Genomic DNA, 57,540 nt, shown 5'->3' with positions numbered 1-57,540 from the left:
AAGAGCTTCGTATTGCCCAGCAGCATCTTTCAGAAATCACCGGGGAATTCAGCTCAGACGATCTGCTTGGCCGGATCTTCAGTTCTTTCTGTATCGGGAAGTAATCCACCAAGGCTGCCTTCAGTTCGCCTTTTTCCAACAGGCGAACTGTCCCTCTTTTGCTACACTTATCAGCAAATTCCTTTCGACCAGCTGATGCCATGATCAACAGCCTCAACCCCATTCTCAATATGGGAATAACACGCTGCGACAAACTTCAGGTGCATCATCTTCGTATGGTGAATCTGCTGGCCTGCCTTTGCACAGGTGGCACCCTGTTATTTTCGGCGCTGTTCTGGTTTGCTTTTGGCAGTGCCACTGCAGCCCTGCTAAATGGGCTGTTTGCAGTTCTGTATATCATTACATTTGTACTGACCCGTGAAGGTATTCTCTGGATTGCCAAATATTGGATTTTTATTATCTTCTTTCTTCAGCAGTTATTCCTTCCCTTGTTTGTCCTTTCCGATAACTTCGAAACAGAATTGCTGCTGTTGGTGGTCCCCACTGCGGTTGTGCTGGTGTTCGATCCCAAAGCACGTTTTCCCCGCTATGGTCTCTCTCTTATTGCGATCTTCCTGCTTTTTCTGGCTAAAACGCTCCCCGCTTCCGATCCCGTTCTTGGCTTGACAGGCACCAATGCTCAGGCCGCCTACCTGTGCGTTATCCTTATCCTGGTATTGGCATCCGTCGCGCTGACAGACTTCTATCTCGTGGATCTGCACAATATCGATGAACAATCGAGGAAGTTGGTGCATGAAGATCTATTGACCGGCACCGCCAACAGCCAGAGCCTCTACAATCAGGCAGATGAGCTGTTTTTCCAATCACGTCGCCGTAACACTCCCCTGTCAATCATCGCAATCAATTTGGATGACTTTTCACAAATCAATGAGATGCATGGCCGGCAAACCGGAGATCAGGTATTAATACACATCGCGGATCTGCTGCGGGAACAGCTTCCCGCCGAGACACCCATTGGGCGGCTGCATGCAGATACCTTTGTGGTATTACTGGAAAATTCCCCGGCAAATAAAGCAATGAACGTTGCCGAACAAATCAAGCTAGCCATTGGGCGCAGCGTACTGCTGCTCGATAACACAGCGGTGAAACGTACCGCCAGTCTGGGGGTAACCACGTCAAGCGATGCCTGTATCAGTGGCGCAAAGCTTGTCGATACGGCCAACACTGCCGTTAACCATGCCAAGAAACGGGGAAAAAACAAAATTCAGGCACTTCTCCCCAAAAACTTTACCTGTTTTTACCGTAATGAAAGCTACCCGCCAAGCTGACTTGACGCGCATACATCCGCCCTTCAATACTAACGGACATTAATAAGCCGTTAGAGAACAATCTTATGAAGGAATTAACCCTGATCACCGGCAGCACCCTGGGCGGGGCTGAATATGTTGGCGATCATCTGGCAGAATTACTTGAACAGGAAGGCTATAACGTCAACGTGATCAATGAAGGTGAGTTGAGCGACGTCACCAATGCCACTCACCTGTTGCTGGTGACCTCTACCCACGGCGCGGGTGATTATCCGGATAACCTGGCCCCCATGATGGCCGCATTAAAAGCTTCAAAACCGGATTTAACTTCCCTGAAATATGCCATTATCGCTATCGGTGATTCCAGTTATGACACGTTTTGCGGTGCAGGAAAAGCCGCATCAGTGCTGTTTAAATCACTGGGAGCTCGCGAAAGTGCCCCGATGCTGGAAATTGATATCCTCGATCAACCTCTCCCGGAAGAACCGGCTGAAGTCTGGTTATCCCAACACAAATTGGCGATCTGTGAATAAATCAGAGAAAAAGCCACGCAAAAATAATTCAATTATGTGATCTCTATATTGTGGATAACTATAGATCTAAACAGTGATCAACCTATAGTTATCCCAATAACAACTTTACTTAAATCCTTACCTTGTTGATAACTACCCATTTTGATCCCAAGCAGTACAAGATTAGATCCAAGCTAACGCACAGATATTGATCGCAACTAACATTATGATCATGTTGATCATTTATAAGTTATCCACAAAGATCGTTACCCGTAATAAGAGATCAACATAAAGATCTATATAAAGATCTTATATATTTTAAGAGCTCTCCCTTTCGATCAAAGATCACACTTTTGGTTCTCTCCGTTTCTGAAAAGCGCTAGAATGATCCTCTTTTGCTCAACCAACCGATCAACCCATTCCTTATTGAGGTCACACCATGTTTTACCAGGATAACTTTGATGTCATCGTTGTCGGTGGTGGTCATGCAGGTACGGAAGCTGCATTGGCCGCTGCACGTATGGGGCAGCAAACCCTTTTGCTAACCCACAACATCGATACATTGGGGCAAATGTCATGCAACCCAGCCATTGGCGGGATAGGAAAAGGACATCTGGTGAAAGAAGTCGATGCGTTGGGCGGCCTGATGGCGCGGGCAATTGACAAAGGGGGGATTCAGTTCCGTACCCTGAATGCGTCTAAAGGGCCCGCAGTCCGTGCGACCCGTGCACAGGCTGACCGTGCACTGTACAAGGCAGCGGTCCGTGAAGCGCTGGAAAACCAGCCAAACCTGATGTTGTTCCAACAGGCGGTGAATGACCTGATCGTTGAACAGGATCAGGTAACAGGTGTGGTGACCGAAATGGGCCTTAAATTCCGTGCTCGTGCAGTGGTTTTGACCGTAGGCACTTTCCTTGGTGGCAAGATCCATATCGGCCTGGAGAACTACGCGGGTGGCCGTGCAGGCGATCCTCCTTCGATCGCCTTGGCTGATCGTCTCCGTGAATTGCCCTTCCGTGTCGATCGCCTGAAAACTGGTACCCCACCCCGTATTGACGCGCGTACCGTTGATTTCAGTGTGATGCAAACCCAGCATGGAGATGACCCATGTCCGGTATTTTCTTTCATGGGCAAGGTGTCAGATCACCCCCGCCAGGTGCCGTGTTATATCACTTATACCAATGAACAAACCCATGATGTGATCCGCAAAAATCTGGATCGCAGTCCAATGTATGCCGGCGTGATTGAAGGAATCGGCCCGCGTTACTGTCCGTCAATTGAAGACAAGGTCATGCGGTTTGCCGATAAAGACAAACATCAGATTTTTGTTGAGCCAGAAGGTCTGACGACGAATGAGTTATACCCTAATGGGATTTCCACCAGCCTGCCGTTTGATGTCCAGATGGGGATAATTCGCTCGATCAAAGGATTTGAGAATGCCCGCGTGATCCGTCCGGGTTATGCGATCGAGTATGATTTCTTCGATCCACGCGATCTGAAACAAACCTTTGAGACCAAATTTATCAAAGGCCTGTTCTTTGCTGGTCAAATCAACGGCACAACGGGTTATGAAGAAGCGGCTGCACAAGGCCTGCTTGCCGGTGCCAATGCCGCGCTATTTGCCCAGGACAAAGAAGGTTGGTGCCCTCGCCGTGACCAAGCGTATATGGGCGTGTTGATTGATGATCTGTCGACCATGGGGACCAAAGAACCGTACCGCATGTTCACTTCCCGTGCTGAATACCGTCTGCTGCTGCGTGAAGACAACGCGGATCTTCGCCTGACCGAAATGGGCCGTGAGTTGGGGCTGGTGGATGATGAGCGCTGGGCGCGCTTTAACCAGAAACTGGAGAACATGGAACAGGAAACCCAGCGTTTGCGCAGTACCTGGATCCATCCCGCTTCCGAACACGCGGACGCACTTAATGCGATCCTGAAAACCCCTCTATCCCGTGAGGCGAACGGTGAAGATCTGCTGCGCCGTCCGGAAGTGACGTATAACGATCTGGTGGCAAATCCAGTGTTTGCGCCAGCGCATGAAGATCTACAGGCCTCTGAACAGGTTGAAATCCAGATCAAATATGCCGGTTATATCAATCGTCAGAAGGAAGAGATTGAAAAATATATCCGCCATGAAAACACCCGTCTGCCGATTGATTTGGACTACACCCAGATTAAAGGGCTGTCCAATGAAGTGGTCGCCAAATTGCGAGATGCCCGTCCGGAAACCATCGGCAAGGCGTCGCGTATTTCCGGTATTACACCAGCAGCAATTTCTATTTTGCTGGTACACCTGAAAAAACAAGGCATGCTGAAAAAAGGGGCCTGATAGACCGTGAAACAACGTCTGGCACAACTGATTGAACAGGCTGGGATGCAAATCCCTGCCGACCAACAGGATAAACTGATTGGTTATGTGGAGATGCTCCACAAATGGAACAAAGCGTACAACCTGACCTCGGTGCGTGATCCGAACGATATGATCGTCAAACACATCATGGACAGCATTGTGGTGAGCGAATATCTGGATGGTCACCATTACATTGATGTCGGAACAGGCCCGGGGCTTCCCGGGATCCCGTTGGCGATCATTAATCCGGTGAAATCCTTCACCTTGCTCGACAGCCTCGGTAAGCGTATTCGATTTATCCGCCAGGTGCTGCATGAACTGAAGATCACCAATGTCACTGCGGTGCAGAGCCGGGTAGAAGACTTCCAGCCTGAGCAGGGATTTGATGGTGTGCTGAGCCGTGCGTTTGCTTCCATGAGCGACATGGTGAACTGGTGTCATCATCTGCCTGCCACAGGCGGTAAGTTCCTTGCGCTCAAGGGGCACGTCGATCAGGTCGAGATTGACGAACTTCCTGCGGGATGTTCTGTGACAGATATCAAACCTTTGACTGTTCCGGGATTGGAAGGTCAGCGTCATCTAGTAATCTTGGTTCATTAGGATTATTGGCGGGGGGCGTCTTGTGGGAAAAGTCATAGCTGTTGCAAACCAAAAGGGAGGCGTTGGTAAAACAACGACCTGTATCAACTTGGCAGCGTCGCTGGCGGCAACACAGCGCAAGGTATTGGTGATAGACCTTGACCCACAGGGCAATGCAACCATGGCCAGTGGTGTGGATAAATATGATGTTCATGCCACTGCCTATGATTTACTGGTTGAGGAAACCCCGTTTAACGATGTGGTTGTGACGGACACCACTGGCGGTTACCACCTGATTGCCGCCAATGGTGATGTGACAGCGGCTGAAATCAAACTCATGGAAGTGTTTGCCCGCGAAGTCAGGTTGCGTAATGCACTTGCTGACGTTCGTGAAAACTATGATTTCATCTTCATTGATTGTCCCCCTTCTCTGAACCTTCTTACAATCAATGCCATGACAGCGGCGGATTCCGTTTTGGTTCCGATGCAGTGTGAATATTTTGCACTGGAAGGACTGACCGCGCTGATGGATACCATCAGCAAGCTGGCCAGTGTGGTGAATGCTGACTTGCATGTGGAAGGCCTGCTCAGAACCATGTACGATCCGCGCAACCGTCTGGCGACAGAAGTGTCTGAACAGATCAAAAAGCACTTTGGAGACAAGGTCTACCGAACTGTCATCCCTCGCAACGTACGCCTTGCTGAAGCGCCAAGTCACGGCAAACCGGCAATGTACTACGACAAACACTCCAGTGGTGCCAAATCCTACCTGGCATTAGCCGGAGAAATATTGCGCCGGGAAGAACAGACCAGACAGGCTGTTGCCAACGCGTCTTAAGGAACCTGAATGAACGCTACCAAACGTGGATTGGGTAAAGGACTCGATGCGCTACTGGCTACCAGTGCCAAAGCACAGGCCCGTGTCGATCTGAACAGTGAAACCCAGGAAGCCGTAAACAACAGTGAATTACAGCAACTGCCATTGTCGGCATTGCGTCCCGGTGTGTACCAACCCCGTCAGGATATGGCGCAGGACGCATTGGAAGAGTTGGCTGAATCCATCCGCGCCCAAGGTGTCATTCAACCTTTGGTTGTGCGTCATATCGGCGACAGACAGTACGAAATTATTGCCGGTGAACGCCGCTTCCGTGCGGCCAAAATTGCAGGCTTGACCCAAATTCCTTGTTTGGTCCGTCAATTGAATGATAAAGCGGCCAGTGCTATCGCACTTATTGAGAACATCCAGCGTGAAGATCTCAATGCGATGGAAGAGGCCGAAGCGCTGGACCGTTTAGCCCATGACTTTTCACTTACCCACCAACAACTGGCCGAAGCATTGGGGAAATCCCGAGCGACTATCAGTAATTTATTGCGGTTGAATAGCCTTGAAACTGGCGTAAAAAAACTGTTGTCTGGACGGCAGCTGGAAATGGGCCATGCCCGTGCACTGTTAGCTTTAGAAGGTGAAGCCCAGATTGAGGCGGCATTGGCCTCAGTGAATAGAAAACTCACCGTCAGACAGACGGAAGCGCTGGTGAAAAAAATGTTGGCACCGGCAGTGGAAAAATCATCGAAATTCATGTCACCAGAACTGATTGCAGTTCAGGATAGATTAGCGGATAAATTGGGCACTTCGGTGAATCTGTCTCAAAGCAAGAGTGGTCGTGGCAAGCTGGTGATTAACTTTGATCAGGACGAAAAACTCATGCAAATTCTTGCAATTCTTGGAGAGGAATTGTGATATAACGCGTTGGGTTTTTGTTACATATTTTTGCTTACTGTGATCAGGTTACCCTGTTGTAAAATTTAGCCTCCCTTTTTGATGTGATGAGATTGCATTCAAAAGGGTGACCCGTATAATTTTCGCAGTTTTCCCAGCACGACCAAGGTGCTAAGAGGAAAGGAATCGAGGAACGAATACATGGTATCGACGCTCACGCGACCCGGTCGCAAGCTTGCGAAAAGGTTGCTGCTGTTACAAGTGTGCGTCGTGTTAGCAACGGCAATCTTGATGGTCGCGGCCATCAATGTCGACTGGGGAGTTTCCGCACTCATTGGCGGTGGCATTTTTGTCATTGCCAACGCAGCCTTTGCGTTGTGCGCATTCCTTTTTGGTGGAGCAAGAGCAGCTAAGCTCGTTGTAGCATCATTCTACAGTGGTGAAGTGCTCAAGATTTTGCTGACTGTCGCGTTGTTTTCCGTTGTTTACCTGTATGCCGAGGTGGAACTTATTCCCCTCAAACTGACCTATTTGCTGGTTCTTGGGATCAACATCCTTGCACCAGTTTTATTCATTAACAACAACAAATAGGATGAGTTATGGCTGCGCCAGGTGAAGCGCTTACACCCTCCGGTTATATCTCCCACCACTTAACCAACCTGTCTACGGATAAGCTGGGCCTGGTGGAGGAAGGTAGTTTCTGGGCGGTGCATATTGATAGCCTGTTTTTCTCTATTGTCATTGGTATCGGCTTTTTATGGCTGTTCCGATCAGTGGCGAAAAAAGCTACAACAGGAGTTCCGGGCAAGCTTCAGTGTATTGTAGAAATGTTGGTGGAGTTCGTTGATAACAACGTACGTGAAACCTTCCATGGAAAGAATCCACTGATTGCGCCTTTGGCTCTGACCATTTTCGTCTGGATATTCCTGATGAATACGATGGATTTAATTCCCATCGATTTTATTCCTTATCCAGCGGAGCAGCTTGGTATTCCTTACATGAAGGTGGTACCGACAGCTGATGTAAATATCACATTGGCAATGGCACTGGGTGTGTTTTTCTTGATGATTTTCTACAGCATCAAGATTAAAGGCCTGGGTGGCTTTGCTAAAGAGCTGGCTCTTCACCCGTTCAATCACCCACTCATGATCCCGTTCAACCTGCTGCTTGAAGTGGTGTCGCTGCTGGCGAAACCCATCTCACTCGGTATGCGTTTGTTCGGTAACATGTTTGCCGGTGAAGTGGTATTTATCCTGATTGCGGCTCTTTTGCCGTGGTGGGCGCAATGGTTGGGTTCATTACCGTGGGCTATTTTCCACATTCTGGTTATTACCATCCAAGCGTTCGTCTTTATGATGCTGACCATTGTGTACCTGTCTCAGGCACATGAAGACTCACATTAATAAAAGATTTTTTAAGTAAGCAACTTTGTTAGACCTTCCGGCAAATAAGCCGACAACAAGAAACTGGAGATAGTGATGGAAACTTTATTGAGCTTTTCTGCAATTGCCGTTGGCATCATTGTAGGTCTTGCTTCCCTAGGTACAGCGATCGGCTTCGCATTGCTTGGCGGTAAATTCCTTGAAGGTGCTGCTCGTCAACCAGAAATGGCTCCAATGCTGCAAGTTAAGATGTTCATCATCGCTGGTCTGCTGGATGCGGTTCCAATGATTGGTATCGTAATCGCACTGCTTTTCACCTTCGCAAACCCATTCGTTGGTCAGCTGGGTTAAGTCGCCTGATTATACCTGTAGTTAACTATTGGGAGATGGAGAAGCCGTTATGAATATGAACGCTACTCTTATCGGCCAGGCGATCGCGTTTACCATGTTTGTGTGGTTCTGCATGAAGTATGTATGGCCGCCTATCATGCAAGCGATTGAAGAGCGTCAGAAAAAAATTGCTGACGGTCTTGCGGCGGCTGAGCGTGCCGCGAAAGACCTGGATTTGGCCCAGGCTAATGCTTCTGATCAATTGAAAGAAGCAAAGCGCGCAGCAAGTGAAATCATCGAATCGGCGAACAAGCGTAAAGCACAAATTCTTGATGAAGCCCGCGAAGAAGCAAAAGCTGAACGTGAGAACATCCTTAACCAAGGAAAGGCTGAACTGGAAGCTGAACGTAACCGTGCCCGCGATGAACTGCGCAAACAGGTCGCTACTCTGGCCGTAATGGGTGCTGAGAAAATCCTTGAGCGCTCTATCGACGAGAATGCGCATAAAGATATTCTCGACAAAATCACTGCAGAACTTTAACAAGGAGGGGCAGCTATGTCTGAACTGACTACTATCGCACGCCCCTACGCTAAAGCAGTCTTCGATCTGGCCGTGGAAAAAGGCGAATTGGACCAATGGTCCGAAATGCTGGCTTTCGCTGCCGAAGTTGCCCGCAATGAAACCATGGCAGACTTTCTGGATGGTTCTAATTCAGCTGAAAAGTTGACTGAGGTTTTTCTCTCAGTGTGTGGCGAGCAGCTCAATGAATTCGGCCAGAACCTGATTAAGGTAATGGCGGAAAACGGACGCTTAAAAGCAATGCCAGCAGTATGTGCCCAGTTCATGGCGCTTCGCCATGAGTTAGAAAAGCAGGTTGACGTAGAGGTCATTTCTGCTGTCGCGCTGGAACAAGCGCAACTGGACGCTATTGCCAGTAAGCTGGAAGCCCGCCTTGAGCGAAAAGTGAAGCTGAACTGTAGTGTAGACGAGACCCTGGTTGCCGGGGTTGTGATTCGAGCTGGAGACTTGGTCATCGATAACTCAGTAAGTGGCCGTATGCGCCGACTGAGCGATGCATTGCAGTCTTGATTTGGGGAATTGGAGCATGCAACTTAATTCCACGGAAATTAGCGACCTGATCAAACAGCGTATTGAAAAATTCAACGTTGTAAGTGAAGCGCGCAACGAAGGTACCATCGTGTCAGTCAGCGACGGTATCATTCGCATCCATGGCCTTGCAGATGCAATGCAAGGTGAAATGATTGAACTACCTGGCAACCGTTTTGCTCTGGCGCTTAACCTTGAGCGTGATTCAGTCGGTGCGGTTGTTATGGGTCCTTATGCCGACCTTCAGGAAGGCATGAAAGTAACGGGCACTGGTCGTATTCTGGAAGTACCGGTAGGCCCTGAATTGCTGGGCCGTGTGGTCAACACCCTGGGTGAGCCTATTGACGGTAAAGGCCCTATCAATGCATCACTGACTTCTCCTGTAGAAGTGATTGCACCGGGTGTAATCGCACGTCAATCGGTAGACCAACCAGTACAAACCGGCTACAAAGCGGTTGACTCAATGATCCCAATTGGCCGTGGCCAGCGTGAGCTGATCATCGGTGACCGCCAGACCGGTAAAACGGCGCTGGCGATTGATGCGATCATCAACCAGAAAAACTCTGGTATTTACTCTATCTATGTCGCTATTGGCCAGAAAGCGTCAACCATCGCTAACGTGGTACGTAAACTGGAAGAGCATGATGCACTGAAAAACACCATCGTGGTTGTCGCATCTGCGTCTGAAGCCGCTGCACTGCAATATCTGGCACCTTATGCTGGCTGTGCGATGGGTGAATACTTCCGTGACCGTGGTGAAGATGCGCTGATAGTTTATGATGATCTGTCCAAGCAAGCTGTTGCTTACCGTCAGATTTCTCTGTTGCTGCGTCGTCCACCGGGCCGTGAAGCATTCCCTGGTGATGTTTTCTACCTCCACTCCCGTCTGTTGGAGCGTGCAGCACGTGTAAATGCTGACTACGTTGAGAAATTCACCAACGGTGAAGTGACAGGCAAAACCGGTTCTCTGACCGCATTGCCAATCATTGAAACCCAAGCGGGTGACGTCTCCGCATTCGTACCGACCAACGTTATTTCGATCACTGATGGTCAGATCTTCCTGCAAACGGAGCTGTTTAACGCCGGTATCCGCCCAGCGGTTGACCCAGGTATTTCGGTATCCCGTGTAGGTGGTGCTGCGCAGACCAAGATCATCAAGAAGCTGTCTGGTGGTATCCGTACTGCACTGGCTCAGTATCGTGAACTGGCGGCGTTCGCCCAGTTTTCTTCTGATCTGGATGAGGCAACCAAGAAGCAGCTGGATCACGGTCAGAAAGTCACTGAGCTGATGAAGCAAAAGCAATATGCACCAATGTCTGTGTTTGAACAGGGATTGATGATTTTTGCAGCAGAAAAAGGCTACCTGTCAGACATTGAGCTGAACAAACTGGCTGATTTCGAATCTGCTCTGCTTGCATATGCGAAAGGTTCGTTTGCCGAGCTGGTAGCACAGATCGATGAGACCGGTGACTACAACAGCGACATTGAAGCGCAACTGGTTAAGCTGGTTGAAGACTTCAAAGCAACGCAAACCTGGTAATGCGTAGAAGGCCGCTTAGCGGCCTTCTAATAACGGAGAGTAACGATGGCCGGCGCAAAAGAAATTCGTAACAAGATCGGAAGTGTTAAAAGCACACAGAAGATCACCAAAGCGATGGAAATGGTTGCCGCTTCTAAAATGCGTCGTTCACAAGACGCGATGGAAGCCTCCCGTCCATACGCAACTACTATGCGCAAAGTGATCGGTCACGTCGCACTTGGTAACCTCGAGTACCGCCATCCTTATATGGAAGAGCGCGAAGCCAAGCGCGTTGGTTACATCATCGTATCTTCAGATCGCGGTCTGTGTGGTGGTTTGAACATCAACCTGTTCAAACGTGCCATCAGTGATATGCAGGCTTGGAGCCAAAAAGGTGTGGAAATAGAAACCGCACTGATTGGTGCCAAAGCCACAGCATTCTTTAACAGCTACGGCGCAAATGTATCTGCACAGGTATCCGGTATGGGTGACAGCCCATCACTGGAAGACCTTATCGGTACCGTCGGTGTGATGCTGAAGAAATATGATGAAGGCCAACTGGATCGCCTGTATCTGGTGTTCAATAGATTTGTCAACACCATGACGCAGGAGCCAGTGATCGATCAATTGCTGCCTTTGCCTAAGTCGGAAGACGAAGAGATGCAGCGCAACCATGCTTGGGACTATATCTATGAACCTGAGCCAAAACCTCTGCTGGATACCCTGTTGGTTCGCTATGTTGAATCCCAGGTTTATCAGGGCGTGGTAGAAAACCTCGCCTGTGAACAAGCGGCGCGAATGGTTGCGATGAAGGCTGCAACAGACAATGCAGGGAATCTGATTGATGAACTGCAACTGGTGTATAACAAAGCCCGTCAGGCTGCAATTACCCAAGAGCTGTCGGAGATTGTCTCCGGTGCAGCCGCGGTGTAAGGCAAGGGCCAACGAACTATTTTTAGAGGAATAACGATGGCTACAGGTAAGATCGTTCAGATCATCGGTGCGGTAGTCGACGTAGAGTTTCCACAGGAGTCAGTACCTCAGGTATATGATGCCCTGAATGTGAAACGTGAAGGCGAGCGTCTGGTGCTGGAAGTTCAGCAGCAGCTGGGTGGTGGTATCGTCCGTACCATCGCAATGGGTTCGTCAGATGGTCTGCGTCGTGGACTGGAAGTAGAGAACACAGGTAAGCCAATTGAAGTACCAGTTGGTGTAGAAACACTTGGCCGTATCATGAACGTGCTGGGTGACGCAATCGACGAGCGTGGCGATATCGGTGAGAAAGAGCGTTACTCTATCCACCGTGAAGCGCCAAGCTATGAAGACCAATCGAATGCAACCGAACTGCTGGAAACCGGCGTGAAGGTTATTGACCTGGTTTGCCCATTCGCGAAGGGTGGTAAAATCGGTCTGTTCGGTGGTGCGGGCGTAGGTAAGACCGTTAACATGATGGAACTTATCAACAACATCGCACTGCAGCACTCTGGTCTGTCTGTTTTCGCCGGTGTGGGCGAACGTACCCGTGAAGGTAACGACTTCTATTACGAAATGCAGGAAGCTGGCGTTGTAAACGTTGAGAACCCAGCAGAATCGAAAGTAGCAATGGTTTACGGCCAGATGAACGAGCCACCGGGTAACCGTCTGCGCGTCGCACTGACAGGCCTGACCATGGCTGAAAAATTCCGTGACGAAGGCCGTGACGTACTGCTGTTTATCGACAACATCTACCGTTACACCTTGGCAGGTACCGAAGTATCGGCACTGCTTGGCCGTATGCCTTCTGCAGTAGGTTACCAGCCTACACTGGCAGAAGAGATGGGTGTGCTTCAGGAGCGTATCACCTCAACCAAGACTGGTTCTATCACCTCGGTTCAGGCGGTATATGTTCCTGCGGATGACTTGACTGACCCATCACCGGCGACCACGTTTGCCCACTTGGATGCGACAGTTGTACTTTCACGTAACATTGCAGCGCTGGGTCTGTACCCTGCCATCGACCCACTGGATTCGACGTCACGTCAGCTGGATCCTCTGGTGATCGGCCAAGAGCATTATGATGTGGCCCGTGGTGTACAGTCTGTACTGCAGCGCTACAAAGAGCTGAAAGACATCATTGCGATTCTGGGTATGGACGAACTGTCAGAAGACGACAAGCTGGTGGTGGCACGTGCACGTAAGATTGAACGTTTCCTGACTCAGCCTTACCACGTAGCAGAAGTCTTTACCGGCCAGCCAGGTGTGTATGTTTCGCTGAAAGACACCATTGCAGGCTTCAAAGGCCTGTTGAACGGTGAGTACGATGATATCCCTGAGCAGGCATTCCTGTACTGTGGTGGTATCGAAGAAGTACTGGAAAAAGCGAAGAACCTGTAATAGCTGGTAGGAGGCGACATGGCAGCGATGACCTTCCACCTGGATGTAGTAAGCGCAGAGAAACAACTGTTTTCTGGTCGTGCTGAATCTATTCAGGTAACTGGTAGCGAAGGTGAACTGGGTATTTTTCCTGGTCACACCCCGCTGCTGACCGCCGTCACGCCCGGCATGATCCGCATTACCAAGCAACACGGCCATGAAGAGGTGATATACCTTTCTGGCGGTACGCTGGAAGTGCAACCAAGCACAGTGACTGTGCTGGCTGATACCGCAATCCGCGGTGTTGACTTGGATCAGGCTAAGGCAGAAGAAGCGAAGCGCCGTGCAGAGGAGCGTATCCTCAATAAGAACGGAGACATGGACTTTGCTCAGGCGGCCAGTGATCTGGCCAAAGCGATTGCCCAGCTACGAGTCATCGAGCTGACGAAAAAGGCACGCTAAACACCAGGTGACACAACCAAGCTGAAAAGGCGGCCAGAGGGTCGCCTTTTTTCTTTTCACGTATAACAGTGTTGTTGTTTTTTATCTTCGTTGGCCGTTTGGCAAACAGAAAGGCTATTGACTCTGGGTTTGGGCCTGAAACTGTCTGGCATTTTCTATGAATTGACGGATATTTATCAAATTCTTGTGGGGGTGAATCCCGCTTTTCCTCGTGAAACGTTACAATAAGCGCCATTGTTTTGAAGCAGAACATCTAAACCAAGGATATATTCCATGAATTTCAGTGCGGTTATTCTGGCTGCGGGTAAAGGAACCCGTATGTATTCCAACCTGCCAAAAGTGCTTCACACCCTGGCGGGGAAGCCCATGGTCAAACACGTCATTGATACTTGCTCTTCACTGGGGGCAAAAAGACTTCATCTGGTCTATGGTCATGGTGGTGAAGCGATGAAGGCGGCATTAGCCGATGAACCGGTCAACTGGGTATTGCAGGCAGAACAACTGGGGACTGGTCACGCCGTAAACCAGGCCGCACCGGAGTTTGCCGATGATGAGCAGGTACTGGTTCTGTATGGTGATGTACCACTGATCTCTGAGCAAACCATTGAGAACCTGTTAGATGCCCAGCCTGATGGTGGTATTGCACTGCTGACGGTGGTGTTAGATAACCCTGCCGGTTATGGCCGTATTGTGCGCCGTAATGGCCCAGTGGTGGCAATTGTTGAAGATAAGGATGCCTCACAAGAGCAAAAGTTGATTAAAGAAATCAACACCGGTGTGATGGTGGCGACCGGCCGCGATCTGCGTCGTTGGCTCAGCCAGCTCAAGAGCGACAATGCGCAGGGTGAATACTACCTGACAGACGTGATTGCGATAGCTCATGACGAAGGCCGTGCGGTAGAAGCGGTTCATCCTGAAAGCACGATTGAAGTAGAAGGGGTTAATAACCGTATCCAGTTGGCGCGGTTGGAGCGTGCCTACCAGGCGGCGCAAGCAGAAAAATTGCTGGAAAGTGGCGTGATGCTGCGTGACCCTGCCCGTTTTGATCTGCGTGGTCAGCTTCAGTGCGGAACTGACGTTGAAATCGATGTCAATGTCGTCATTGAAGGCTCTGTGACCCTGGGCGATAACGTGGTTATCGGTGCAGGTTGTGTGCTGAAAGATTGTGAAATTGATGACAACACCGTTGTTCGCCCTTACAGCGTGATTGAAGGTGCATCGGTTGGAGAGGACTGTACCGTAGGCCCATTTGCCCGTTTGCGTCCTGGCGCAGAGCTGGTGGAAGATGCCCATGTGGGCAACTTTGTCGAGGTAAAAAATGCCCGTATTGGAAAAGGGTCGAAAGCAAACCATCTAACCTATCTGGGCGACGCGGAGATTGGTGAGCGTGTCAATATCGGTGCAGGGACTATTACCTGCAACTATGACGGTGCCAATAAACATAAAACCGTGATTGAAGATGATGTGTTTGTTGGGTCTGACAGCCAGTTGGTTGCACCCGTGATCATAAAAAAAGGGGCGACGGTGGGAGCGGGTACAACGCTAACCTCTGATGTGGGCGAAGGGCAGTTGGTGATCACCCGTACCAAGGCCCGTACAATCGACGGCTGGAAACGCCCCCAAAAGCGCAGATAAGCCGGGATGCCGAAGAAAAACACCACAAAGGTGGTGTTTTTATAAGGTTGGTTAAATCGGCAGCAAACAAAAGATAGGGGGTTGACGGCTTTTCCAATCCACCCTATTATACGCGCCTCAGTTGGGGTATCGCCAAGCGGTAAGGCAACGGGTTTTGATCCCGTCATTCCCTGGTTCGAATCCAGGTACCCCAGCCAACGCGTCCGTAGCTCAGCTGGATAGAGTACCTGGCTACGAACCAGGCGGTCGGAGGTTCGAATCCTCCCGGACGCGCCATCTCTTTCCCTTTGTGGGTTGAGGTGAACAATTTAGTATGCGGAAGTGGCGAAATTGGTAGACGCACCAGATTTAGGTTCTGGCGCCGCAAGGTGTGAGAGTTCAAGTCTCTCCTTCCGCACCATGATTTATGCCGTCATGCTCAGAGCGTGACAGCAATTGGGGTATCGCCAAGCGGTAAGGCAACGGGTTTTGATCCCGTCATTCCCTGGTTCGAATCCAGGTACCCCAGCCATGATTCAGGTTGGCTACGTAGCTCAGTTGGTTAGAGCACATCACTCATAATGATGGGGTCACAGGTTCAAATCCCGTCGTAGCCACCACTTATTACGAAAGTCAATGACTTTCAGCTGGATAAGATACGCTGCCAGTATTTGTGAGAGTGACACTCAATATCCGGCGAAAAAATGCGATGGTGGCGGAATTGGTAGACGCGCTAGCTTCAGGTGTTAGTGTCCTTACGGACGTGAGAGTTCAAGTCTCTCCCTTCGCACCAAACTTCACTTAAACCTTGGGTAAGAAAGGCTTAAGTACAACAATTTGCGGAAGTGGCGAAATTGGTAGACGCACCAGATTTAGGTTCTGGCGCCGCAAGGTGTGAGAGTTCAAGTCTCTCCTTCCGCACCATGATTTAGAGCAGGTTTAAAGCCTGCTTTTTTTCTATCTGGGCATTCAAATCCTTCTTTGGGTGCTGCTTTCGCACATCACCTCCCTAACTCTCTGTATAATATCTCGTTCTGTGCATTGGATCATACTTGTCGTGATCTCTATCATATTTATTCTTGAACTTTGGTTTAAAGTTTATATTATCTTTCGAATCGAAAGTTTGGTGGTTACATGTCGAAACGTAATACTCAACAACGTCGCCACGCGATTGTAGCCATGTTGACTGAACAGGGTGAAGTCAGCGTTGATATGCTTTCAACATTGTTTGAAACATCAGAGGTAACCATCCGAAAAGACCTTGCTGAGCTTGAGAAAAATGGGTTACTGCTACGTCGGTATGGAGGTGCAGTGCCGGTTCCTCATGAAATGGTTTCGGAAAATTCAGAAAAAGTTTCGGAACAAAAGTTATCTATTGCAAAAATGGCAGCAGCCCGGATCCGTGACCATAATCGTATTGTGATTGACAGCGGATCGACAACAGCGGCACTGATCCCGCTTTTAAACCAAAAGCGAGGATTGGTGGTGATGACTAACTCCCTGACTGTTGCGCAGGCGATCAAGGAACTGGAGAACGAACCGACACTGCTGATGACGGGCGGAACTTGGGATCCGCATTCTGAGGCGTTTCAGGGCCAGGTTGCAGAGCAGGCGCTGCGTTCGTATGACTTTGACCAGTTGTTTATTGGCGCAGACGGGATTGATGTCAGCCGTGGTACGACAACCTTTAACGAAATCGTAGGCTTAAGCCGGGTGATGGCGGAAGTTTCAAGGGAAGTGGTGGTGTTGATTGAATCGGAAAAAATTGGCCGCAAGATCCCTAACCTCGAATTGCCCTGGGAAGCTATCACCACCGTAATCACGGACAGCCAGCTGGATACAGCCACCAAACAGGCAATAGAAAATACGGGCACAGAAGTGATCTGCGCCCCTGATTAAAACCTTGGGGATTGATATGTGTGGAATTGTGGGTGCAGTAGCACAACGGGATGTTGCAGAAATTTTACTCGAAGGGCTTCGCAGGCTGGAATACCGAGGCTATGACTCAGCAGGGCTCGCGGTCACAGACAGTGAAAACCAGCTTCGCCGTCTGCGCCGTTTGGGTAAAGTGCAGATGTTGGCAGAGGCACTGGAAAGCCAACCGTTGAGTGGTGGCACCGGTATTGCCCATACCCGCTGGGCGACCCATGGTGAGCCTAGCGAAGCCAATGCTCACCCCCACATGTCCGGGGAAAATATCGCCATTGTTCACAATGGCATCATTGAAAATCATGAACGGCTCCGTGAATTGTTGGTCTCCCGTGGTTACACGTTTACTTCGCAAACCGATACCGAAGTGATTGCTCACCTCGTTGACTGGGAGTTGTCTCAGGGCGGCAGTTTGATGGAGGCCTTCCAGCGCACAGTCAAACAACTGGAAGGGGCATATGGCACGGTTGTGATGGACAGGCGCGATCCGGAACGCCTGATTGCTGCGCGTTCCGGCAGTCCATTGGTGATTGGCCTTGGGATTGGTGAAAACTTCCTCGCATCAGATCAACTGGCGCTGTTGAATGTGACGCGTCGTTTTCTTTTCCTTGAAGAAGGAGATGTAGCAGAAATCACCCGCCGTGAAGTGAATATCTTTGATGTACGAGGGGAACGTGTTGAGCGTCAGGTACATGAATCGTCGATAGAGCATGACGCTGCGGACAAAGGCCATTATCGCCACTACATGCAAAAAGAAATCTTTGAGCAGCCTTTAGCACTGATGAATACCCTTGAAGGGCGTATTGATACTGACAGCGTCCTGGTAGACAGCATTGGTCATGGTGCTAGCGATATTCTGGCGAAGACTGAGCACATCCAGATCGTGGCGTGTGGAACCTCTTACAACGCCGGTATGGTCGCGCGTTACTGGTTTGAAGATATTGCCGGTGTGAGCTGTGATGTGGAGATTGCGTCTGAGTTCCGTTACCGCAATTTTGTCACCCGTCCGAACAGTTTATTGATCACCCTGTCGCAATCCGGTGAAACAGCAGACACCCTGGCAGCCCTTCGCAAAGCCAAAGAGCGTGGCTTTATGGCAGCAATGACGATTTGCAACGTGGCCGGCTCCTCGCTGGTGCGTGAATCAGATCTGGCGTTTATGACCCGTGCCGGCGCGGAAATAGGCGTGGCATCCACGAAAGCGTTTACTACCCAGTTGGCCTCTCTGCTGATGTTGGTCACCGCAGTGGGTAAGCAAAAAGGGGTGATAAACAGCGACAAGGAAAAAGCCATTGTTGATGCCCTGAACCGACTGCCGGCTACCATGGAGCAGGCACTGGCGTTTGATAAAGAGATTGAACAGCTGGCAGAAGATTTTGCCGATAAACATCATGCGCTGTTTCTGGGTCGGGGGGAGTACTATCCCATTGCTGTGGAAGCATCACTCAAGCTCAAGGAGATTTCTTACATCCATGCTGAAGCGTATGCAGCCGGTGAACTGAAACACGGTCCACTGGCGCTGATTGATGCGGATATGCCGGTTATCGTGGTAGCGCCCAATAACGAACTGTTGGAGAAATTGAAATCCAACATTGAAGAAGTTCGTGCCCGTGGTGGTCAGCTTTATGTGTTTGCAGATAAAGATGCGGGTTTTGAAGCAAGTGAAGGGATGACGATTGTTGCAATGCCACATGTCGATGAGGTGTGTGCACCGATTTTCTATACCTTGCCGATGCAGTTACTGTCTTACCATGTCGCTCTAATTAAAGGCACCGATGTGGATCAACCCCGTAACCTCGCGAAAGCTGTCACTGTGGAATAGGCGGATGACAATCTGGGTACGTTGATGAATAAGGCTCCATAAGTTTCATACTAAGTAATAAAGTACCATACCAAGTATTAAAGTATCATGCTAAAAGGCAGCGATCTCATCGGTACGCTGCCTTTTCAAAAACATTTATGCTCTATTCGAAGTTACGTCTAATTGACTTATTATTTCATCGCCCCGTGACTTGACTTACTTTTGATCATTCTGGAAGTGGCTACAATACCTGTGTCTATTCATGGAGTTGGGATATCAGTTGCTTACCCTCTGTAATTAAAGGTAAGCACTACTACCTTTATCTGATTATGGACATTTTTAGTCGAAAAATCGTTGGTGCCGCAGTATTTGAACAGGAACTTAGGCAACAGTCGCAGAGCTGCTGCAAAGAGTGGCGTGGAGTGAAAAATGTGTAACATCGCAAGTAGTCTTTTACTCAGATAATGGGCACCCATGCGGAGTTTTACGCTATTGGAAAAAATGCAGGATCTGGGCGTCATTAGTTCTTATTCACGCCCGAGAGTGAGCAATGATAATCCATATTATGAATCTCTATTCAGAACCATTAAATATCATCCTGCTTGGCCTTCTGATGGGTTCCGGTCACTAGACGATGCTAGAGCTTGGGTAGCGGAATTTACTCATTGGTACAACGAAGAACACAAACATAGTGGTATCAAATATGTTACTCCCCAGCAAAGGCATAACGGTGAAAATGTAGATATACTTCTTAAACGCAAACATATCTATCGGCAAGCTCAATTAGTTAACCTCAGATCTGGTTAAGCCAGCATCAAACCATTACTCTCTAACAGCTCAAGCTCTTGAGCTGTTAGATCTAAGGAAGGCTTAGTATCCTTCAGACAATAAGCTATTAATCCTCCAATTAAATTCAGCATGAATCCGTGGACACTGTGATGTCTTGAATGCTCGATGTAAGATATATTCTTTAACTGATCATTGACTGTTTCAATGATGAAGTGCTTTTTGAGCAGCGCTCGGTCCCATAAAGAACTAAACTTCTTTTTCATGTTCTTACGGATTGTTTTAATAAGCTCAATTCCTTTATCCAGCAACTCTCCGCTAAGTGCTTTACTAATATATCCCTTGTCACCATATAGTTTACCGAAGATAGAATCAGCCATCTCTGCTACTGGCTGCCTGTCATCAACGTTTCCCGTCGTTAGTTTTAGAGAAACAATCTCACTCAAGTGATTGATTATCAAGTGAAGCTTAAAACCGAATGACCAACCCATCGTTCCTTTACCGTGTTGGGCAATCCCCTCAAATACTTTATTTCGCTTTGCTCGGATAATGTGGCAACCCCCGATTTTAGTTGAATCCACAAACTGAATCCCCGTGGGTTTTCCAAGCTTGGAGGTCAGATAACTGCTTATGCCATTACTCAATGAAGAGTTTGCAGAAATCATCGACATCACAAAAGGTTTCAATTAACTTGTCCATGCTCGTCCCTTGTTGGTCTTATCACTCTTGGTCGAATGATCTGATCGTGGAACGAGCACTTGGTTCCTTTTTTGTGCTAATTTCTTATCCAGAACTCAGGTTAGTTAATCCCGAAAGGTGGAGCCGTAAAACAAGAGACTGGGATTATATCAGCGAAGTGTTACTCAACCCGGAAAAGCAAGCTGCGTGATCTTTTTGTTATTATAATGTAAAACTGGCGACAACTAGCTTGAAAAACAGCGGAAATGACTGATCGTAATACTCTGAAATATGCAATAAATGATTTTATTTCATTTTTATAAACAGGATACTGAATCATAGTCATGCTGGTCATACTCTAGTCAGTATGCTTCTTGAAATAGCTTAAGCCTTTCGTACGAAAGATACGGCTATTCATAAATTAGCTTATTAAGTCTGTTTAAAATTATACTACAGAGGATGTAATGCATTATTTTAGCAAAAGCGAAGCAGTAGTGCTTAACCTTCTGATTGAAAAGGAAAGTTTATCAAAAGCAGGTGTGGCATCGCAATCAAATTTAAGTAAGCCTACGGTTTCTAAGGTGATTGATTCGCTGTGTGCAAGGAAGGTGTTGCTTGAGCAAAAAAAAGGCAGCCGTATGCTCTACAGTATTAATGGCGGTTTTGATAATGTGCTGTCGGTAGAAATCAACGCGACGCTTATCCGTTTTGCAGTTTTCGACTTTACGCTGACACTCAAATACTCGACTCAATTTAACAAGTACACCACCAAAGTTCGAGAAGCGTTTTTTAATACGCTTTGTGACGATATTAAAGCCTTCGTCAAGCAAGCCGGAATCAATAGCCAAACAATGTTGGTGAGCGTGGCTACCGCAGGGGTTGTGGATTCTTTATCCGGTCAGATCATTCAAGGGACCGCCAATTTCCCTGAATGGCAGGATTTTAACTTAGTGACCGAGATGTCGAGCCGTCTATCATGCCCCGTTATTGTCGAGAATAACGTGCGCTCTTATTTGATTGGTGAATGTTCATTACACCGTTTTAGTGACAATAATAACGTGGTGGTCATTTGCTTAGATGCCGGAGTAGGGTCGGCGATGTTGTGCTCAGGGAAGGTGCTCAGAGGCTCAACGAATCGCGCCGGTGAAATCGGGTTTATGATGACCTCACGCGAGAGCTTAAGCAAACCTTGGGCAGTGAGGGGCGCGTTAGAAGAACACTGTTCGCTCTCGGGGATGAAATCTCGCTATGAAATTATGACTGGTAAGGAACTATCAACAGGGAAGATCTTCGACCTGATAGAGCAAGATGATCTGCAGGCGGATCTGTTGTTCAGTGAGTTTATTGATTATTTATGTATTGCCATCATTAATATTGTGTCGGTAACGAATCCAGAAAGGATTATTCTTTACGGCGAGACATGTAAATACCATTCATTTTTCTTAGACAAGATAAGAAAGATATTGCAACTGCAAAAGATAAGTGTCGATATTGATATTTCAACGCAACCCGGAGTGATGGCGACGCTGGGGGCAGCAATTTTGGGCTACAAAGTAAAATACCCTAGCTTAAATCACGTAAATATCGAAATATAGGGAGATATTCAAAAACGGGCACGAAAGCGCCCGTTTTTTGTTCCATGACTCGATTGTAACTCTCTATTAATCTTCGATAAGATGGGCAATTTTCTTGATTTCTGTGGCAGGAAAACCGTCTTCCATCAGCGACGCCATCGCATTTAAGTACGGAACCATTTTGCCAAACAAGTGTTTGTACCCTTCACAGAAGTAAGACACGCCTGCGCCTTTCCCCACGTTGACACGATGTTTAGGACAGCCGCCGTTACAAATTGGAAGGTAGTGACAACGTTGGCATTGTGGCGCTAATTGACGTTTGGCTTTAGACACTTTCTCACCAAACAACCCATCTAGCCCCTTATCTATGTTGCCCATGGCGAATTCAGGATAAACAAAGTGGTCACACTCGTACAAAGTGCCATCGGCTTCAACCACCCATTCTTCACCACAGTTTGGTTTGAATACACAACTGGTGTGTCCGTTACCAACATAGCAGCTGACAAAGGATTCAAATTGGCGAATAAAAATCTCGCCAATGTCATGTTTTATCCACTGTTCGAAAATGTGTGCCATAAATTGGCCGTAGGCCAATGCGGGGGTAGAGAAATCACAAACACCCGAGGGTTTGTTGTCGTCCACGAGCCAAACGGGGATCGATTCCTCAGCAAAGGTATTGGTTTCTAATAGTTCGATAAACTGGAAATGCTTTGTGCCCAATGTTTTTAAAAATTCATAGACGCGCTTAGGATGATGCACGTTAATGTTATTGATGACGGTAATCGTGTTGTAAGCAACCTCATGTTTATTGAGGATCTCGATCCCTTTCATTACCTTGTCAAACGTTCCTTTGCCTGACTTAGACACTCGATAAACATCATGCAGCTCTTTCGGACCATCAATAGAGATCCCGACAAGAAAATCATTACGTTTAAGAAACTCGCCCCATTTATCATTCAGTAAAATACCGTTGGTTTGAAATGCATTATGGATTGTTTTTCCAGCGGCATATTTTTGTTGCAACTTGACCGCTTTCTCAAAAAATTCAATGCCTGCTAGAGTAGGTTCTCCTCCTTGCCAAGTAAAATACACATCGTTACCGCTACGACGAATGTAGTGTTTTACAAACGATTCGAGAGTTTCATTGGACATGAAAGGCACATCTTTATGGAAAAAGGTCTCTTTCTCCAAGTAAAAGCAATAGTCGCAACCAATGTTACACGTATAGCTCGTCGGTTTTGCTGTAATATGCATAAGTTCTCCAAAAAAGGGCACGGGTGTGCCCCAATTGTTTCCCCCAGTCACATGAAGTGGCTGCGTTCTATCATAGTGCAATCGCGTTGCGATGACGTGTTAAGCCACTTCAAATCTTGTCGAGATTATTTTAACGTCGACATAATGTTGTCGTATTTCTTGTGGTTTACTGTGTTGTTAGGACGCTTGCTTTCACGCGCAAACTTCAAGATTTCGGCTTTCAGTTCTTCAATCACTTCTGGCTTATCGTCAGCTAGGTTGTGTTTTTGAGCAAGGTCATCCAGTGCGTACAGACCCATTTTTTTATCTTCAAATGTATATATTAACGCGTAGTCGTTGGTGCGAACACTCCAAGAGAATTGGCTTAGATCTTCTGTGTTCGGGTTGAACGGGTATTCGTCAGACTCTTTACGTACGTACTTGTGGTAACCATCCCAGAAAGGAATGTTCTTCTCATCAAACCAATGTGAGTAAGAGGTGATCCAGTGCAGTGCTTTATGTGCTTCTTTATCGGTTTCGCCTTTTAAGTTGGGCAGTAGCGACACACCGTCTAGGTTCTCGGGTACTTCAATTCCCGCTGCATCCAATGCGGTTGGGTAGAAGTCCATCGCAGAAACAAGCTGTTTGAACTCTTTGCCGTTCGTTTTTTGCAGTTTGCCATTCCACCAAATGAACATTGGTGTATGAGTACCACCTGCAAAAGTTTGCGATTTATAACCTTTTTGATCACCGTTTAATGGTAGTGGACCATCAATAACCGCGCCGTTATCTGATGTGAACATGATCAATGTATTGTCGTATTGACCGTTTTTCTTCAGTTGCTCAAGCAGGCGTTTCACACCTTGGTCAACGGCGTAAACAGACGCATAGTAGTTATCTGCGGTTTGGCTACCCGTGTTGAATTTATCTTGGTACTGGCTTGGCGCAGGATCATCGTTTGGAAGGTGCGGCGCGTTGTAGGCAAGGTAAAGCATAAACGGTTCATCGATCGCTTTCGCACGGTTTACGACGCCAATGGCTTCGTCGGTAAACTGATCGGTGATGTAACCTTCAGCTGGGACATTCACACGGTTTTTGAATAGTGTTGGTGAGTTGTAGTACGCCACACCAGAGCTATGGAAGCCCATGAAGTAGTCGAAACCACGGTTTTGTGGTTGCCACGGTTCACCCGAGTAAGTGATGAAGTTGTCGTGGTAGTCACGGGTTTGTTTCTCTTTTGGTACCGGCACATTACTGATTTTTGATAGGTGCCATTTACCCACCGCTGCGGTGTAGTACCCGTGGTTCTGGAAGAGCTCTGGTAAGAACTGTTGATCAAGAGGGATACCGTCTTGCGCGTCAGTGTTTGAGTAAACACCAAAACGAGCAGGCGCTTTACCTGTCATTATTGCTGCACGCGAAGGACCCGATACACCGTGTGCCACGTAGCCATTGATGATTTTAACGCCTTCATCAATGAGTTTTTTAAGTGTTGGTGTGGATTTTTTCGCTGCTTCAATCGCTTTGTCGACAGAGATTTTGTAGGTTTCTACCACTTCTCTATTTTGTAGATACTTGTCGTCAAACGAACGCTCATCAAAGTCCATCTGGCCGTAACCTAAGTCATCCACAGTGATCAGAATAACGTTTGGCTTGCCAGCAGTGGTGTACTCTTTGATTTCGATATCAGAGAAAGCTACATTTGTTTTAGTTGCTTTCAGATCCGTCTTATCAGCAGAGATTGCCGCGGGACTTAAAACCATCCCTGAGATAGCTACAGCAATACTATATTGCAAAAAGTTACGCTTCATTGTCCATTCACCTTTATTATTAAATGAAATATTTATTTTATGATGGAAAATAAATAATTATGTGATGAAGGTATTGAGGTATGAATCAATGAAAAATTAAATACTTCCTTTACAAAGAACATGGCTCTCGAGCGCATATAAATCAAAAAATTATTTTTAGCTCATTGTGAAAGAACATATATGTGATCAAGACCAATAAAATTGGTAAAGGGATCTTAAAAATTGAATCTAAGGTAAAGTAGAATAAACGTGTGAGCAAAGTTTTTAAGTTGTTACCAAGGTGTAAAAATGGTGATAATTTGCTTGATGACAACGGAAATGACTATTCGGAATGCTTCGAAATATGCAATGAAAGAATAGCTGATGGAGGTATTCACCGTTAAGGTTCAAACACTACAAAACGCATTTACAGAAAAATTGACTGAGAGAATCGGTGCGAACGCTATGCGCCGGTTTACCCCTTACGTGCAGGTGTATCATTTTGTTGAAGTCGATACCTCTGATGCGAAAAATTCGATATCGACCATGGTTCTAACGTTAAAAGATAACAGTACATTACTTGAACAAATAGCAGAGTTAGAAATTCGGTTACTTAAGAAGTCACTAACTTGGCCGCGTGATTACATCTCGCTAATTTGTGGAGATGGTAATTTCAAGGGAATCTCTCATCCTCCATGTAAACACAAAGGCTGTATCGATCCAGCCGATATTGATAAGTGGGCTGGATGGTTTATGGGATGGTTGGATAGTTAGTATGATACTTTAATACTTAATTTTTATGGAGTAGAGTCATTTATTTCGATTTAGTATGATACTTTATTATTATTTCGAGGATCGAAATCTCTTATTGAATAAGGCTCCATAAGTTTTTTAGTATGAAACTTTATTCCTCTCCCACAGTTGATGTCGGTAGACATTAAAGTCTGAAACTTTAATGTCCTCCGACAGTTGAAAAAGGAGCTGTATGGCTCCTTTTGTCTTTTTTATGAGATAAAAATCATCTAATTTGCTTTTTGCAAATAGTGGGGAAGTACCAGGATTTGCATTTTGCAAATCATTTCGCATTCATAATAAGACATGCAGTCCAGAAATGTTAACACTCCAATGTATGAACAACCTAATTATTTGATATTTAATATTTATTTTAATGTCTAAATAGTTGGCCTGCATTGTGCATATTGTCGATAAATAGCACAACTAAACATAAATCACAGCGCTGTAAGTCGTAGGGAGTGAAGTATGATCGACTCGAAAGCACAAGTAGCAAAACGTATTAAGGAAGCACGTGAGTGGAAAGGGATCACTCAGGTGAAAATGGCTAAACTCTTGCAGGTTGCGCGTCAGACCTATCTGGATATTGAAACGGGCAAGACTGAGCCCCGTGTCCGCATGTTGTCAGAAATTGCTGAAATCACTGAACGTCCACTGGTGTGGTTTGTTTATGGCGATGCGGATGTTGAATTGCACGATGTGCAGTACAAACAGGATGTGAACCGTCTGTTGGAGCATTTCTCTAAACTGCCTCATGAAGCACGCACTGCCATTTTGAACCAAAGCGTCAACATGGCGTCATTCCTGGTTAATTACTCAAAATCGGCGCAACGAGGTTAAGCACTTACTTACTTGGCAGGCGTCATCAGGCCTTGCCTGCCAAAATGGGTATTGCGTATTTTCCTTGTCATCTGGCTTAGGCAACAGTTGCCCTGATTCACACTTCAACAACGCTTTACATGTGTCGCTAATCCCCCTGTGCATAATGCAGGATCTAGCAGTAAAGTGCGTCACAGTGAACAGAGATAAGAGCCTGTAGCTGGGCGCCGAGTTGTGGGGCAAGCGATGTTGATTGTCAAAGCTCATGTTGCACAGCGCATCAGGGAAGCGCGGGAGTATCGGGATATCACTCAGGTAGAAATGGCGCAGCATCTGGATGTTGCACGTCAAACCTATCTGGATATTGAGTCCGGTAAAACAGAGCCCAAAGTGTCTTCCCTGGCAACCATTGCTGATGTAACCGGTCGTCCGTTAAATTGGTTTTTATTCGGCGAAAGCACACGAAGTGATATCGCGTTTACGCACAGGGATGATCTTAATACCCTGTTGGCGCTGTTCAGCCAACTACCTGATTCTGCACGTAAGCTTGTGATGGATCAGGCGTTGCTGCTGGCACAATATATGATCAACATGGTGTCGCGGGATAAATAGAAATAATAAAAAACCAAAAAGCCCAGTGTTTTCGCTGGGCTTTTTGTTGTTTACGGGTTTTTGGCAAGAAAGAATTTGTAGGACGGGTTATCTGTTTCATCCTTCCAGGCATAACCAAGTTCGCGAAGATGGGCAGTAAAAGACAGGATATCTTTGTCTTCAAGTTTAAAGCCACACAGCACACGGCCATAGTCGGCGCCGTGGTTGCGATAGTTGAAGATACTGATGCTCCAGTGGGTGCCCAGCGTGTTGAGAAAACGCAGCAGGGCGCCTGGGTATTCCGGAAACTCAAAACTGTAGAGACGCTCTTTCATCGCCTTCGTCGGGCGCCCGCCAATCATATAGCGAATGTGGACTTTCGCCATTTCATCATCAGACAGATCCTGTACGGGATAGCCGCCTTTGCGCAGATCTGCAATGATGCCATCAAGCTCGTCCTGTCCGGTTTGCAGGCGCACACCGACGAAGATATTGGCCAGGGTGTCATCACTGTACCGGTAGTTAAACTCGGTCACTGCCCGCCCACCCAGGATTTTACAGAAATCAAGGAATGCACCGGTGCGTTCCGGAATGGTGACAGCCAGCAGGCCCTCACGCTTTTCACCCAGCTCTGCACGCTCTGACACGTAGCGCAGGCTGTGGAAATTGGTGTTGGCACCAGAAAGCACCGCCGCCATCTTTTTCCCTTTGAGCTGGTGTAACTCGGTATATTTCTTTAATCCCGCCAGGGACAGGGCACCGGCGGGTTCTGAAATTGCCCGGGTATCTTCGAAGATATCTTTCACTGCCGCGCAGATCTCATCGCTCGATACGGTGATGATGTCATCAAGATGCTCCTGACACAGACGGAAGGTCTCATCGCCAATGCGTTTGACCGCCACACCATCAGCGAAGGTGCCAACATTGTTGAGGGTGACTGGCTCTCCGGCATCCAGTGCTGCTTTCAGGCAGGCTGAATCTTCAGCCTCAACGGCAATCAGTTTTACCTGTGGCATCAGTTGTTTGACGATAACGGCGACACCGGCAGCGATACCGCCGCCACCGACCGGCAGGAAAATATAGTCCAGATGGCCATTTTGTTGCAGCATTTCCATGCCCATGGTGCCTTGTCCTGCAATGACCAACGGATGGTCAAAAGGAGGGACAAAGGTGTAACCATGTGCTTGTGCCAGCTCCACGGCTTTGGCTTTGGCTTCGTCAAAGTTATTACCATGCAGCACCACATTGCCACCAAATCCGCGTACTGACGCAACTTTGATATCCGGGGTGGTAAGCGGCATAACAATGGTAGCGCTCACGCCAAGCTTGCTGCCGGAAAGCGCCACACCCTGAGCATGGTTTCCGGCAGACGCGGCAATAACACCGGCTTGTTTCTGGACGTCGGTCAGCTGCGCCATCATGTTATAGGCGCCGCGCAACTTGAAGGAATGCACCGGCTGGCGATCTTCGCGCTTGAGCTGGATGGTATTGCCCAAACGCTGAGAAATCCGCGGCATGTCCTGCAATGGGCTGACAATGGCTGCCTCATACACAGGGGCGCGCAAAATATCACGCAGGTAATCGGCATTGCTGAGCGGTGCAGGGTCACTGTGAGGTTGGCGGGCCTGACTCATGTTCACTCCTCCAGTTTGCTTTTATCGCGAACGGCACCTTTATCTGCGCTGGTTGCCATGCTGGCATAGGCTTTCAGGGCAAAGGAGACTTGGCGCTGGCGGGACGCAGGCTTCCAACCTTTGTCGTTTTGCTCCACGCGGCGCTCAGCAAGTTCGCTTTCATCCACTTCCAGCACAATAGAGCGGTTTGGAATGTCGATAGCAATAATATCGCCCTGTTTCACCAGACCAATGGTGCCGCCGCTTGCTGCTTCCGGAGAAACGTGCCCGATAGACAGCCCACTGGTGCCGCCAGAGAAGCGACCATCGGTGATAAGGGCGCAGGCTTTACCTAAGCCCATGGATTTAAGGTAGGTGGTCGGGTAGAGCATTTCCTGCATACCCGGGCCACCTTTTGGTCCTTCATAGCGGATAACCACCACTTCACCGGCTTTCACTGCGCCACCGAGGATACCGTTGACCGCATCTTCCTGGCTTTCAAACACATGGGCCGGGCCACAGAAGGTCAGGTTTTCTTTTTCTACGCCTGCGGTTTTTACGATGCAGCCGTCAACAGCGATGTTGCCTGTCAGCACTGCCAAACCGCCATCCTGACTGTAAGCGTGTTCTTTGGTGCGGATGCATCCTTCAGCGCGGTCGTCATCTAGACTCTCCCAGCGGCAATCCTGTGAAAATGCCTTGGTGGTACGAATACCGGCAGGACCTGCGCGGAAGAAAGTTTTCACCTCTTCGCTGTCCGTCACAGCAATGTCGTACTTCGCCAGGGTATCGGCCAGAGTTTCACCCAATATATTCGGGACATCGGTTTTCAACAGGCCCGCACGATCAAGCTCGCCCAGAATGCCCATCACGCCACCGGCGCGGTGCACATCCTCCATGTGGTATTTCTGGGTTGACGGCGCGACTTTACAAAGGTGTGGCACCTGACGGGACAGGCGGTCGATGTCTGACATGTCAAAGTCGATTTCCCCTTCCTGAGCAGCTGCCAGCAGGTGAAGGATGGTGTTGGTGGAGCCACCCATGGCAATATCCAGCGCCATGGCGTTTTCCAGGGCGGCTTTGCTGGCAATGTTACGTGGCAGGGTCGATGCGTCGTCCTGCTCATAATAACGCTTGGTCAGTTCGACAATGCGTTGGCCTGCGGTGATAAACAGCTGTTTACGGTCAGCGTGGGTTGCCAGCATGGAGCCATTACCCGGCTGGCTGAGGCCAAGGGCCTCGGTCAGGCAGTTCATCGAGTTGGCGGTAAACATCCCTGAACACGAGCCGCAGGTTGGACACGCTGAGCGTTCGATCTGTTCGCTTTGCTCGTCAGACACATTAGGATCGGCACCCTGGATCATTGCATCTACCAGATCCAGTTTCAGGATCTGATCCGACAGTTTGGTTGTGCCTGCTTCCATTGGGCCGCCGGACACAAAGATCGTAGGAATATTGATGCGCATCGAGGCCATCAGCATCCCCGGGGTGATCTTGTCACAGTTGGAGATGCACACCATGGCGTCCGCGCAGTGGGCATTGACCATGTATTCCACCGAATCGGCAATCAGTTCACGTGAAGGCAGGCTGTAGAGCATGCCGCCATGACCCATGGCGATACCGTCATCAACGGCAATGGTGTTGAATTCTTTGGCGATACCGCCTGCGGCTTCGATTTCCTTGGCGACCAGCTGGCCAAGATCTTTAAGATGAACGTGGCCGGGGACAAACTGGGTGAAGGAGTTCACCACGGCGATGATGGGTTTGCCGAAATCTTCATCTTTTACGCCGGTGGCGCGCCACAGGGCACGGGCACCGGCCATATTCCGGCCATGGGTGGTGGTAGCTGAACGGTACTTAGGCATTTCCTTATTCCTCTAAGCTGCTTATTTGTCGGTTGGCGAGACCGGATCCAGCCATCCCCATTTATCTTCTGTCTGGCCATTGAACAGGCCAAAGAAGGTGGCTTGCACTTTTTCTGTGATCGGACCGCGTTTACCTTCTCCCACAGTGATCTGGTCTACACTGCGTACCGGCACAATTTCCGCTGCAGTGCCGGTCATAAAGACTTCATCCGCCAGATAGAGCGCTTCGCGCGCAATGTTCTCTTCACGCACTTCATAACCCATGTCTTTGGCAAGGGTCATGATGGAGTCGCGGGTGATACCCGGCAGAATGGCACTGGTCGCCGGAGGCGTTGAAATAACACCGTTTTTCACCACAAACAGGTTCTCACCGGCACCTTCCGACAGGTAGCCGTCAACACTCAGTGCAATCCCTTCTGCATAACCATGGCGACGGGCTTCGCCACCCACCAGCAGGCTCGACAGGTAGTTACCACCGGCTTTTGCCGCAGTAGGGATGGTGTTGGGCGCGGCGCGGTTCCAGCTTGAAATCATGGCATCGACACCCTTTGCCAGGGCATCTTCACCGAGGTAAGTGCCCCAGCTGAAGGCGGCGATGATGAGGTCCATTTTGGTATCCGGTGGCGGGCATACGCCAAGGCCGACATTGCCGACAAACCCAAGCGGACGGATATAGGCTGAGCTCAGGTTGTTGGCACGCAAGGTTTCGCGGCACGCTTCCATCAGTTCATCCACCGAGTAGGGGATCGGGAAGCGGTAAATCTTGGCGCTGTCTTTCAGGCGCTGCATGTGCTCGCGGTGGCGGAAGACCACAGGACCATTGGGAGTGTCGTAGCAACGAATCCCTTCAAAAACGGAGGTGCCATAATGCATAGCGTGAGTCAGTACGTGAACGGTGGCATCTTGCCATGGGATCAGTTCGCCATTTGACCAGATATAATCCGCTGTATTTGCCATTGTTATTAATCCTTTTTAACGCATTACTGTTGTTCTAGCGGGAGCAGACGTACGCGTGAGACATCCCATAATTTGTCTAACTGGCTTTGAAGGTTGGCGATCGGGCGATCGCTCTTCACCTGCAGAGTAATTTCGACCGCATTGCTGTCGCCAATGTGGTGCATATCGAGGCTTGTCAGGCGGAATCCGCGGTGACGGACAATGCGAAGCAAGCGTTCCAGCAATTCTGGCTGGTCGTCAGCATTGATAAGCAGGGTGTGTGATTGGCTCATGTACGCTCCAACATATCCTGGTTAGCGGCACCGGGTGGAACCAGTGGCCATACGTTCTCTTCCTCTGAGATAGCAACATGCAGCAAGTAGGCGGTGTCACTGGCCAGCAACGCCTGCAGGGCAGGAAGCACTTCGTCTTTGCGGGTAATGGTTTTACCCGGAATGTTAAACGCTGATGCGAGTGTCACGAAGTCCGGGTTATCTGACAGGTTGGTTTCGCTATAACGCTCTTCGAAGAAAAGCTGTTGCCACTGGCGAACCATCCCCAGACGCTGATTATCCAGCAGCACTATCTTAACCGGAATACTGCGACGCTTCAGGGTGCCAAGTTCCTGAATGTTCATCATAAATGAACCATCACCCGACACTAACACAACTTCGTCATCCGGACGCGCCATTTTCGCGCCCATGGCAGCGGGCAGACCAAAGCCCATCGTACCGAGCCCTGCCGAGGTCAAAAGGTTCTCCGGACGGCGCGGCTCAACGTGTTGCGCGACCCACATCTGGTGCTGGCCCACATCTGTCGCCACAACCGTAGAATCCGGCATGAGGTCAGAAAGCTGTTTGAGCAGGAGCGGCGCAAAGATGGCGTCCCCCGGGTGGTCGTAGCGCCAGCCAAAATCGGCTTTCATGGTCTGCACACGCTGTTGCCAGTCATGAATGTCCGCGGGCTCTCCCAGCTGCGGCAACACTGCATTCAACTCGCCGCGCAGTGGCACATTGGCACGGCGAAGCTTGTTAAATTCGGCGGCATCGATGTCGATATGGATAACTTTGGCATGGGGTGCAAAGGTATCGAGCTTACCGGTGACGCGATCATCAAAGCGGGCGCCGATGGCAATCAACAGGTCGGACTGTTGCACCGCAAGGTTGGCTGCCTTGGTGCCATGCATCCCGAGCATGCCGAGATAGTAAGGATAATCTTTATCGACTGAGCCCAGCCCTTTCAAGGTACTGGTAGCTGGGATCTGGCTGTGGTCTAAAAACTGACGCAGGGTATCGGTCGCATGGGCAAGCTGCACGCCGCCCCCCACGTACACTATGGGTTGTTTGGCTTGTGCGATAAGGGCGTTGGCTTCCTGCAACAACGTTTCAGACACCTCAGGTACAGAAGGCTGAGGTGTGATAGCCATGAACGCTTCCTCGATGTGGGCAAGCTGAACATCTTTGGCGATATCCACCAGCACGGGTCCCGGACGACCTTCTTTTGCCACAACAAAAGCTTCTGCCAGCGTTGATGCAAGTTTTGAGGTATCCGTTACCAGAAAACTGTGTTTGGTACAGGCAAGGGAAAGACCGAGAACATCGACTTCCTGGAAGGCATCGGTGCCAATCAGAGGGCTGGCGACCTGGCCGGTAATGGCGACGACGGGCACAGAGTCCATCATGGCATCAGCAAGGCCGGTGATAAGGTTGGTGGCGCCGGGACCAGAAGTGGCGAGGCAGACACCGACACCACCGGTAGCGCGCGCATAACCGATCGCGGCCATGGCAGCCCCCTGTTCATGGCGACAGAGGATATGGTCCACACCGCCGTCATAAAGGGCATCGTAGACAGGCATGATTGCCCCGCCCGGATACCCAAAAATGGTGTTTACACCTTGCTTCCTTAAGGCTTCTACCACCTGTTGTGCACCTGTCATTGTGACCTCCCGTGACATCCTGTCTGGGCGTGTGTCTGCCCTGCTTCCTGAGACAGTTCCATACCGCGTTTTCCTTTTGCGTTTTGCAACCCGGGCATTAACCCTACATCCAAATGTGAAAAAAGCCCCCGGACCTTTCGATGCGGGGGCTGGTTGCGATGTTTGTGTGCTATGTTCTCGCCGTCGCTGCCCCTCGCGGTAGTACCACCACGATAATTGAAATAATAATAATTAGGGTGCGAGATAGGTGATTCATTTTGTCTCTTTTTTCACCGATTTTGTCGACGGCGTATGTTCAAGTCAACGTTTGTTTGCACAGATGTTGTTCACTCATAGTGGTATCACAGACTTCTGTCGCATGACAAGCAAAAACTGACCAGATTTTCCAATTTCCGTACCGTAAAGCAGTAATACTATTCGTTTATGAATCTAACTTTCTGATAATTAAATAAATAGTAAATCTGTCTTATGAATCTTGCCATTATTCAAAGCCGCGCCTGTGTTGGCGTTGAAGCACCACAGGTGACCGTAGAAGTACATATCAGTAACGGGCTGCCAGCATTCACCCTGGTAGGGCTTGCTGAAACTACGGTCAAAGAGGCGCGCGACAGGGTACGCAGCGCGATTGTGAATGCCGGTTTTGAATTTCCGGCAAGGCGGATTACGGTTAACCTGGCGCCAGCCGACTTGCCAAAAGAAGGGGGGAGGTTTGATTTACCTATCGCCCTTGGCATTCTGGCGGCGTCCGGGCAGATACCGATGACCAGACTGGATCGCCATGAGTTTGTCGGAGAGCTGGCATTGTCAGGTCAACTGAGGTCGGTAAAAGGGACATTGCCCGCCGCTGTTGCCTGCCGTGATGCGGGGCGCAGTCTGGTGGTGCCCGATGAAAATGGCGGACAGGTCGCACTGGTGGGTAGAGATGTCCATGTGTCTGCGCCGGATTTGGTGTCTGTTTGCCGCCATTTATGTGGACAGGGCAGCCTGATGCTCAATGAACTCGAAGCGCATGATATTGCACCCATAGTCCCAACCCGCTGTATGCAGGATATCATTGGGCAGCAACAGGGAAAGCGGGCACTGGAGATTGCCGCCGCCGGGTCCCACAACCTTCTTTTCCTTGGCCCGCCAGGCACAGGTAAAACCATGCTGGCCTCACGCATGGCCGATCTTCTGCCGCCAATGAGTGACAAGGAAGCACTGGAGACTGCCGCGATTACATCGCTGACCGAGAAACCGTTGCATGAAGGAAACTGGCGACAGCGTCCATTCCGCACACCGCATCATTCCAGCTCTATGGCGGCGCTGGTGGGAGGCGGCTCGACACCAAAACCTGGTGAGATTTCTCTGGCCCACAACGGCTTGTTGTTCCTTGATGAAATGCCGGAATTTGAGCGCAAGGTGCTGGATTCCCTGCGTGAGCCGCTGGAATCCGGTGAAGTAGTGATCTCCCGTGCTAACGGTAAAACCTGTTTCCCCGCCCGTTTCCAGCTTATTGGTGCGTTAAACCCCAGCCCAACCGGGCACTACGAAGGCCAGCTTGCCCGCTCCAATCCCCAGGCAACCCTTCGCTACCTCAACCGCCTCTCTGGTCCTTTTTTAGATCGTTTCGACCTGTCTATCGAGATACCGGCGCTACCGCGTGGCACTCTCACCGAAGGGGGCGATCGCGGGGAACCAACCTCTGTGGTGAAAGCCCGGGTGAATAGAGCCCGGGCGGTGATGCTTGCACGGGCCGGAAAAGTGAACAGCCAGCTTTCGAGCCGTGAAATTGAAACCTACTGCCCGCTGGACAAAGCAGACGCAGATTTTCTTGAAACTGCCCTGCACCGTCTGGGGCTTTCTATCCGTGCTTACCACCGGATCATTAAAGTAGCACGTACTATTGCGGACTTGTCCGGCGAGGAAAATATCCAGCGCGGGCACTTGGCAGAAGCGCTGGGCTACCGTTCGATGGACCGGTTGCTCAAACAACTGACAGCCATGGCAAGTTAGGAGGGGCAGCGTTGCCTTACTGATGCAATCGCTTTTAACTGAATGGTGTTTTTTATTCCTGCGCCGTATCATGGCGTTTGAATAACGACTTCGTGAAGACGCCGTAGGACCAAGACTTTGTTACTATTTTTGAATGCATTTCTGGTTAGCCTGAATACTGCGTTTTGGTCAGTGCTGATCTGCTGCTTGGCCTTGATCAAAATATTGTTCCCTATTCCATCGCTGCAACGGGCTGTCAGTTGGCTTTGTAATGGCATGATATGGGCATGGGCGACTGGTAACCTTCAACTCCTGAACCTGACTTCTGACGTGGAATGGGACATTGAGGGCGGAGAAACGCTCAGTAAAGAAGGGTGGTATCTGCTGATTTGCAATCACCTCAGTTGGGCCGATATCGTGGTGATTTTTTCCGTATTTCGCAACCGCATTCCCATGGCTAAGTTCTTCCTCAAGCAGCAGTTGCTGTATGTGCCGTTTCTTGGCATGGCGTGTTGGGCGGTGGATATGCCATTTATGAAGCGCTACTCACGCCAATATTTGCTCAAGCACCCGGAAAAGCGTGGCTGCGATCTGGCCACCACCCGCAAATCCTGTGAACGCTTCCTCCATACTCCCACCACGGTGGTCAATTTTGTGGAAGGCACCCGCTTTACCGATGAAAAAAGACGCCAGACACGCTCGCCGTATCAGAATCTGTTACCGCCGAAGACCGGCGGAATCGCCTATACATTGGGGGCGATGGGGGATCAGTTTGATGCCATTATTAACGTAACTGTGGCCTATCCGGACAACCGGTACCTGCCGTTTAGGGATTTGCTGGATGGAAAGATGAAAAGAATTGTGGTGCGTATCGACACCCTTCCTGTTGATGACAACGTCGCAGGTGATTACTTTAATGACAAAGCATTCAAGCGGCGTTTCCACCAGTGGCTAAATGGCATCTGGCAGGAAAAAGATAAGACACTGGAGAGTATCTATACTGGGCAACCAGTGGTAACACCGGTGGTAGCACAGGAAGAGTCAACGGTTTAACAGGAAAAGGCAGTAAAAAAGGGCTTTAGAAGCCCTTTTCTCTTGATGGTCCCTGGTCCCACTCATTGGGTCAGAAGGAAGTTCACCAGTGCAAAGTAGTCTTCTTTAGTTTTGATAGTCTTGGGTGTGACATGGTACTTGCCGTTAACGATGACGGCGGGTACACCACGTAAGCCTGAATCACTGAACGCTTTGTCGAAACGGTTAGCCATCGCATTGGCTGCAAAGCTGTTGTAGGTACCGTCGAACTTCTCAGCATCCACCCCTTCATCGATAAACAGTTGGCGTAGCTCTTCCTGATTGCGTGGTGGCTTTTGCATCAGGTGGATACGGTTAAAAATCACCGGTACGATTTTGTCTTCCACGTCCAGCATCATAGCCGTGGCGTAAGCTTTGCTCAGTGCGCTACCCATGTTTCCGCCCATGAAAGAAACGTGATTTTTGGTAAAGCTTGTATTGTCTGGCGTATTTTCTTTCAGCGCTTCCATGAGAGGTTGGCTTTGAAAGCAGTGCGGACAGTAAAACGAGAAAAACTCGGTCACGGTCGGTGTGTCGCTTTTTGGCAGATCCAGTACCTGATAATCTTCGCCTGCCTCGAAGCGTGCAGCCTGCGCTGAGAAGGCCAACATGGCGGCTGCCGCCACAGTAAACAGTTTTTTCAACATTATTTATTTTCTCCCTGAATTTGAGTCGCGGCAATTTACCATTGAGGTGCCAGAGTAAGTGGTGGCTCTTCAAGGGCTGCCAATTGTTCTTTAAAGGCGAGTACCTGATTTTCCCAGTATTTTGCCTCAGCAAACCATGGGAATGCACGTGGAAATGCCGGGTCTTCCCAGCGTTTTGCCAGCCATGCCATGTAATGTACCATTCTCAGACCGCGCAACGGCTCAATAAGTTGCAACTCATTGGCGGGAAAATCGTGAAATTCTGAATAGGCATCGGAAAGGGTATCCAATTGGGCGAGTTGGTCAGCCCGATTGCCGTTTAGCAACATCCAGATATCCTGTATCGCCGGGCCATTACGCGCGTCATCCAAATCAACAAACATCGGGCCGTCGCGCCAGAGAATATTGCTGGGGTGGCAGTCACCATGCAGCCGCAGTGTCGTCATCTTGCCATTCCAGCGTTGTTTCAGTGTCTCAATCAGGCGGTCAAGATCAGCAAAGAAGGCATTTTCGAGATGCGTGGGGATGAAACGGGAATTTTCCAGCGTTTTTCGTGGCGTAAAAAGGTACTCTTCAAGGCTGATAGTCGGGCGGTGGATGAAGGGCTTACTGGCACCGACTTTATGAATTCGCCCCAGGAAGCGACCCACCATCTCAAGCTGATCCCAGTTATCCACTTCGAAAGTGCGGCCACCGACGCTTGGAAAAACAGCAAACAGATAGCCGTCGAATTCGAACAGGGTTTCGCCGTTGATGTTCATAGGCGCCGCGACCGGGATCTCGGCTTCCGCCAGATCGTTGGCAAACGCATGCTCTTCGAGAATTTGCGCGCGCGTCCAGCGCTGCGGACGATAAAATTTGGTCACCAGGCGTTGGCGTGCCTCATCCTGAAACTGGTAGACCCGGTTTTCATAGCTGTTCAGTGCCAGAAGGCCTGACTCAGGGCGGATGCCGACAGATTCCAGTGCATTGATTAAGGTGTCGGGCGTGAGATGTTCGTAGCTAAATTGGGCGTCGCTCATAGGTTCACAGCGTCAAGGGATAAGGCTATTGATGGTAGCAGAGTTTTGGGCAGGAGATAAAAACGGGCGTAGGGTATCGCCCGTTTATTCGAAAACTGACTTACATCTTGCTGATAAAGCGGCTTTCGGTTTCAATCACTTTTTTGTCCTCTCCGGAGTGGCGCTCCAGCACAAAAGTGATGGTCGTTACTGGGGTTGTGAGTTCATAAGGATCGACTCCAAGGCTGATAGGCAGGGTGAAGATTTCACCGGCGCTCAAGGTGACTTGTTGTTTCCCGTACCACTCGACACCGTCCAGACCTTTAACACTCAGGGAGTAGGTTTCCGGAGACTGGGTTTTGTTGAGAATTTTCAGGGTATAGGTGTTCTCAATTAATCCTTCACTGTTGGTTTTAAACAGTTGGGTGCGGTCACGGATCACGTCCAATCCCATTGGCTGGACCGCTGAAAGTAGCATAAAGAAAATGCCCAGCATCGCCATCATCACCACGCCATAACCGATAAGCTTCGGTCTGATGATATCGACGTTGTGGCCTTCCAGTTTGTGCTCTGTGGTATAGCTGATAAGGCCTTTGGCATAATTCATCTTACTCATGGTTTCATCACAGGCATCGATACAGGCACCACAGTTGATGCACTCGTATTGCAGGCCGTCACGGATATCGATACCGGTCGGGCAGACCTGTACACAGAGATTGCAGTCAATGCAGTCACCCAGCCCCATGGTTTTGGGGTCAGCTTTGCGCGAGCGGGGGCCTCGTGTTTCACCGCGTTTGGCGTCGTAGCCGACAATAAAGGTATCTTTGTCAAACATTGCTGACTGGAAACGGGCATAAGGACACATGTGGATACAAACGATGGAACGCATCCATCCTGCATTGGCATAAGTGCAGACACTAAAAAACAGCACCCAAAATGCAACCCAGAACTGGCTGTTAAAGGTAAAAAAGTCGATAAAAAGCGTTTTTGCTGGCACGAAGTAGCTGACAAATGTGAGGCCGGTGAGTAGCGCCACAGCAAACCAACATAAATGCTTGATGACTTTTCTGATTGCCAGGTCTCTGGTGAGTGGCATTGAGTCCTGCTTTCTCCGCTTGTTGGCGGGCCCTTCAAGCTTTTCCTCAAACCAGATGTAGATGAAGGTCCACACGGTTTGGGGACAAAGATAGCCACACCAGACGCGTCCTAAAAAAGTGGTAACAAAGAAAAGGCCAAAGGCGGCGATCATAAACAGTGTGGCTAGCAGGGTCAGATCCTGGGGCCAGAGGGTGGTGCCGAAAAAATTGAATTGTTGTTTGCCAATATCCAATAGGATGGCCTGACGGTCGCCATAAGGGATCCAGGGCGTCAGTAAAAAAAGCAACATAAAGAACCAACCCATTTTACGACGCAGTTTTTGAAACGTCCCGGTCATTGCGCGCACATATATACGGTTACTGGGATTAAAGCGGTCGCCACTGGTTTTGTGGGTTTTCGGATTGAACACGTTGGGAGTGACGTTTTTGACGTCTATTTTATCCTTGCTCATGACATCTGCATTCCTTGGGCCTAGTGGGGGTTTCCCGCACATTGCTGACACTGATACATTGCCAGTGCCTTTCGTCGACTAACTCAATAGATAATGATAGACCGAGGATTATATCTGAGGAGTAGAGAGTAAATCTGTGCGTGTGGTGGAAAATCAGTTGGGCCGCGATGTGATTGGGTATAACAGTGAATTGTTTTGGAAATAAAAAAAGCGAAGTGGTCCACTTCGCTTTTCCATCCGGCGTATGACTCCGTCATTAGCTGATAATGCCACGGGCGCGTAAAATGGCCGTTTTGAAGTCGTCTTCGCAGTCTTTTGCCAGACCCGGAATCATTTCGTCTTTCTGGCTGTTGCGCATTTTCAGGTGGTAGATCAGTACGTCATCGGTCAGGTCTTCAAGCTTACCTTCATAGCCCGCTTCTTCTGCCAGCTTGCTGATCATTTGCAGTAAGTTCAACTCAGGCTCTTTTTGCCATTCAGGATGCAAAAGTTCGATAAGTTCATTCACACGATGACATTTCATTGAAGACTCCCAATACACCTTAACGTTGTTGTGATTTATCTATTTATTACAGTACCAGATTCCCGTAGGCAGACCAATCTGTCAAACGTCATCATGCGGCTTTGCCTTTTTGCGCGTTGGTCATGGCAGGCGCTGAACGAACCAGCTTGAGTTCTGGGGTGTCATTCGACTCCGTATGGGTTTTGTTTTTGAACGCCGGTGCAAAAAAGTGTGCGCGCATGCGTGAAGGTGTACGGGTGACACGGACAGGACGAACAGTAACTGGACGCATTGTCAATTCTCATCAGTTTAGTTGCGCATCCATGACAGGGTTCTTGGGCAGAGTGGCGTCAGAGGTTCCAATGGCTGCAAGCCTTACTGCGTGTTCACTCTGGATTCGCAGGGTGCGAATGCGCGCGGATAATAGCAGGAAAGAAATGATGAAAAAAGCAGCAGATAAAAAATAATTCGTGCTAGAACCCGGGGAATAAACCTGCCTGTGCATTTTTCGTCTTGCCCTTATGTCACAGGCATGACCCGGTTTCGCCCCAGTTTTTTTGCATCATAAAGTTGGGTATCGGCACGACTGATAAGGTCGCGGATGCTTTCGCCATGTTCAAATGCTGCCACACCAATGGAGATCGATATGTTGTCGAGTTTCTTGCCGGTTCTTTTGTCTTTGAGGGCGAGCTTGTCGATGGTAGCTCGGATGGTTTCTGCTACACGGCATGCGCCACTTAATGGGCGGTTAGGGACTAACAGCGCAAACTCTTCCCCGCCATAACGGTACGCTTTAATGCCATCCCGGCAGTAATCAGAAAGGCGTTTGGCAGTGAGTTTTAATACTTGATCGCCCATCAGGTGACCATAAGTGTCATTAAAACGTTTGAAGTGGTCCAAGTCACACAGCAGTAGGCTGAATCCTTTCGGTGGTGGGGTGGCTACCAGAGCTTCAAGTTCAGCATCAAGGGCACGGCGGTTATAGATGCCTGTCAGCGCGTCGTGTAAGGCTTCCTCATTAGCTTTGTGGAGGGTGTCTTCCAGCCTGACGATCTCTTTTTGCGCCTCGGCGAGTTGGTTTTTAAAAAAGTCGGTGGATTGGCGAAGCGCATTGGAGTCCTTCATGGCCTTTCTGACGACCGCCACGGTCTCTTCCATTGACAGGGCTTCTTCATCCACGCGGGCTAACTGGGAAAAGGTTTTGTCGAGCGTTGACTGAAAGGTATCGGTGTCTTTTAGGGTATCTTCCATGGTGCTACCCATTTCGAGTGCCAGCGCCTGAAGGCCTTGCTGAAACTCGTCCAGCTCTTTCACTTTTTCATCGGCGACATGGGCGCTGTAGAGCTCTTCGCAGCGAGTGGTACTGAGTGTCCCTGTTTCCCTGATAGATGCATCAATTTTTTGGGACAGTTCGGTATCGGCATTGGCGACATAGGTATACCAAAGTGCATAATTTGGCGGTGTCGCCGGTACCTGATACTTCATCAGAAGAGGAACAACTTTCTTTAAGTATCCTGAGCTTAGCGCAAAAATCTCTTTTGACATGGCTGGCTGGTTCTCCATTCTTTTACGAAGGCAAAAACACCGTCGATTACCAGTCTAATAATCTTAGTCTGAAATTGATGCTTTGCGGTGCCAGCATGATAAATGTTGGGTATCTGCATCGTGCCAGTCTTGTAATAATTTAAGCTTACACGTGTACGCTTAAATGTGTCATACTCGTGACTGGACTATTTAATGTTCTCACCATAAGGATTGAGTTGCATGACAACAGTGGCCTCTGTGTATCAATACTCTGCCAGGGAAGAGCTCGCCAGCAGTGTCAGCCATGGACTGGGGGTAATCTTCGGTATCGTGGCGTTGGTGATGTTGCTGCTGAAAGCCGGGGATGCGCATGCTGATGCGCTCAGTTTCGCCAGCTACAGCGTGTATGGTGCCAGTATTATCCTGCTTTATCTTGCCTCCACGCTATATCACTCAATCCCCTATGCCGGTGCCAAGCGGGCACTGAAAACCTTTGACCACTGTGCGATTTACCTGCTGATTGCCGGTACTTATACCCCGTTTATGTTGGTCAGCCTCCGGACGCCATTGGCGTTTTGGGTAATGGCGCTGATATGGGGCATTGCACTGGTGGGAGTGATCCTGAAGATTGCTTTTGTGTACCGGTTTAAATCGCTGTCGCTTACTATTTATCTGGCGATGGGATGGTTGTCACTGGTGGTGGTGTATCAACTGGCACAGGTGATGCCGGTAGCTGGTATGGTACTGCTTGGATTAGGGGGGCTGGTTTATTCCTTCGGGGTGATTTTCTACGTTAAGCGCAGTATTCCCTATAACCATGCGATATGGCACCTGTTTGTTTTAGGGGGCACTGTGTTGCACTTCCTGGCAATTTACTGGTATGTGCCACCGGTATAGCTCACACCAGTACTACTTACAGAGTGGCGCGCTTAGTCGCGCCAGAATACCGGAAACAAAAGCACCAGCACCGTCAGGATTTCCAGCCTTCCCATCAGCATACCGATACTCAGCACCCATTTAGCAGTATCCGGCAGACCGGCAAAGTTCCCCGTTGGCCCAATTATGGTGCCCATGCCTGGGCCCACATTGGCAACCGCAGTCATAGCCCCCGTCAGGCTGGTAATGCTATCAAGCCCTGTTGCAGCCAAGACCAGGGCAACCACCAGAATCGTCATGACATAAGTGATGGCGAAGGCCACAACTGAGCGCACAATCTCTTCATTGACCGGACGTCCATTGTAGCGCTGGATAAACACCCCGGATGGGTGCACCAATTGCTGGATTTGCTTTTTGAGCAGCGCCATCGCGATTTGGAACCGAAAAATTTTTGCACCACCGGACGTTGATCCCGAGCACCCCCCTACCAGCAACACGAAAGCGAACACCACTGAGGCAAAGGGCCCCCAGGCGGTGAAATCATCCAAGCCAAACCCGGTGGTGGTGACCACAGACACGATGTTGAACATTGATACCCTGAGCGCATCCGCCATGGCGTAGTTTTGGGTTAGCACCAGCCAGGTTGCCACCATCAATGATGCTATCAGTACCAGATAGGCGAAACCACGCACCTGAGCATCGTCGAGCAGCATTTTGGGCTCACGGCGTCGGAGGGCATTGATCATCAAAAGAAATGGCAGGCCTCCGGCAAACATAAACAGGGTAGCGACCCAGTGAGCGGCATGGGTAAAGCGGTTCATTGAGCTGTCTGACGTGGAATAACCGCCAGTCGACAGGGTTGTCATGGCATGGTTGACTGCTTCAAAGGGTGTCATGCCGGTTAACCAGTACGCGATGAAGCAAAGTGCAGACAGTGAGACGTAAACCTTCATGATGCTGATGGCGACATTCTTGGTGCGTGGACTGGATTTGGCTGACCAGTCAGAGGATTCGGTCTGGAACAAGCGCATACCGCCGACGTTCAGAAACGGCAGAATGGCCACGCCCATCACGATAAACCCGACGCCACCGAGCCATTGCAATATAGAACGCCACAGCAGAATGGACGGTGCCATGTTGTCGAGCCCACTCAGTACGGTTGACCCTGTGGTGGTAATGCCGGACATGGTTTCAAAATAGGCATCGGTGAAGCTGATATGGTTAATGAACACAAACGGCAGCGCGGCAAAGGCACTGGCAATCAGCCATACCAAGGTGGTGATAACAAACATATCACGGGCATTGAGGCGGAACGCATTGGTCTTACCGAGGGTTAAACAGGCAAACGCAGCGACATGGGTGAGGATGACTGCCAGGCCAAAATCAAGAAAGCCGGGAGTGCCGGTAAAAAATGCGGTGAGGGTTGGTATGTACATAAACAGGGCGATCTTGGATAAGACCAGCCCTATCACGAACAGTACCGGCTTGACGTTAATCATGCATTGTCGCGCAGTTAGAGGAAAAATGGACTTGGCTGGAACAGCCTTTCCACATCCGGAATATACTTTTTATCCACCAGGAACATCACCACGTGGTCGTCTTGCTGGATTACCGTTTTATCGTGCGCGATCAAAACTTCCTCTTCCCTGACTATGGCACCAATCGTGGTACCCGGCGGTAACTTGATGTCGCCGATAGCGCGCCCCACCACCTTAGAGGTGTTGGCATCGCCATGGGCAATCGCCTCAATGGCTTCTGCCGCGCCGCGGCGCAGAGACGATACATTAACAATGTCGGCTTTACGCACATGGGTCAGCAGCGCAGAAATCGTTGCCTGCTGCGGTGAGATAGCGACATCAATCGCCCCGCCTTGTACCAGATCCACGTAAGCGCCGCGCTGGATAAGCACCATCACTTTCTTCGCGCCAAGGCGTTTTGCCAGCATAGCTGACATAATGTTGGACTCATCTTCATTGGTCACGGCGATGAATACGTCAATCTGGTCGATATGCTCTTCGCTCAGAAGCTCCTGATCCGCGGCATCACCACAGAACACGATGGTGTTTTCAAGCAATTCAGACAGTTGCTCGGCACGCTTTGGGTTGCGTTCAATCAGTTTTACGCTGTAGGTGCGCTCAAGGCTTCGCGCCAGACCGGCACCGATGTTACCGCCCCCCACAATCATGATGCGTTTGTACGGCTTTTCAAGGCGCTGGAGCTCACTCATTACCGAGCGGATATGGTTGCTGGCTGCGACAAAGAAGACTTCGTCATCCGCTTCAATGATGGTGGTGCCTTGTGGGCGAATGGGACGGTCACGGCGAAAAATCGCCGCGACGCGGGTGTCGACATGCGGCATGTGCTCGCGAAGGGCCGATAATGCGTTACCCACCAGCGGACCGCCGTAGTAGGCTTTAACGGCGACAAGGCCGACTTTGTTATCGGCAAAGTTCACCACCTGAAGCGCACCGGGATATTCAATCAGGCGCTGGATGTACTGTATCACCAGTTCTTCCGGCGCAATCAGGTGATCCACCGGACAGGCGTCGGTCTGGAACAGCTGATCTTTGGTGGCCAGATATTCCGGGCTGCGGATACGGGCAACCCGGTTTGGGGTGTTATAGAGGGTGAAGGCGACCTGACAGGCGACCATGTTGGTTTCGTCGGAGTTGGTTACCGCCACCAGCATGTCGGCATCCTGTGCGCCGGCTTCCAGCAACGTGGAGGGGTGACTGGCGTAGCCTTGCACCACACGGAGATCATATTTGTCCTGCAGTTCCCTGAGTCGTTCGGGGTCTTTGTCGACGATGGTGATGTCGTTGTTTTCGCCCACCAGGTTTTCAGCCAGTGTGCCGCCTACCTGTCCAGCCCCCAGGATGATAATTTTCATAACGTCTTCGTGAACCTCGGTTCAGTTTTTATTGTTATCGCGGGCAGATCGAACTGCCCGCATGGTCTCTACGATGCTTTTTTGAGCACGGCGTAATAGAACCCATCCATGTCTTCCTGTCCCGGCAGGATCTGGCGTCCGGGCTGCGTTGGTGTGCCGGTTTCCAGCACCGCATCCGGTGTGCGCGTGAGGAACGCTTTCACCTGCTCTGCGTTTTCCTGCGGGGTGACCGAACAGGTCGCATAAACCAGCGTACCACCAGATTTCAGCTGCGCCCACATTGCATCAAGAATTTCAGACTGCAACGACACTAACTGGTCGATATCGTCGGCGCGGCGAAGCCATTTGATGTCAGGATGGCGGCGAATGACACCGGTTGCCGAGCAGGGGGCATCGAGCAGGATGCGATCAAACTGCTCACCTTGCCACCATTCGTCAGGCGTACGGGCATCACCGCAAATTACCCGGGCCTTGAGTTTGAGGCGTTTTACATTGTCTTCCACGCGGGTCAGGCGGGCGGCGTCCACGTCCATCGCCACCACGTTTGCGCTTGGTTCATGCTCGAGGATATGGCAGGTTTTACCGCCCGGCGCCGCGCAGCAATCAAGGATGAGCTCACCTGCCTGTGGTTTCAGGTAATCGACGGCAAGCTGGGCTGCGGCATCCTGCACTGAGACCCAGCCTTCAGAAAAACCGGGCAGGGCAGTGACATCACAAGGTGTCGCCAGTTTCAGGGCATCTTCTGCTTCCGGATGCACTGAGGTTTCAATCCCTGCCTGATCCAACAGCGCTTTGTATGCCTCGCGGGTGTGGTGTGTACGGTTGACGCGAAGCCACATCGGCGCTTTTTCATGGTTGGCTTCAACGACCTGCTCCCACTGGGTGGGGTAGGCCTGTTGCAGCAGCGTTAACAGCCAGCCGGGATGGCCATATTTTCCTGCGTCGTGCGCCACAGATGCCGCATCCAGAGTTTCCTGATTCCGCTGGTAGCTACGCAATACAGCATTGACAAGACCACGAAGCTGGGGTTTTTTCAGTACTTTGGTGGCATTTACCGTTTCTGCTACCGCCGCGTGGGCAGGGATACGCATATAGCTCAACTGGTAGAGGCCGACCAGGATCAGGTGGTGGAATACCCGTTGCTTGCCTTTCAGGGGTTTATCCATCAAGGATTGGGTGATGGATTCAAGACGTGGCAGCCAGCGCAGGACGCCATAGCAGATTTCCTGCAATAGGGCACCATCGCGTGGTGCGACTTTTTGTTGGGCTGGCGGCAGGGCAGCTGACAGGGACTGGCCCTGATCGACAACCTGATAAATCACCTGTGCAGCGACAGCTCTAACGTTCATGCATGGATCCTTAATCCGAATAGTCTGTGTCACCACAGACGACTAAAAAAGGCCAGCAAGCTGGCCTTCTCAATTACAGGTGGGTGCCAGGTTCAAACCAGTCACGGCGGGAATTCAGAATATCTGCCGCACTCATGGCTTTTTTACCCGGTGGCTGGATAGAGAGCAGGCGCAACACACCTTCTCCGGTTGCCACCCGGATACCTTTCTTGTCCGCTGACAAAATGGTGCCCGGCGCTTCGTCGCTGTTTTCTTCCTCAACGTCGGCATCCCAGATCTTGATGTTGTTGTCTGCCACACTGAAGTGGCTCATCGGCCATGGGTTGAAAGCGCGGATACAGCGCTCAATGGCAACAGCGCTCATGCTCCAGTCAATCTGCGCTTCTTCTTTGCTCAGCTTTTTGGCGTAGTTGGCCAGTTCATCGTTTTGTTTTTCGGCCACAGCGTTGCCAGAAGCGATATCGCCTAAGCACGCAACCAGCGCTTGTGGCCCCAGCTCTGCCAGTCTTTCATACAGTGTGGCACTGGTTTCTTTGGCGTCGATATCCAGGGTTGCGATCTTGAGCATATCGCCGGTATCCAGGCCTTCATCCATTTGCATGATGGTGACACCGGTTTGTGTATCCCCCGCCCAGATAGCACGCTGGATAGGGGCAGCGCCACGCCAGCGGGGCAGGATAGAGCCGTGGACATTGATGCAGCCAAGGCGCGGTGTGTCGAGTACGGCTTTGGGTAACAGCAGGCCATAAGCCACTACCACCATGATATCTGCGCCGATCGCAGCCAGCTCTTGCTGTGCCTCTTCGGCTTTCAGGCTTGCAGGCTGATACACAGGGATGCCGTGTTCCTGTGCCAGCAGTTTGACCGGGCTCGCGGTCAGCTTTTTGCCGCGTCCAGCCGGACGATCTGGCTGGGTATACACCGCCACGACCTCATGGTGGGAAGACAACAACGCCGCCAGATGACGGGCGGCGAAATCCGGCGTACCGGCAAATACGATTTTCAATGAGTCGCTCAAGGACACCTCAGCTGGCTTTCTGGTTAGCGCGTTTGATTTTTTCCAGTTTCTGTTTGATGCGCTGTTGCTTGAGTGGCGACAGGTAATCCACAAACAGTTTACCTTCCAGGTGGTCCAGTTCGTGCTGGACGCAAATGGCCAGAAGGTCATCAGCTTCAAACTGGTATTCGTTGCCGTCGCGATCCAGTGCTTTTACGGTCACTTCTGACGCACGGGGCACCAGTGCGCGCGCACCCGGTACAGACAGGCAGCCTTCTTCAATGCCGTCTTCACCGCGTTTTTCGATAATTTCCGGGTTGATCAGCACCATGGGTTCATCACGGGTCTCGGAAATATCAATCACCACGATACGCTGGTGAATATCGACTTGAGTCGCCGCAAGGCCAATGCCGTCCTCTTGGTACATGGTTTCCAGCATGTCATCGACAATCTTCTGGATCTCTGGTGTGACGCTCTCTACCGGTTTCGCCACCGTGCGTAGGCGATCGTCCGGGAAGGTCAAAACCTGCAATACACTCATAAACGTCTCTTAAATATGTTGAACTGCGCCGTAGTCGGCTTCGATAATTGGGCTAATTCTAGACATTTTGCTGTCCAAATGACAGCATCCCAAACGAAAGTGCGCTTTTGGAGACAGGGGATGTTTAGAAAGCTTATCATGTTTTGTCTGGCTGTTGGATGGTCAGGTATGGCGGTGGCGGCAGAGGTGCGACTGAGTGAAGACGCGCCGGCAACTTACACCGTGAAAAAAGGCGATACCCTGTGGGACATTGCCGGGCTCTATCTTGAAAACCCCTGGCACTGGCCAACGCTTTGGCAGCATAACCCGTCGATTGCTAACCCCCACTTGATTTATCCCGGCGATCAGCTGCGTCTTGATTGGGTAGGGGGTAAGCCGGTCCTGTCTTACACCGCAGGTGCCCGGCAAACGGGGCTGGTGCCCATCAACAGTGCCTCTTCTTCTATTCTCGCGCAGCACCTGACATTTGACACCCTGATTTCAGACCAGGAATATCGTCTCGCACCACGTGTCCTGGGCTCTCAGGAGGGGTGGAGCTATATTTCAACCCGTACCCCTTTTTTTGCCGACAGGCCGCTGGAGAGTGAAGGCTGGTTTATTTACCGTGCCGTGACCCATTTTGAGCGCAATAAAGAGGAAACGGTCGTGCGCATGGTGAGTCTGAAAAAAGTGGGCGAGGCAGTGCTGGTGCGTTCACTGGATGACATTGCGGAAATGAAACTTACCCGCCAGCGTCAGGAAATTAAACCGAATGACATTCTTCTTCCTGCCCTTGGGGCAAAAACCGGGGAGGTTTTCCACCCCAAACCGGCACCTCAGGGCGTTGCCGGCACCATGGTCGGGCACCTTTACGGCAGTAACTATGTCGGGCATCGCCAGATTGTGGTGGTCGATCTGGGTGAAACCGATGGCATCGATGCTGGCCATACGCTTTCTGTGGTAGTGCCCGGTGCGACCATGAAAGGCAGTAAAGGCAAGATGCGCTATGACTCTGGAGTGGACAATGCGGGCGGTGAACGGAAAGTCTTGCCCTCAACCTCTGCAGGTAAATTGTTAGTGATCCGGAGCTACCCTTTCTTCAGTCTTGCCATGGTGGTGGATGCGGATATGCCACTGAAGGCTGACATGCCGGTTGTTGCTGCGGAAGGATAAGATGTCACGCGAGCTTGAGTGGTGGCTTAGGCTCGCCGCTGTTCCCCGTTTGGGTGGCCAGGCGGTCAGTAAAATTATCAGCCGCTATCCACCCCATAAACTTGAGGCGCTTGATGATATTGAGCTTGCCGCGCTGGGACTAAAGCCAGCTCAGGTTCAGGCACTGCGCCACCCCGATTTTTCCATCATCGACAGATGTCTGGCCTGGGCATCTGCACCGTCCAGACACATTATTGCCCTGACCGATCACCGCTATCCCTATCTGCTTAAACAAATCTCTGGCGCGCCGCCACTGCTGTTTGTCGATGGCGATCCGAGACTGCTTTCCCTTCCTCAATTGGCCATTGTCGGCAGTCGCCACGCATCCAGTGAGGGCCTTGCGTTGGCTCATGCATTTGCCAAGGAGCTTGCGGCGCATGATGTGGTGGTGACCAGTGGCCTGGCTCTGGGCATTGATGGCCGCGCGCACCGTGGTGCGCTCGATGGACAGGGAAAAACCATCGCTGTGCTAGGGTCTGGGCTGGATAAGGTGTATCCTGCCAGTCATCGCCAGCTAGCGGGTGATGTGAGGGATTCTGGTGCACTGGTGTCAGAGCTGTGGCCTTGGTCGCCACCCAAGCCTGCATTTTTCCCGAGACGAAACCGGATTATCAGCGGTCTCTCTACTGGTGTGTTAGTGGTGGAGGCAGCCATGAAAAGTGGTTCATTGATTACTGCCAGGCTGGCGCTTGAACAGGGGCGGGATGTATTTGCGCTGCCTGGCTCGATTCACAACCCATATGCTAAGGGCAGCAACGGGCTGATAAAGCAGGGCGCTTTTTTAGTGGAGTCCGTCGACGATATTCTGGTGCAAGTCGGCACACTTGCAGGTTGTGCGATTAATCACCAACTGGAAGTTGCCCAGCCCCAAGACTTGCGAGAAGAATTGCCATTTCCTGAACTGTTGGCTAACGTAGGAAATGAAGTTAGGTGTGTCGATGTGCTTGCAGAACTCTGCGATCAACCCGTTCACGAAATCATGATGCAGTTGTTAGAGCTAGAGCTACAGGGATTTGTATCCGCAGTACCCGGTGGCTATGTCAGAACGAGGAGGGGATAGCCATGATGGACATATTAATGTACCTGTTTGAAACCTATATCCACAGCGATGTGGAGCTGATGGTGGATCAGGACGAGTTGGCTGATGAACTCTCCAGAGCTGGATTTCATCAAGATGATATATACAAAGCGCTGAACTGGCTGGAAAAGCTGGCGCAATTGCAAGACGCTGATAGAACCCCATACCTTACCGGTGGTGCCCTCACGTCTGTTCGCATCTATACCGCGAAAGAAATGGCTCGGCTGGATATTGAGAGCCGGGGCTTCTTAATGTTTCTGGAACAAATCAGTGTGCTGAGCCCAGAGACCCGTGAAATGGTGATTGATCGTGTCATGGAGCTGGATACGCAGGAGTTTCTCCTTGAAGATCTGAAATGGGTGATCCTGATGGTGCTGTTTAACGTGCCCGGTAACGAGCGCGCGTACGATCAAATGGAAGAGTTACTCTACAGCACAGCAGAAGATGAATACCTTCATTAAAACTAGGTTGTTGAGGCTGGTCTGTTTTGGCTGGAAAAATTGATGATTCCCTGTTCAGCGCGCACGAACACGCGCTGGAAAACGAAGAGCGCTGCCCGAAATGTGGCAGCGTTCTTGTTATCAAGCACAGTAAGCGTGGGCCGTTCAAGGCCTGCACGGCGTATCCTGGCTGTGATTTTGTTGAGTCACTGCACCACAATGATGGTCATATCGTCAAAGAACTGGGCATACCGTGCCCGGAATGTGGCAATGAACTGGTGTTGCGGCAGGGGCGTTATGGAATGTTTATTGGTTGTTCGGCTTATCCTGACTGCCAGCACATTGAAAAGCGTGATCAGGAGCCGGAGTCCGAGACGCTGGACATCACCTGCCCGGCGTGCCGTAAAGGAAAGCTTCACGAGAAGAAATCCCGCTTTGGCAAGGCGTTTTATGCCTGTGATGCCTATCCGAAATGCAAGTTTGCCGTCAACCTTAAGCCCATCAAAGGTAACTGCGAGGTGTGTGGTTATCCGCTTTTGTTAGAGAAAAAGCGGGCGTCGGGTGTTGTGGAAGTCTGCGCGGATAAAAGGTGTCAGCACAAACAGACGCAATAATGTTTGCGACAGAAACAGAAAAAGCCGCAGACTGCGACTTTTTCTTTGTTTCGCAAAGGGTTATCCCAGCGCTTGTGCTGCGCGTTGAATCGCCGGAAACTCGGTATCATCCAAATAACTGGCAACGTCGTTAAGTGCTACACCCAGCGCCTTGGCATTGTCAGCGCACAGGTTAATGTGGCCGATTTTACGGCCCGGGCGGGGCGCTTTATCGTACCAATGCACATGTGCTAACCCCATCACATCTTCAGGAACTGTCACGTCACCAACGATATTGATCATTGCCGTTGGGCGAATGCGTTTGGCGCTGCCGAGCGGCAAGCCACATACGGCGCGAAGGTGGTTTTCAAACTGGCAGACTTCTGCACCTTGCTGGGTCCAGTGGCCGGAGTTGTGCACACGCGGCGCAATCTCGTTCACTTTCAGGTTTCCGCCAACATCGAAAAACTCAATCGCCAGCACGCCGACATAGTTGAGTGTATCGGCTACTGCCTTGAACATGGCTTCTGCCTGCATCTGCAACGCAGCATTGTCTCCTGCCGCAATAGACACACTTAAGATACCGTCGGTATGGATGTTTTCGGTCAGAGGGTAAATTTCCAGATTTCCCTTGGCATCGCGTGCACCAATCAGTGACACCTCTCGGTCAAAGGGAACAAACTCTTCGGCGATGACACACTGGCGTTCGCCCTGCGGTGAGGTTTGCAGAAAATGGTTAATGTCCTGCCACACAGCGTCAATGTCTGAGTCAGGTTTCAACCGCCACTGGCCTTTTCCGTCGTAGCCATCAAGGGCACTTTTCAGGATCATGGGCAGGCCGATGCTGGCCATGGCGGCATCATAGTCTTCCCGGCATGTGATAACGTGATAGCGGGCGTTTGCGACGCCAGCTTTATCCAGCAGCGCTTTTTCCCGTCGGCGGTCTCCGCCAGTCAGAATCGCGGTTTCGCCCGGGTAAAATTTGCCACTGGCCTGGCAAATCTCCAGAACATCCGGGGCGATATGTTCAAATTCAGCAGTAATGACGTCGGCATTGGCAATGCCGCTTTCCAGTCCTTTTCCTATCACTTCCAACGTGACGGGATGGATAAGGTTGCCGCTTCGCACGTCGTATGCACTGATCTTAAGGTTTAAAGGGGCACCAGCCAGTGCCATCATACGTGCCAGCTGTCCGGCACCAAGAACCAGCACATTCATGGTTATTCTACCGATGGGTCTGGGTTGGCAAGCACAGTCTCTGTCTGGCTCTGGCGGAAGGCATCGACTCTGGCCATCAGTGTATCATCGCTAGTGGCCAGAATTTGCGCTGCCAGAAGACCAGCATTGGCTGCACCGGCATCACCGATTGCCAGCGTACCGACAGCCACGCCTTTTGGCATCTGGACGATAGAAAGCAGGGAATCCATGCCTTTGAGCGCTTTTGACTGAACGGGCACGCCGAGTACAGGAAGGCTGGTAAAGGCAGCGGTCATACCTGGCAGGTGGGCAGCGCCGCCAGCACCTGCGATAATGACTTTCAGGCCACGGGATGCCGCTTTGCTGGCATACTCAGCTAGCAAATCAGGAGTGCGGTGGGCGGAAACCACTTTTGTCTCATAGGCAATGCCAAAACTATCCAGCATATCTGCTGCGTTTTTCATGGTTGGCCAATCGGACTTCGAACCCATGATGATGCCGACTTTCATAGTGACTCCTGTAAATGCTGTCTAACCATTGGAACAGAGAAATTCGGCGCATTATATCGGCAATCAAGGTCAAGGAAAACGTTTGCGTCAGCCTGTTTGTGTTGGTTTTTGTCAATTTAGCGACGGATGTTTTGGGTTCATCTGTTTCTATTTGTGACAAAAGTGTTGAGAACGCCGGATAAAGTTAGTCATAGTAAGCCGAATTTTTATTCGGCAGAGTAGGAGATGAACATTGGCGAATGTGGAACAGTGCGTTTCGGCGCTGGCCCGTGGAGAAGTAATTGCCTATCCAACGGAAGGTGTGTTTGGCGTTGGGTGTGATCCAGACAGTCCCCAGGCGGTGCAGGCGCTGTTGGATGTTAAAGCACGTGATAAAGCCAAAGGGTTGATTCTTATTGCTGCTGAGTTCTCCCAGCTGGAGGGGTATATCGACTTTGACAGCCTGAGTGATGAAGTAAAAGCCGATGTGCTGGCAACCTGGCCGGGACCTGTTACCTGGGTGATGCCGGCAGGAAAGAAAACCACTGACTGGGTGACAGGTCAGTTTGATACGGTGGCTGTACGAGTCTCCGATCACCCTGATGTGCGTGCGTTGTGCCTTTCTTACGGCAAGCCTATCACATCCACCAGTGCGAACTTGAGCGGTGAAGCGCCGTGCCGTAGTGTCGAAGAAGTCGTTAAGCAGCTTGGCGAGCGTGTTCCCAACGTCTTGGAGGGAAAGATCGGTGGACGCGACAAGCCGACCGAGATCCGCGATGCACGTTCTGGTAAGGTGCTTCGTCAAGGTTAGAGAAAAGAGCGAGGAAATCACGTGGAGAATCCGAACCTTCCCGAGCAAGTCGATAAAGAGGCGGTAAAGCGTTTTTTACTCTCATTGCAGGACACTATCTGTGCCGCACTGGAAAAAGAAGATGGCAGCGCGACCTTTCAGGAAGATGCGTGGGAGCGAACCGCAGGTGGTGGCGGTAAGAGCCGTGTGATGCGTGATGGTGCGGTGTTTGAGCAAGCAGGCGTCAATTTCTCCCATGTGTTTGGCGATAAGATGCCGGGTTCTGCCACCGCGCACCGTCCAGAACTGGCAGGCAGGAGTTTTGAGGCAATGGGGGTATCGCTGGTGGTGCATCCTAAGAACCCGCACGTGCCGACTTCCCATGCCAACGTCCGCTTTTTTATCGCAGAAAAAGAGGGAGAAGCACCGGTCTGGTGGTTTGGTGGTGGCTTTGATCTCACGCCGTTCTATCCGGTGGAGGAAGACTGCATTCACTGGCACCAGACGGCGAAGTCTCTCTGTGCGCCTTTTGGCGGGCACGTTTATGCCGAGCACAAAGCGTGGTGCGATCGCTATTTCTTTTTGCCTCACCGTAACGAAACCCGGGGGGTCGGTGGCCTCTTCTTTGATGATTTGAACCAGTGGGGCTTTGACGCATCTTTTGGTTACATCAAGGCCGTAGGGGAAGGTTATCTGGATGCGTATCTTCCTATTGTCCAAAAACGGAAAACTACCCCTTATGGTGAGCGTGAGCGTGAGTTCCAGCTATACCGGCGTGGGCGTTATGTCGAGTTTAACCTGGTTTATGATCGCGGCACCTTGTTTGGTCTTCAAAGTGGTGGCAGAACCGAATCCATACTGATGTCGATGCCGCCACTGGTTCGGTGGGAATATGGTTTCGAGCCCGAAGTGGGCTCTGCTGAAGAAAAACTGTATACAGAGTATCTCAAACCAAGAGAATGGTAAGGCAAGGAAGCAAATACCGTGGATAAATACGTTGTTGTCGGAAATCCGGTTTCACACAGTAAGTCACCCTTTATACATACCCTGTTTGCACGCCAGACATCGCAGGCAATGTGTTATGAAACCCTCGAGGCGCCAGTGGGCGGTTTCGAAGAAGCGGTTAGCGCTTTTTTTGAAAACGGCGGTAAAGGGTGCAATGTCACTGTGCCTTTTAAGGAAGAGGCGTTTAAGCTCGCGACTCAGTTAACCGAGCGCGCCAAACTGGCCGGTGCGGTGAATACGCTCAAAAAGTTGGATGATGGCGGAATCCTCGGTGATAACACTGATGGCGAAGGACTGGTGCAGGATTTGCTGAACAACCAGATCATTCTCAAGGGGGCTCGTATCCTATTACTCGGTGCGGGTGGTGCAGCGCGTGGGGTAATCTTGCCTTTGCTGGCACATGAGCCGTCAGCGTTAGTGATTGCCAACCGCACTGAAAGCAAAGCAGAAATGCTGGCGTCTTTATTTGAACAACATGGTTGTGTATCAGCAACCAGCTTTGAGGTGATTGAGGGACAGTTTGATGTGGTGATCAATTCCACATCCGCCAGCCTTGCAGGCGATCACCCGCAAATCAGCCCATCAGTATTTGGTGAACATACTGTGGTGTACGACATGGTATATGGCGCAGGCACTACCAGCAGTAACCAGTGGGCGCTGGATAATGGAGCCGCCCGCGTGATTGATGGACTTGGCATGCTGGTCGGACAGGCAGCAGAAAGTTTTACTGTCTGGCGTGGTATCAGACCCGGAAGTGGTCAGGTACTAAGGGAACTTCGCCGTAATCTGGCAGAATAAGTTAACGACGATATTATGAACCAGCGTATTTTGTTTCCTGATCTTCATCACTTCGATCATGAAAAGCAGGCGGTGTGTTTTCAGGCACAACAGTCGGGTGCGCTGATTGCGTGCTTTATTCGCGTCGAAGATCTGGAAAAGCGCACGCAATCTACACTGCCTACAGAGCAGGCCATTCTCGCAGCTTTCTGTGAATACCGCTTCGATTTAGAGGAGCTTGCTGAAAGCGCTATCGAAGATGAAGATTTCAATGCCGACGGTGAGATCTGGATATGTTAACCGCCTTCTGCGATGTACTCGTTTTTCGTCACTACATAGTTATCTGACGACTTCTGGAGAAAAGCGCGCTCTGCTTCTTTTAGCGGGCGTGCTTGCCTGACGGGGCTACCGACATACAGGTAACCGGATACCAGCCTTTTTCCTGGCGGAACCAGACTTCCTGCCCCCACCATCACTTCATCTTCAATCACTGCGCCATCGAGAACAATTGTCCCCATTCCGACCAGTACTTTATTGCCAATGGTACAACCATGCAGCATGACTTTGTGGCCGATTGTCACGTCATCCCCAATGAGTAGCGGGTGTCCTGCCGGGTTTTCCTTATTCTTATGTGTCACATGAAGAACAGAGCCGTCTTGGATATTAGTGCGGTTACCAATATAGATACGGTTTACGTCGCCGCGGGCCGCGACCAAAGGCCAAATACTGACATCGTCACCTAAAGTAATATCTCCTACTAACACCGAAGACGGGTCCAGGTAGACGTGTTCACCTACTGTTGGAAAGAGACCTTTATAGCTGCGAAGGACAGAAGACATAGAGAATTCCTAATCAAGTGAATAGAAAACAGACTATCTCGATGGGAAAAAGAGTGCAATTCTTGTTCGGTTTCATGTGCTTTAATAGCGATTTGAGTGAAAAATGGTCGAACGCGCCGTTTTCGATAAAAAACTGCAAAAAAGCCCTTGCCAGATTTTTTCGCCTCCCTATAATGCCGCCTCACCGACACGGAGAGCGGCTTCCAACGCGGAAATGCCCATCCAGACCGGTACGGCGAAGGCCTTAAAAACTGAGTCGAAATAAACGCTTGACGCGTTGAGGTAGATCAGTAAAATGGCCGCCCGCTTCGAAGGGAAAATCACCCCGAGAGGCAAGTCAACAAGGTGTTTTGAGGGTGCTAAAAGCAACACTGAAAAATCTCAAAATTTCTTCTTGACTTCATCGCCCGGCAGCGTAAAATTCGCAGCCCTGACGGTGAGAAGCAAAACTTCTTAAAGTCAATGTTCTTTAACAATTTGACCTATGCAATCTGTGTGGGCACTCGTCATTGATAGACAAAAGATTTATCAGCGAACTGAGTGACCAATTCAAATTGGTACAGCCTTGAGCTGTTTTGATTTCATGTTTTCAAACGTGAAAACCAATAAGAGCACAGTCAATTTATATCAGTATTCGTTGAGC

The 57,540-nt window shown here is 50.1% G+C and carries 55 protein-coding genes, 7 tRNA genes and 2 pseudogenes (1 of these 64 only partly in view); 42 read left to right on the top strand and 22 right to left on the bottom strand.

Annotated elements, in window-relative coordinates:
- The 27 genes and pseudogenes from mnmE to VHA_RS19070 form a co-directional block, all read left to right on the top strand.
- Positions 1–104, top strand: the final stretch of a protein-coding gene (gene mnmE, locus VHA_RS00580) for a tRNA uridine-5-carboxymethylaminomethyl(34) synthesis GTPase MnmE (protein WP_005500788.1). Its footprint begins 1,261 nt before the window's first position; only the last 104 of its 1,365 coding nucleotides appear in the window; its start codon lies off the left edge, out of view; its stop codon occupies positions 102–104.
- A 96-nt stretch (positions 105–200) separates the two neighbouring features.
- The gene (locus tag VHA_RS00575; protein ID WP_005500785.1) at positions 201–1,328 is read left to right on the top strand and encodes a GGDEF domain-containing protein; all 1,128 of its coding nucleotides are present in this window, start codon (positions 201–203) and stop codon (positions 1,326–1,328) included.
- Between the two features lie 65 nt (positions 1,329–1,393).
- Entirely contained in the window at positions 1,394–1,840 is a 447-nt protein-coding gene (gene mioC, locus VHA_RS00570) for an FMN-binding protein MioC (RefSeq protein ID WP_005500783.1), read from the top strand.
- Positions 1,841–2,258: 418 nt separating this feature from the next.
- Entirely contained in the window at positions 2,259–4,148 is a 1,890-nt protein-coding gene (mnmG, locus tag VHA_RS00565) for a tRNA uridine-5-carboxymethylaminomethyl(34) synthesis enzyme MnmG (protein ID WP_005500780.1), read from the top strand.
- A gap of 45 nt (positions 4,149–4,193) precedes the next feature.
- Positions 4,194–4,769, top strand: a complete 576-nt coding sequence (gene rsmG / locus VHA_RS00560; RefSeq protein WP_218564431.1) for a 16S rRNA (guanine(527)-N(7))-methyltransferase RsmG — start codon at positions 4,194–4,196, stop codon at positions 4,767–4,769.
- 22 nt (positions 4,770–4,791) lie between these two features.
- Positions 4,792–5,586, top strand: coding sequence for a ParA family protein (locus VHA_RS00555; RefSeq protein WP_005500776.1), 795 nt, complete (start codon positions 4,792–4,794; stop codon positions 5,584–5,586).
- A 9-nt stretch (positions 5,587–5,595) separates the two neighbouring features.
- Positions 5,596–6,489 carry a ParB/RepB/Spo0J family partition protein gene (locus VHA_RS00550; RefSeq protein WP_005500774.1) on the top strand — a complete coding sequence of 298 codons (894 nt, stop codon included), beginning with the start codon at positions 5,596–5,598 and terminating at the stop codon, positions 6,487–6,489.
- Between the two features lie 180 nt (positions 6,490–6,669).
- Positions 6,670–7,059 (top strand): F0F1 ATP synthase subunit I, encoded by a 390-nt coding sequence (locus tag VHA_RS00545; RefSeq protein ID WP_040527907.1) that lies wholly within the window; start codon positions 6,670–6,672, stop codon positions 7,057–7,059.
- An 8-nt stretch (positions 7,060–7,067) separates the two neighbouring features.
- Positions 7,068–7,871: a F0F1 ATP synthase subunit A gene (gene atpB / locus VHA_RS00540; protein WP_005500771.1), complete on the top strand. Its 804-nt coding sequence runs from the start codon at positions 7,068–7,070 to the stop codon at positions 7,869–7,871.
- Between the two features lie 75 nt (positions 7,872–7,946).
- Positions 7,947–8,201: a F0F1 ATP synthase subunit C gene (gene atpE / locus VHA_RS00535; RefSeq protein WP_002540812.1), complete on the top strand. Its 255-nt coding sequence runs from the start codon at positions 7,947–7,949 to the stop codon at positions 8,199–8,201.
- A 49-nt stretch (positions 8,202–8,250) separates the two neighbouring features.
- On the top strand, positions 8,251–8,721 hold the full coding sequence (gene atpF, locus VHA_RS00530; protein WP_005500769.1) for a F0F1 ATP synthase subunit B: 471 nt from the start codon (positions 8,251–8,253) through the stop codon (positions 8,719–8,721).
- Between the two features lie 15 nt (positions 8,722–8,736).
- Positions 8,737–9,270 carry a F0F1 ATP synthase subunit delta gene (gene atpH / locus VHA_RS00525; protein ID WP_005500767.1) on the top strand — a complete coding sequence of 178 codons (534 nt, stop codon included), beginning with the start codon at positions 8,737–8,739 and terminating at the stop codon, positions 9,268–9,270.
- A 16-nt stretch (positions 9,271–9,286) separates the two neighbouring features.
- Positions 9,287–10,828 (top strand): F0F1 ATP synthase subunit alpha, encoded by a 1,542-nt coding sequence (gene atpA, locus VHA_RS00520; protein WP_005500765.1) that lies wholly within the window; start codon positions 9,287–9,289, stop codon positions 10,826–10,828.
- A gap of 45 nt (positions 10,829–10,873) precedes the next feature.
- Positions 10,874–11,740, top strand: a complete 867-nt coding sequence (atpG, locus tag VHA_RS00515) for a F0F1 ATP synthase subunit gamma (RefSeq protein ID WP_005500764.1) — start codon at positions 10,874–10,876, stop codon at positions 11,738–11,740.
- A gap of 36 nt (positions 11,741–11,776) precedes the next feature.
- Entirely contained in the window at positions 11,777–13,180 is a 1,404-nt protein-coding gene (gene atpD, locus VHA_RS00510) for a F0F1 ATP synthase subunit beta (protein ID WP_005500762.1), read from the top strand.
- Between the two features lie 18 nt (positions 13,181–13,198).
- The gene (locus VHA_RS00505) at positions 13,199–13,621 is read left to right on the top strand and encodes a F0F1 ATP synthase subunit epsilon (RefSeq protein ID WP_005500760.1); all 423 of its coding nucleotides are present in this window, start codon (positions 13,199–13,201) and stop codon (positions 13,619–13,621) included.
- Between the two features lie 273 nt (positions 13,622–13,894).
- Positions 13,895–15,256: a bifunctional UDP-N-acetylglucosamine diphosphorylase/glucosamine-1-phosphate N-acetyltransferase GlmU gene (gene glmU / locus VHA_RS00500; protein WP_005500757.1), complete on the top strand. Its 1,362-nt coding sequence runs from the start codon at positions 13,895–13,897 to the stop codon at positions 15,254–15,256.
- A 122-nt stretch (positions 15,257–15,378) separates the two neighbouring features.
- A tRNA-Gln gene (locus tag VHA_RS00495) sits at positions 15,379–15,453 on the top strand.
- Positions 15,454–15,455: 2 nt separating this feature from the next.
- Positions 15,456–15,532: transfer RNA gene (locus VHA_RS00490), tRNA-Arg, on the top strand.
- A gap of 39 nt (positions 15,533–15,571) precedes the next feature.
- Positions 15,572–15,656: transfer RNA gene (locus VHA_RS00485), tRNA-Leu, on the top strand.
- Positions 15,657–15,692: 36 nt separating this feature from the next.
- Positions 15,693–15,767, top strand: a tRNA-Gln gene (locus VHA_RS00480).
- Between the two features lie 11 nt (positions 15,768–15,778).
- A tRNA-Met gene (locus tag VHA_RS00475) sits at positions 15,779–15,855 on the top strand.
- Positions 15,856–15,941: 86 nt separating this feature from the next.
- Positions 15,942–16,028 (top strand) — tRNA-Leu (locus VHA_RS00470).
- A 46-nt stretch (positions 16,029–16,074) separates the two neighbouring features.
- Positions 16,075–16,159, top strand: a tRNA-Leu gene (locus tag VHA_RS00465).
- 210 nt (positions 16,160–16,369) lie between these two features.
- Positions 16,370–17,134: a DeoR/GlpR family DNA-binding transcription regulator gene (locus tag VHA_RS00460; protein ID WP_005500755.1), complete on the top strand. Its 765-nt coding sequence runs from the start codon at positions 16,370–16,372 to the stop codon at positions 17,132–17,134.
- Between the two features lie 16 nt (positions 17,135–17,150).
- Positions 17,151–18,986 (top strand): glutamine--fructose-6-phosphate transaminase (isomerizing), encoded by a 1,836-nt coding sequence (glmS, locus tag VHA_RS00455; protein ID WP_005500754.1) that lies wholly within the window; start codon positions 17,151–17,153, stop codon positions 18,984–18,986.
- 242 nt (positions 18,987–19,228) lie between these two features.
- Positions 19,229–19,739: pseudogene (locus VHA_RS19070) on the top strand (transposase); the annotation flags it as partial.
- A 29-nt stretch (positions 19,740–19,768) separates the two neighbouring features.
- Here VHA_RS19070 and VHA_RS00445 read toward each other — a convergent pair.
- A pseudogene (locus tag VHA_RS00445) lies at positions 19,769–20,383 on the bottom strand (IS982 family transposase); the annotation flags it as partial.
- A gap of 510 nt (positions 20,384–20,893) precedes the next feature.
- Here VHA_RS00445 and VHA_RS00440 point away from each other — a divergent pair.
- The gene (locus VHA_RS00440) at positions 20,894–22,024 is read left to right on the top strand and encodes an ROK family transcriptional regulator (protein ID WP_005500750.1); all 1,131 of its coding nucleotides are present in this window, start codon (positions 20,894–20,896) and stop codon (positions 22,022–22,024) included.
- Between the two features lie 66 nt (positions 22,025–22,090).
- Here VHA_RS00440 and VHA_RS00435 read toward each other — a convergent pair whose 3' ends face one another.
- On the bottom strand, positions 22,091–23,257 hold the full coding sequence (locus tag VHA_RS00435) for an anaerobic sulfatase maturase (protein WP_040527900.1): 1,167 nt from the start codon (positions 23,255–23,257) through the stop codon (positions 22,091–22,093).
- Positions 23,258–23,382: 125 nt separating this feature from the next.
- On the bottom strand, positions 23,383–25,047 hold the full coding sequence (locus tag VHA_RS00430; protein WP_005500745.1) for a sulfatase family protein: 1,665 nt from the start codon (positions 25,045–25,047) through the stop codon (positions 23,383–23,385).
- 363 nt (positions 25,048–25,410) lie between these two features.
- On the opposite strand from VHA_RS00430, the gene VHA_RS00425 reads away from it, so the two are divergent.
- The 3 genes from VHA_RS00425 (at position 25,411) to VHA_RS00410 (ending at position 27,249) form a co-directional block, all read left to right on the top strand.
- Complete coding sequence (locus VHA_RS00425; protein ID WP_040527898.1) at positions 25,411–25,800, top strand: Tn7-like element transposition protein TnsE; 390 nt, start codon at positions 25,411–25,413, stop codon at positions 25,798–25,800.
- Between the two features lie 486 nt (positions 25,801–26,286).
- The gene (locus VHA_RS00415; RefSeq protein WP_005500743.1) at positions 26,287–26,658 is read left to right on the top strand and encodes a helix-turn-helix transcriptional regulator; all 372 of its coding nucleotides are present in this window, start codon (positions 26,287–26,289) and stop codon (positions 26,656–26,658) included.
- 225 nt (positions 26,659–26,883) lie between these two features.
- A complete protein-coding gene (locus tag VHA_RS00410) occupies positions 26,884–27,249 on the top strand; it encodes a helix-turn-helix domain-containing protein (protein ID WP_005500742.1) in 366 nt (121 codons plus the stop codon).
- 50 nt (positions 27,250–27,299) lie between these two features.
- Here the strand turns inward: VHA_RS00410 and ilvA are convergent, their stop codons facing one another.
- Genes ilvA through ilvG form a run of 5 tightly spaced genes read right to left on the bottom strand, consistent with a single transcriptional unit; the run spans position 27,300 to position 33,578 of the window.
- Entirely contained in the window at positions 27,300–28,862 is a 1,563-nt protein-coding gene (gene ilvA / locus VHA_RS00405) for a threonine ammonia-lyase, biosynthetic (RefSeq protein ID WP_005500741.1), read from the bottom strand.
- 2 nt (positions 28,863–28,864) lie between these two features.
- Positions 28,865–30,706 (bottom strand): dihydroxy-acid dehydratase, encoded by a 1,842-nt coding sequence (ilvD, locus tag VHA_RS00400; protein ID WP_040527894.1) that lies wholly within the window; start codon positions 30,704–30,706, stop codon positions 28,865–28,867.
- Positions 30,707–30,727: 21 nt separating this feature from the next.
- Positions 30,728–31,663: a branched-chain amino acid transaminase gene (locus VHA_RS00395; protein WP_005500739.1), complete on the bottom strand. Its 936-nt coding sequence runs from the start codon at positions 31,661–31,663 to the stop codon at positions 30,728–30,730.
- Positions 31,664–31,686: 23 nt separating this feature from the next.
- Positions 31,687–31,935 carry an acetolactate synthase 2 small subunit gene (gene ilvM / locus VHA_RS00390; RefSeq protein WP_005500738.1) on the bottom strand — a complete coding sequence of 83 codons (249 nt, stop codon included), beginning with the start codon at positions 31,933–31,935 and terminating at the stop codon, positions 31,687–31,689.
- On the bottom strand, positions 31,932–33,578 hold the full coding sequence (ilvG, locus tag VHA_RS00385; RefSeq protein ID WP_005500737.1) for an acetolactate synthase 2 catalytic subunit: 1,647 nt from the start codon (positions 33,576–33,578) through the stop codon (positions 31,932–31,934). Before ilvG ends, ilvM begins: the two co-directional genes overlap by 4 nt.
- 468 nt (positions 33,579–34,046) lie before the next feature.
- On the opposite strand from ilvG, the gene VHA_RS00380 reads away from it, so the two are divergent.
- Entirely contained in the window at positions 34,047–35,573 is a 1,527-nt protein-coding gene (locus tag VHA_RS00380) for a YifB family Mg chelatase-like AAA ATPase (protein WP_005500735.1), read from the top strand.
- A 117-nt stretch (positions 35,574–35,690) separates the two neighbouring features.
- On the top strand, positions 35,691–36,605 hold the full coding sequence (gene yihG, locus VHA_RS00375) for a 1-acylglycerol-3-phosphate O-acyltransferase, YihG family (protein WP_005500734.1): 915 nt from the start codon (positions 35,691–35,693) through the stop codon (positions 36,603–36,605).
- A gap of 62 nt (positions 36,606–36,667) precedes the next feature.
- Here yihG and VHA_RS00370 read toward each other — a convergent pair whose 3' ends face one another.
- The 6 genes from VHA_RS00370 to VHA_RS00345 all read right to left on the bottom strand — a co-directional run bounded on the left by VHA_RS00370 (position 36,668) and on the right by VHA_RS00345 (position 41,867).
- Positions 36,668–37,270, bottom strand: coding sequence for a thiol:disulfide interchange protein DsbA/DsbL (locus tag VHA_RS00370; RefSeq protein WP_005500733.1), 603 nt, complete (start codon positions 37,268–37,270; stop codon positions 36,668–36,670).
- A gap of 35 nt (positions 37,271–37,305) precedes the next feature.
- Positions 37,306–38,292, bottom strand: a complete 987-nt coding sequence (locus tag VHA_RS00365; RefSeq protein WP_005500732.1) for a serine/threonine protein kinase — start codon at positions 38,290–38,292, stop codon at positions 37,306–37,308.
- 100 nt (positions 38,293–38,392) lie between these two features.
- Positions 38,393–39,820, bottom strand: coding sequence for a cytochrome c oxidase accessory protein CcoG (gene ccoG, locus VHA_RS00360; RefSeq protein WP_005500731.1), 1,428 nt, complete (start codon positions 39,818–39,820; stop codon positions 38,393–38,395).
- A 256-nt stretch (positions 39,821–40,076) separates the two neighbouring features.
- Positions 40,077–40,343: a YihD family protein gene (locus VHA_RS00355; RefSeq protein ID WP_005500730.1), complete on the bottom strand. Its 267-nt coding sequence runs from the start codon at positions 40,341–40,343 to the stop codon at positions 40,077–40,079.
- A 91-nt stretch (positions 40,344–40,434) separates the two neighbouring features.
- Positions 40,435–40,614 (bottom strand): hypothetical protein, encoded by a 180-nt coding sequence (locus VHA_RS00350; protein ID WP_005500724.1) that lies wholly within the window; start codon positions 40,612–40,614, stop codon positions 40,435–40,437.
- Between the two features lie 227 nt (positions 40,615–40,841).
- Positions 40,842–41,867, bottom strand: coding sequence for a GGDEF domain-containing protein (locus VHA_RS00345; RefSeq protein ID WP_005500722.1), 1,026 nt, complete (start codon positions 41,865–41,867; stop codon positions 40,842–40,844).
- Between the two features lie 219 nt (positions 41,868–42,086).
- Between VHA_RS00345 and trhA the strand changes: the two genes are divergently transcribed.
- The gene (trhA, locus tag VHA_RS00340) at positions 42,087–42,743 is read left to right on the top strand and encodes a PAQR family membrane homeostasis protein TrhA (protein ID WP_005500721.1); all 657 of its coding nucleotides are present in this window, start codon (positions 42,087–42,089) and stop codon (positions 42,741–42,743) included.
- A gap of 32 nt (positions 42,744–42,775) precedes the next feature.
- On the opposite strand, the gene VHA_RS00335 is transcribed toward trhA, so the two are convergent.
- The 5 genes from VHA_RS00335 to def form a co-directional block, all read right to left on the bottom strand.
- Positions 42,776–44,221, bottom strand: a complete 1,446-nt coding sequence (locus VHA_RS00335; RefSeq protein WP_005500720.1) for a TrkH family potassium uptake protein — start codon at positions 44,219–44,221, stop codon at positions 42,776–42,778.
- Positions 44,222–44,235: 14 nt separating this feature from the next.
- Complete coding sequence (gene trkA / locus VHA_RS00330; RefSeq protein ID WP_005500719.1) at positions 44,236–45,612, bottom strand: Trk system potassium transporter TrkA; 1,377 nt, start codon at positions 45,610–45,612, stop codon at positions 44,236–44,238.
- A gap of 68 nt (positions 45,613–45,680) precedes the next feature.
- Positions 45,681–46,961, bottom strand: a complete 1,281-nt coding sequence (gene rsmB, locus VHA_RS00325) for a 16S rRNA (cytosine(967)-C(5))-methyltransferase RsmB (protein WP_005500718.1) — start codon at positions 46,959–46,961, stop codon at positions 45,681–45,683.
- A 73-nt stretch (positions 46,962–47,034) separates the two neighbouring features.
- On the bottom strand, positions 47,035–47,979 hold the full coding sequence (fmt, locus tag VHA_RS00320) for a methionyl-tRNA formyltransferase (protein ID WP_005500717.1): 945 nt from the start codon (positions 47,977–47,979) through the stop codon (positions 47,035–47,037).
- 7 nt (positions 47,980–47,986) lie between these two features.
- A complete protein-coding gene (gene def / locus VHA_RS00315) occupies positions 47,987–48,499 on the bottom strand; it encodes a peptide deformylase (RefSeq protein WP_005500715.1) in 513 nt (170 codons plus the stop codon).
- A gap of 120 nt (positions 48,500–48,619) precedes the next feature.
- Between def and VHA_RS00310 the strand changes: the two genes are divergently transcribed.
- Genes VHA_RS00310 through VHA_RS00295 form a run of 4 tightly spaced genes read left to right on the top strand, consistent with a single transcriptional unit; the run spans position 48,620 to position 51,822 of the window.
- The gene (locus VHA_RS00310; RefSeq protein ID WP_005500712.1) at positions 48,620–49,651 is read left to right on the top strand and encodes a LysM peptidoglycan-binding domain-containing protein; all 1,032 of its coding nucleotides are present in this window, start codon (positions 48,620–48,622) and stop codon (positions 49,649–49,651) included.
- A 1-nt stretch (position 49,652) separates the two neighbouring features.
- Positions 49,653–50,750, top strand: coding sequence for a DNA-processing protein DprA (gene dprA, locus VHA_RS00305; protein WP_005500702.1), 1,098 nt, complete (start codon positions 49,653–49,655; stop codon positions 50,748–50,750).
- Between the two features lie 2 nt (positions 50,751–50,752).
- Positions 50,753–51,229, top strand: coding sequence for a DUF494 family protein (locus tag VHA_RS00300; protein ID WP_005500701.1), 477 nt, complete (start codon positions 50,753–50,755; stop codon positions 51,227–51,229).
- 26 nt (positions 51,230–51,255) lie between these two features.
- Entirely contained in the window at positions 51,256–51,822 is a 567-nt protein-coding gene (locus VHA_RS00295; RefSeq protein ID WP_005500700.1) for a DNA topoisomerase family protein, read from the top strand.
- Positions 51,823–51,882: 60 nt separating this feature from the next.
- Here VHA_RS00295 and VHA_RS00290 read toward each other — a convergent pair whose 3' ends face one another.
- Entirely contained in the window at positions 51,883–53,019 is a 1,137-nt protein-coding gene (locus VHA_RS00290) for a 5-(carboxyamino)imidazole ribonucleotide synthase (RefSeq protein WP_005500699.1), read from the bottom strand.
- 2 nt (positions 53,020–53,021) lie between these two features.
- The gene (purE, locus tag VHA_RS00285; protein ID WP_005500698.1) at positions 53,022–53,507 is read right to left on the bottom strand and encodes a 5-(carboxyamino)imidazole ribonucleotide mutase; all 486 of its coding nucleotides are present in this window, start codon (positions 53,505–53,507) and stop codon (positions 53,022–53,024) included.
- Positions 53,508–53,739: 232 nt separating this feature from the next.
- Here purE and tsaC point away from each other — a divergent pair, with 232 nt between their 5' ends.
- Genes tsaC through VHA_RS00265 form a run of 4 tightly spaced genes read left to right on the top strand, consistent with a single transcriptional unit; the run spans position 53,740 to position 56,358 of the window.
- A complete protein-coding gene (tsaC, locus tag VHA_RS00280) occupies positions 53,740–54,297 on the top strand; it encodes an L-threonylcarbamoyladenylate synthase type 1 TsaC (protein ID WP_005500695.1) in 558 nt (185 codons plus the stop codon).
- Positions 54,298–54,318: 21 nt separating this feature from the next.
- A complete protein-coding gene (gene hemF / locus VHA_RS00275) occupies positions 54,319–55,242 on the top strand; it encodes an oxygen-dependent coproporphyrinogen oxidase (RefSeq protein WP_005500694.1) in 924 nt (307 codons plus the stop codon).
- A gap of 18 nt (positions 55,243–55,260) precedes the next feature.
- Positions 55,261–56,079: a shikimate dehydrogenase gene (gene aroE, locus VHA_RS00270; RefSeq protein WP_005500692.1), complete on the top strand. Its 819-nt coding sequence runs from the start codon at positions 55,261–55,263 to the stop codon at positions 56,077–56,079.
- Positions 56,080–56,094: 15 nt separating this feature from the next.
- Entirely contained in the window at positions 56,095–56,358 is a 264-nt protein-coding gene (locus tag VHA_RS00265; protein ID WP_005500689.1) for a DUF1488 family protein, read from the top strand.
- On the opposite strand, the gene VHA_RS00260 is transcribed toward VHA_RS00265, so the two are convergent.
- The gene (locus tag VHA_RS00260; RefSeq protein WP_005500687.1) at positions 56,355–56,897 is read right to left on the bottom strand and encodes a gamma carbonic anhydrase family protein; all 543 of its coding nucleotides are present in this window, start codon (positions 56,895–56,897) and stop codon (positions 56,355–56,357) included. The two genes, VHA_RS00265 and VHA_RS00260, sit on opposite strands and share 4 nt — an antisense overlap.
- Positions 56,898–57,540 lie beyond the last annotated feature (643 nt).

Source organism: Grimontia hollisae CIP 101886, assembly GCF_000176515.1.
Taxonomy (GTDB): Bacteria; Pseudomonadota; Gammaproteobacteria; order Enterobacterales; family Vibrionaceae; genus Enterovibrio; species Enterovibrio hollisae.
Note: the sequence above shows the minus strand (reverse complement) of the source record. Positions and strands in the feature narration are given on the sequence as shown.

Bases quoted from the DNA above. Each gene is read 5' to 3' on its own strand.
- atpE (WP_002540812.1), top strand. From the start codon at position 7,947: ATGGAAACTTTATTGAGCTTTTCTGCAATTGCCGTTGGCATCATTGTA.
- ilvA (WP_005500741.1), bottom strand. From the start codon at position 28,862: ATGAGTCAGGCCCGCCAACCTCACAGTGACCCTGCACCGCTCAGCAAT.
- VHA_RS00435 (WP_040527900.1), bottom strand. From the start codon at position 23,257: ATGCATATTACAGCAAAACCGACGAGCTATACGTGTAACATTGGTTGC.
- VHA_RS00310 (WP_005500712.1), top strand. From the start codon at position 48,620: ATGTTTAGAAAGCTTATCATGTTTTGTCTGGCTGTTGGATGGTCAGGT.
- ccoG (WP_005500731.1), bottom strand. From the start codon at position 39,820: ATGAGCAAGGATAAAATAGACGTCAAAAACGTCACTCCCAACGTGTTC.
- mioC (WP_005500783.1), top strand. From the start codon at position 1,394: ATGAAGGAATTAACCCTGATCACCGGCAGCACCCTGGGCGGGGCTGAA.
- VHA_RS00460 (WP_005500755.1), top strand. From the start codon at position 16,370: ATGTCGAAACGTAATACTCAACAACGTCGCCACGCGATTGTAGCCATG.
- VHA_RS00365 (WP_005500732.1), bottom strand. From the start codon at position 38,292: ATGAGCGACGCCCAATTTAGCTACGAACATCTCACGCCCGACACCTTA.
- atpG (WP_005500764.1), top strand. From the start codon at position 10,874: ATGGCCGGCGCAAAAGAAATTCGTAACAAGATCGGAAGTGTTAAAAGC.
- VHA_RS00335 (WP_005500720.1), bottom strand. From the start codon at position 44,221: ATGATTAACGTCAAGCCGGTACTGTTCGTGATAGGGCTGGTCTTATCC.
- mnmG (WP_005500780.1), top strand. From the start codon at position 2,259: ATGTTTTACCAGGATAACTTTGATGTCATCGTTGTCGGTGGTGGTCAT.
- VHA_RS00395 (WP_005500739.1), bottom strand. From the start codon at position 31,663: ATGGCAAATACAGCGGATTATATCTGGTCAAATGGCGAACTGATCCCA.
- VHA_RS00265 (WP_005500689.1), top strand. From the start codon at position 56,095: ATGAACCAGCGTATTTTGTTTCCTGATCTTCATCACTTCGATCATGAA.
- glmU (WP_005500757.1), top strand. From the start codon at position 13,895: ATGAATTTCAGTGCGGTTATTCTGGCTGCGGGTAAAGGAACCCGTATG.
- rsmG (WP_218564431.1), top strand. From the start codon at position 4,194: ATGCAAATCCCTGCCGACCAACAGGATAAACTGATTGGTTATGTGGAG.
- VHA_RS00345 (WP_005500722.1), bottom strand. From the start codon at position 41,867: ATGTCAAAAGAGATTTTTGCGCTAAGCTCAGGATACTTAAAGAAAGTT.
- purE (WP_005500698.1), bottom strand. From the start codon at position 53,507: ATGAAAGTCGGCATCATCATGGGTTCGAAGTCCGATTGGCCAACCATG.
- VHA_RS00410 (WP_005500742.1), top strand. From the start codon at position 26,884: ATGTTGATTGTCAAAGCTCATGTTGCACAGCGCATCAGGGAAGCGCGG.
- VHA_RS00415 (WP_005500743.1), top strand. From the start codon at position 26,287: ATGATCGACTCGAAAGCACAAGTAGCAAAACGTATTAAGGAAGCACGT.
- VHA_RS00380 (WP_005500735.1), top strand. From the start codon at position 34,047: ATGAATCTTGCCATTATTCAAAGCCGCGCCTGTGTTGGCGTTGAAGCA.
- rsmB (WP_005500718.1), bottom strand. From the start codon at position 46,961: ATGAACGTTAGAGCTGTCGCTGCACAGGTGATTTATCAGGTTGTCGAT.
- dprA (WP_005500702.1), top strand. From the start codon at position 49,653: ATGTCACGCGAGCTTGAGTGGTGGCTTAGGCTCGCCGCTGTTCCCCGT.
- VHA_RS00355 (WP_005500730.1), bottom strand. From the start codon at position 40,343: ATGAAATGTCATCGTGTGAATGAACTTATCGAACTTTTGCATCCTGAA.
- atpB (WP_005500771.1), top strand. From the start codon at position 7,068: ATGGCTGCGCCAGGTGAAGCGCTTACACCCTCCGGTTATATCTCCCAC.
- ilvD (WP_040527894.1), bottom strand. From the start codon at position 30,706: ATGCCTAAGTACCGTTCAGCTACCACCACCCATGGCCGGAATATGGCC.
- VHA_RS00260 (WP_005500687.1), bottom strand. From the start codon at position 56,897: ATGTCTTCTGTCCTTCGCAGCTATAAAGGTCTCTTTCCAACAGTAGGT.
- VHA_RS00545 (WP_040527907.1), top strand. From the start codon at position 6,670: ATGGTATCGACGCTCACGCGACCCGGTCGCAAGCTTGCGAAAAGGTTG.
- atpF (WP_005500769.1), top strand. From the start codon at position 8,251: ATGAATATGAACGCTACTCTTATCGGCCAGGCGATCGCGTTTACCATG.
- VHA_RS00370 (WP_005500733.1), bottom strand. From the start codon at position 37,270: ATGTTGAAAAAACTGTTTACTGTGGCGGCAGCCGCCATGTTGGCCTTC.
- VHA_RS00550 (WP_005500774.1), top strand. From the start codon at position 5,596: ATGAACGCTACCAAACGTGGATTGGGTAAAGGACTCGATGCGCTACTG.
- atpD (WP_005500762.1), top strand. From the start codon at position 11,777: ATGGCTACAGGTAAGATCGTTCAGATCATCGGTGCGGTAGTCGACGTA.
- VHA_RS00440 (WP_005500750.1), top strand. From the start codon at position 20,894: ATGCATTATTTTAGCAAAAGCGAAGCAGTAGTGCTTAACCTTCTGATT.
- VHA_RS00430 (WP_005500745.1), bottom strand. From the start codon at position 25,047: ATGAAGCGTAACTTTTTGCAATATAGTATTGCTGTAGCTATCTCAGGG.
- VHA_RS00425 (WP_040527898.1), top strand. From the start codon at position 25,411: ATGGAGGTATTCACCGTTAAGGTTCAAACACTACAAAACGCATTTACA.
- trkA (WP_005500719.1), bottom strand. From the start codon at position 45,612: ATGAAAATTATCATCCTGGGGGCTGGACAGGTAGGCGGCACACTGGCT.
- atpH (WP_005500767.1), top strand. From the start codon at position 8,737: ATGTCTGAACTGACTACTATCGCACGCCCCTACGCTAAAGCAGTCTTC.
- atpA (WP_005500765.1), top strand. From the start codon at position 9,287: ATGCAACTTAATTCCACGGAAATTAGCGACCTGATCAAACAGCGTATT.
- glmS (WP_005500754.1), top strand. From the start codon at position 17,151: ATGTGTGGAATTGTGGGTGCAGTAGCACAACGGGATGTTGCAGAAATT.
- VHA_RS00290 (WP_005500699.1), bottom strand. From the start codon at position 53,019: ATGAATGTGCTGGTTCTTGGTGCCGGACAGCTGGCACGTATGATGGCA.
- ilvG (WP_005500737.1), bottom strand. From the start codon at position 33,578: ATGACAGGTGCACAACAGGTGGTAGAAGCCTTAAGGAAGCAAGGTGTA.
- VHA_RS00505 (WP_005500760.1), top strand. From the start codon at position 13,199: ATGGCAGCGATGACCTTCCACCTGGATGTAGTAAGCGCAGAGAAACAA.
- trhA (WP_005500721.1), top strand. From the start codon at position 42,087: ATGACAACAGTGGCCTCTGTGTATCAATACTCTGCCAGGGAAGAGCTC.
- VHA_RS00575 (WP_005500785.1), top strand. From the start codon at position 201: ATGATCAACAGCCTCAACCCCATTCTCAATATGGGAATAACACGCTGC.
- def (WP_005500715.1), bottom strand. From the start codon at position 48,499: ATGAGTGTATTGCAGGTTTTGACCTTCCCGGACGATCGCCTACGCACG.
- VHA_RS00300 (WP_005500701.1), top strand. From the start codon at position 50,753: ATGATGGACATATTAATGTACCTGTTTGAAACCTATATCCACAGCGAT.
- VHA_RS00350 (WP_005500724.1), bottom strand. From the start codon at position 40,614: ATGCGTCCAGTTACTGTTCGTCCTGTCCGTGTCACCCGTACACCTTCA.
- ilvM (WP_005500738.1), bottom strand. From the start codon at position 31,935: ATGAGCCAATCACACACCCTGCTTATCAATGCTGACGACCAGCCAGAA.